Source organism: Rhizobium sophoriradicis (assembly GCF_003939025.1).
Classification (GTDB): domain Bacteria; phylum Pseudomonadota; class Alphaproteobacteria; order Rhizobiales; family Rhizobiaceae; genus Rhizobium; species Rhizobium sophoriradicis.
The window spans coordinates 286,247-343,081 of sequence record NZ_RQIH01000004.1 but is presented as its reverse complement, the minus strand read 5'-3'; the positions used below and the strand labels follow the sequence as shown (position 1 = coordinate 343,081).

Sequence of the window (56,835 nt, the reverse complement as noted above, 5' to 3'; positions counted from 1 at the left end):
ATCGGTCACCCGGTTCTCCTCGCCAGCGGACCATTTGCCCGCATCAACGCCATCAGCATCGGCCCGAGCGAGAATTCGCCGCGCTCCGCCCTTCGGGTCAGGTCGCGCAGATAGCCTCCGGCCGAGTTGATATGGCCGCCTCGCTCCAGAATGCAGGCGATCACCGTGGCGGCGTTTTCCGGCCCCATGATTTCGCAGGCCTCCTGATAGGCGCTCGGGCTGACGCCCAGTGTCGAGCGGACGATGACGGCCGCGGCCATTAGATCCCGCCAGCTGCCGATCCCGCCGCCCGGCCCATAAGCGATGATCTCGGGGCAGGCCTGCAACACCATGGCAAGCGGGAAGGATTTTGGCGGCTCCCGCCACGCCCGCGCTTCTTCCTCCGGCTTTGCGCCCTGCTTCGTTTCGAAGCTTGGTTCAAGTTCAGATATGGGGTGTGGGTTTGAATTATGTATGTGCCGACCGTTTTGGCTGTCATTGGCGTCTGTTTTTTCTGTTTTCGTTTTCGATTCCAGCGTCTTGATGATCATTCCGCGGAACGCGTCGAGATCCGTCAGGAGGCTTTTCATCTCCGCCGCCGACGGCCGACGCGGCAGGCTGGCCGAGAGCAGATCGAAATGCTTCTGCATCTCGATCCATTCGCCCGCAATTTCCTCTTCCAGCGCGATCTCGATCAGTTTGGCTATGTCACGTCGGCAGAGCGTCAGACGCTCTCTCAGACGCTTCCATTCGAGCCTGTCGGCCATCACCTGGGCCGCCTGCGCTTCGATCTCGCCGGCGCGCGCTAAAAGCGGCGCCAGGCTGAAGCCGAAGGCCTCGCCAAGCCCGCCCTCACCATTGCGGCGGGCAAACCGTTTGCCGTTCGGGCTATCGCGCCGGATGATCAGGCCGGCCTCCACCAGCATCGCCAGGTTCCGCCGCAGCGTCGTGCCGGCCATGCCATGGGTGCGCAGCGACAGCTGCTCATTCGAAGGAAAGACGACGAAACCGTTGGCCTCGGCAATCTCGTTCTTGGGATAGAAGGTCAACAGCGCGTTGAGAACAGCGAGCGCGCGATCGGACACGCCGATCATGTCCTTAGCCTCGCAGAGCGCACGAAAGATCTTCCACTTGTCGACCGATGCGTCCGGATCGACCTTGCTGGCGCTTTCCTGACTTGCCAGCATGCCAAGCGTCATCGATCGCCGCCCAAAGGGCGTCGATATATATTGAGGCTCCATGTCCCTCACCTTTTTTCAAGGCAAAAGAAACCTACCACCCAAAAGGATGCCGAAGACGCTTGACAGTGATTCGAGGAAGTGCGATTCTCAGATTGTCCAGATATGAGAAAGGCTTCCGCGGCGGCAACGTTCGGAGGCTTTTTTCTTTTGCGGCCTACTCTCCTGCTTGCAACTTGCCGGCCCGATAGGCTTCGTAAAGCTCATCGAGACGGCGTGAAATGTAAGCGCCGAAATCCGGCGCATCGCCGGTCTTCAACGCGATCGTGAAAGAATTGCCGGCGCTTCTGATTCGGCCGGCAATCTTGCTGCCGCCGCTCTTCGGCTTCCAGTCATATTCCGCCGGCTCCGGCTTCGCCTCTTTCCGGGCGAGCTCGGCAACCAAAAGTTCGAAACGGCGGTCGCTCTCTTCCGTCATGAACCGTTCGGAGGCGACTAGCTTCGCAAGCCGCGCCGCCGTCATCCCGTTCCAGTCCTGGGCAAGCGCCATCCATTTACGCCGTCCGATGCCTGGGGCAGCTCCCACGGAGCGGACGATCTCGGCCGGGATGGCTTTTGCGACCGACAACAGCTTCGACAGCTCCGTCTTGTCGGTCGACAGCGCCTTCATGATAACAGGGCGCTCAAACCCCTTGAGCTCGAGATTGAGGGCAAAGACAGCGCGCTCGATATAGGAAAGATTGCGGCGCGCCGAGTTCTCGATGCCCTGAGCGATGACGACATCGGTATCGTCGAGCTGGCGGACGATCGCCTGCACTTTGCGCCCAAGCAGCTTGACGGCCTGCAGGCGGCGATGGCCATAAGCGATCTGGTAACGGGCCTCGTTGTCGGGATGGCGACGAACGAGCACCGGCACTTCCTGGCCGTTCTCGGCAATCGACTGCACCAGCTCGTCTTCCATATCGAGCGGCTGGTCGGCAAGCCGGTCACGGACGAAAGAGGAATCGATCAGATCGGGATCGAGTTCGACGATGCGTTCGCCGGAGAGCAAAGCCTCCTGCATCGCCCTGCTCTCTTCCTCCATGCGGCCGAGGGTCAGCGCCATCGTCCGGACCGGCCCGGCCGATCCGCGCGAAGAAGACTCTTCGTAGTTGGCCGCGGCCAACTCCTGCGCCGTATCGTCGAAAAGACCTTTCAGGCGATCGCGTCTGCTCATGTCCTGCCCCAGGCTTTGTGAATGCCGGCAAGAACCTCGCTGTTGGCGGCATTGACCGATTCCAACGCCCGATCGTAAGTCGAGCGGCGCACCTGCCCCTTCTCGATTTCGAAGAGCGTCTGCTTGGTCAGGCCGGCATCGGCAATCGCCGTCGACTTGAGAATGGTTGCCGTCAACACGTCATCGCCGAACAGGCTGCGCAACAGCGCGACGATCTGCGACTGGGGGGCGTCGAAAGGTTCGTGGCGAGTGACGACATATTTGATGAAGTCGTGTTGCAGGTCGCCGCCGGCCTTGCGCACGACGGAGAGCAGATCCGAGGTCATCAGCAGGAACTGCGACATGGACGCGACATCGACCATCTGCGGATGGATGGTGATGAGCAGCGATGTGGCGGCGCAGACGGCTCCGAGGGTGAGATAGCCGAGCTGCGGCGGGCAATCGATCACCACGACGTCATATTCGGCCTCGACCTCGGCAATCGCCACGCCGACGCGGCGGAAGAACAACTCGGCCGGCTTTTGGCGATCGTTGAGCGCCCGCGGCGTCTCGTGCTCGAACTCCATCAGCTCGAGATTGCCCGGCACCAGATCGAGCCCGTCGAAATAGGTCTTGCGGACGATATCCTTCAGCGGCTTGCGACCGGCATCGTAGCGAATGGCGCCATACAGCGTATCGCCATCGGAAAGATCGAATTCGGGCTGGACGCCCAGCATGGAGGAAAGCGAGGCCTGCGGATCGAGATCGATGGCGAGCACCCGGTAACCGGCCAGCGCCAGATACTGCGCCAGATAGAGTGTCGTCGTCGTCTTGGCCGAACCGCCCTTGAAATTGGTGACGGCAACCGTCTGCAGCTTCTCGCCGGGGCGCCGCCAGGGAAGATAGGATAGCGCGTCCTTCGGCTTCAGCCTCGCCATATAATGGCGCAATTCATTGATCTGGCCTAGCGTATAGGAGCGCCTGCCATTCTGGGAAAGCTCCGGCTGCGGCCCCTTTCCATCAAGCGAAAGCTGGCGAAGATAGCCGTCGGACACACCGATCATCTGGGCGGCCTCGCCGGAGGAGAATGTCCGCAGCGTCTTTTGCGAGAGCGGCGGAAACAGCTTGTCGCGGAGAAGCTTCAATTGCCGCGAAAGCTGGTTCGCATGCCGCTCAATCCGCACATCTGTCGTCGATACGCTAATGTTGTCCAAAACACCCAATCCTTTTCGATGCGCTTTTCTGTCAACATAGCGCCAAAAAGCGTATTGAAAGTGACACGATTCGGGATTTGCGGCAACAATAGGGGCCAGGGCCTCATCGTCGGCCCAGTTGGCCGCGGCCAACTCCCTGCCCTGCCCTTGCGGCGATCCGGCTTTTTCGGCAAGACCGCCAGGAATCATGGGAGTATTGGCGTGAAGCACATCCATATCATCGGTATCGGCACGGGCAACCCGGAGCACGTCACCATACAGGCAATCAACGCGATGAACGCCGCCGACGTGATCTTCCTGCCGCTCAAGGGCGCCGCCAAGGAAGAGCTTGCCGAAGTCCGCCGCGAGATCTGCGAGCGATATATCACACGGCCGGGGATCAGGATTTCAGAATTCGCAGTGCCGCAGAGACAGACGGCCGACAGAAGCTACGCGCAAAGCGTCGACACCTGGCATGGCGAGATCGCCCATATCTATGGAAAGCTGATCGCCGGCCTGCCCGAGCATGGCAGCGGCGCCTTTCTGGTCTGGGGGGATCCCAGTCTCTATGACAGCACGATCCGCATCGTCGAGCGGGTGCGGCAGCAAGTCGACGTGGATTTCGATTACAGTGTCGTTCCCGGCATCACCAGCATCCAGGTCCTGGCGGCCAGCCACAAGATCCCGGTCAATCTCGTCGGCAGGCCGATCGAAATTACCACGGGGCGCCGGCTGGCGCGGAAGGGGCTCCAGGCGCCCTCGACGGTCGTCATGCTCGACGGCGAACAGGCTTTTGCCAAGATCGACGACCCCAATGCTGAGATTTTCTGGGGCGCTTATCTCGGTACCAAGGACGAGATCGTCCGGTCAGGACGGCTCGGCGATGTCGCGGCCGATATCCTGACACTCAGGAGCGAGGCCCGGCAGCGGCATGGCTGGATCATGGACATCTATCTCCTGCGCAAGGGCCGGGATTTTGAGGAATAGCCGGTCGAGCGTTTCCACCATGTTTTGCCGCGCACGCCGCGATCATGTAAGAAACGGACCGAGGATTGAGAATGGGCATAGAGACCGCCAAGGCGATCGACAAGGGACAGGCGACCGACGGTCATGACCGCGCGGCGGCGAAGCAGCGCGCGCGCGGCACCTGCCCCGCCCTTGCCGCGCCGATGCGGACCGGCGACGGCCTGCTCGTGCGGCTGCGGCCGGCCGGCGGCGCGTTGACGCTCTCGCAATTCTCCGCCCTTGCCCACTCGGCTGCGGCGCATGGAAACGGCATTCTCGAGATCACCGCGCGCGGCAATCTGCAGATCCGCGGGCTGCGGGCCGAGACGGTGGGAAAGCTCGCCGCCGATATCGACGCCGCCGGCATCACGGTGCCGGACGGGCCGGCAATCGAGATCTCGCCGCTGCACGGCATCGACCCGGAAGAGGTGAGCGATCCGGCTGCAATGGAACTGGCATTGCGCAGCAAGCTTCAGGATCTGCTTGCCTCGCCGGGGCTTGCGCCGAAACTGTCGATCGTCATCGACGGCAGTGGGGTGTTCGGCTTATCGGCGCTTTCCGCCGATATCCGTGTCGTCGCACTATCGCAGTCGCATTGGCTGGTCGCCATCAATGGCGATGGTGCGACCGCAACCCCGGTCGCAGTCGGTCCTGCGGAAGCGGCCGTCTCAGCCGTCGGCGAAATCCTGAGCCTGCTGGTAATGCTCGGGCAGGGCAGGCGGGCACGGGATATCGATCCGATGCTGCTGCGAACCCATTTTCCCGCCATGGCCGCCATCCGACCCATTCAGCCCTGCACGACAAGGATGCCGCTATCGGGTGTGCATAGGCTGGCGGACGGCAAGGCCGTGCTCGGCGTGCGACCGGAATTCGGGCAGACGAGGGCGTCCGATCTGACCGCCCTGCTCGATCTCGCCGCCGCCGCAAGCGCAGCGGCCATCCGGCTGGCGCCGGGTCGCGGTTTCTTCTTCCTCGGCTTGCCGGCAGAGAGAGTGCCGGCGATCGAGGCTGCGGCCGCCAGATATGGCTTCAGCGCGCAACCCGGCGAGAAAGCCGAGCAGATCGCCGCCTGCGCCGGCGCCGGTGCCTGCGGCTCCGCCTTTTACGAGACAAGAACGCTGGCACGCCGCATCCTGGCCGCGGCGCCCGCCCTCTTCGACGGCTCGCTGACGCTGCATCTCTCCGGCTGTGCCAAGGGCTGCGCGCATGCGCGCCCGGCGCTGACGCTGACCGGCACGGCTGAAGGTTACGATCTGATCCTCAACGGGTTGGCAATCGATCGGCCGGATGAACGGATCGCTGGCGGTCGGATCGATTTCGCTATAGAGAGGCTCGCCCGGTCCATTGAAGACAACAGAGGCGCTGGCGAATCGGCTGCCGCCTGCCTTACACGGCTTGGCGCAACCGGCGTTTCGAAGGCGCTGCGACAGGAATAGCAATGCCAGACTACGATTATATCCGCAGCGGCGACGCGATCTATGAGCGTTCCTTTGCGATCATCCGCGCCGAGGCCGATCTTTCGCGCTTCACCGAAGATCAAGCCGACATCGCCGTGCGCATGATCCATGCCTGCGGGCTGGTCGAAGCGGCGGAGCATTTTGTGTTTTCCGCCGATGTCGTCAGCGCGGCGCGCGCGGCGCTGAAAGGTGGGGCGCCGATCTTTTGCGACGCGGAAATGGTCGCTCAGGGCGTTACGCGGGCGCGGCTGCCGGCGCTGAATGAGGTGATCTGCACGCTGCGCGATCCCGCCACGCCGGAGCTTGCGGTTAAGACCGGCAATACGCGCTCGGCCGCCGCCATGCATCTGTGGCTCGACCGGCTCGGCGGAAGCATCGTCGCGATCGGCAATGCGCCGACGGCGCTGTTCCACCTGCTCGAACTGCTGCGCGATGGCGCCCCCAAACCCGCTGCTATCCTCGGCATGCCGGTTGGTTTCGTCGGCGCGGCGGAATCGAAAGATGCGCTGGCGGAAAATTCCTATGGCGTCCCCTTTGCCATCGTGCGCGGCCGGCTCGGCGGCAGCGCCATGACGGCGGCCGCCATCAATGCGCTGGCGAGGCCGGGCCTATGACAAGACAAGGCCGCCTGATCGGCGTCGGCACGGGTCCCGGCGACCCGGAGCTCTTGACCCTTAAAGCCGTCCGCGCCATCGAAGATGCCGACGTGATCGCCTATTTCGCCAAAGAGGGCAGGGGCGGCAACGGCAAGGCGATCGTCGAGCCGCTGCTGAAATCCGGCGTGACGTTGCTGCCGCTCTATTATCCCGTCACCACCGAGATCGACAAGAACGACGAGCGTTACCTGAGCCTGATCACCCAGTTCTATGACCGGTCTGCCGAGGCAATCGCCGGCCATCTCGATGCCGGGCGGACCGTCGCCGTGCTCAGCGAGGGCGATCCGCTCTTCTACGGCTCCTACATGCACCTGCATGTCAGACTTTCCCAGCGCTACCCGACCGAAGTGATCCCCGGCATCAGCGCCATGTCGGGCTGCTGGTCCTTGGCCGGCATGCCGATCGTCCAAGGCGACGACGTGCTTTCCGTACTGCCCGGTACGATGGCCGAGGCCGAGCTGACGCGCCGCCTGGCCGATACGCAGGCCGCCGTCATCATGAAGGTCGGCCGCAATCTGCCGAAAATCCGCCGGGCGCTGGAAACTGCCGGACGACTCGGCGAAGCCGTCTATGTCGAACGCGGCACCATGGCGAATGCGGCCATGGCAAAGCTTGCCGACAGGGCCGACGGCGATGCGCCGTATTTTTCGCTTGTCCTGGTGCCGGGCTGGGAGGGCCGCCGATGAGCGGCGCGCTTTTCGTGATCGGCACCGGCCCCGGTAATCCCGAACAGATGACGCCCGAAGCGTTGGCCGCCGTCGACGCAGCGACGGATTTCTTCGGTTATGGACCCTATCTCGACAGGCTGCAGCTCCGCCACGATCAGCTGCGCCATGCCTCGGACAATCGCGAAGAGCTCGACAGGGCAGGGGCGGCACTTTCGATGGCCGCGGGTGGCGCCAAGGTCTGCGTCGTCTCTGGCGGCGATCCCGGTGTCTTCGCCATGGCTGCCGCCGTCTGCGAGGCGATCGAGAACGGACCAGCCGCCTGGCGCGCGGTCGATCTCACCATCCTGCCCGGCATCACGGCGATGCTGGCGGTGGCCGCGAGAGCCGGGGCACCGCTTGGCCACGATTTCTGCGCCATCTCGCTATCCGACAATCTAAAGCCTTGGAATATAATAGAAAACCGCCTCGAATTGGCGGCCAGGGCCGGCTTCGTCATCGCCATCTATAATCCGATCAGCCGGGCGCGGCCCTGGCAGCTCGGCGAGGCCTTCAAGCTGTTGCGCGACCATCTGCCGGCAGCGACACCGGTCATTTTCGGGCGCGCGGCCGGGCGGCCGGACGAACGTATCGCCGTACAGCCGCTGTCCCAGGCGGATGCCTCGATGGCCGATATGGCGACCTGCATCATCATCGGCTCGGCCGAAACGCGGATCGTCACGCGGCCCGGCAGGCCGGATCTCGTCTATACCCCGCGTTTCATGGCGGAGGGGAAGAGGTGATCGACCGCCGCCAGCGCCGCCTCGACCGTTTCGACCGTCTTGACCATGGACGCCTGCGCACGCGTGACCATCATCACCTCGATGCCGAGCAGGCGGGCCGCCTCGATCTTCGCATAGGTGGCGGCGCCGCCGCTGTTCTTGGCAATGATGACATCGATAAGATGCTGCCTCAGCAGAGCCAATTCGCCTTCCAGCGTGAACGGACCGCGATCGAGAATATAATCGACATTCGCAAGCGCAAGCGGCGGCTCGACGGGGTCGACGCTGCGGACGAGATAGTGATGCTGCGCTGCCGCTTCCGCATGATGCGCACCCTGCCGGCCCGTTGCCAGGAAGACGTGGCGGGGCAAGGGGCCAAGCGCCTCGATGGCCGCCGGAATGCTCCGCACCTCCCGCCAATGATCGCCCGGCAGACGCCGCCATTCGGGACGACTGAGAGCGATCGCGCTTATGCCGGTGGCCTCGGCAGCATGAGCGGCATTGGCGGTGATGCGCTCGGCGAAGGGATGCGTGGCGTCGATCAGCAGCTCATATCCGCCCCCCTTCAGGAAATCGGCGAGCGCCGCGGCGCCGCCAAAGCCGCCGATGCGGACCGGAGCCGGCTGCGCAGCCGGTTTTTCGGTACGACCTGCCAACGACAGAAGAACGTCGCAATCGTCACGCGCCGCGAGCGCTTCGGCCAGCAAGCGCGCCTCGCTCGTGCCGCCGAGGATCAGAATGCGAGGTCGTCTCATGTCTGATCTCTCTCCTCCCGGCAATCAGCCCTGGCTGACTATTATCGGCATCGGTGAAGATGGTCCAGAAGGCCTCGGCGAGGAGGCAAGGCGGCTGATCGCCAGCGCACCGGCCGTCTTCGGCGGCGCACGGCACCATGCGCTGGCCGCGTCGCTGGTCACGGGCGAAAGGTTTTCCTGGCAGAGCCCGTTCGAGCGCTCGGTCGACGCCGTCATGCAAAGACGCGGCACCCCCGTCGTCGTGCTCGCCTCCGGCGATCCGTTCCTTTATGGCGTCGGCGCAACGCTTTCCCGCCACGTGGCGGCGGACGAGATGCGCACCATCCCGGCGCCTTCGGCCTTCAGCCTTGCCGCCTCGCGCCTTGGCTGGCCGCTGCAGGACGTCGCGGCGATTTCGCTGCATGGCAGGCCGATCGAACTGATGCGGCCGCATCTGCACCCTGGACGGCGCATCATCGCGCTGACGTCGGACGAGAACGGGCCTCGCGAGCTGGCAAACCTGCTTGCCGCCGATGGCTTCGGTCAGTCGCAGCTTACCGTTCTGGAGGCTCTGGGCGGCTCGCGGGAACGGCGCAGAAGCGCGATCGCGGCGGATTTCGATCTTGCGAACATCGATCCCCTCAATGTCTGCGCCCTCCATGTCGCGGCAGGGGAGGGGGCGCGCATTCTGCCTTTCGTCGCCGGGCTCGAGGACGAACTGTTCGAGCATGACGGACAGATCACCAAACGCGAAATCCGAGCGATGACGCTGTCGGCGCTCGCGCCGCGGCACGGTCAACTGCTCTGGGATATCGGCGCCGGCTCGGGATCGATCGGCATCGAATGGATGCTTGCCGATCCGTCGCTGAAGACGATTGCCATCGAGCAATCGCCGGAGCGGGCGGCGCGGATCGCCCGCAACGCATCCGCCTTCGGTGTGCCGCATCTCGCCGTCGTCGAGGGCGCGGCACCCGGCGCGCTTATGGGCCTGCCCGAACCGGATGCGATCTTCCTCGGCGGCGGCGGCAGCGAGGCTGGCATCGTCGATGCCGCGATTGCGGCGCTGAAGCGGGGAGGGCGGCTCGTCGCCAATGCCGTGACGCTGGAAATGGAAGCCGTGCTGCTCTCTGAACATGCAATCCGCGGCGGCTCGTTGACACGGATCGAAATAGCACGCGCCGGCGCCATCGGCAGCATGAGCGGCTGGCGGCCGGCCATGCCGGTGACGCAATGGCGCTGGACGAAAGGATGACGGAATGACGGTGCATTTCATCGGCGCGGGGCCGGGGGCTGCGGATCTGATCACAGTGCGTGGCCGCGATCTGATCGCCCGGTGCCCGGTCTGTCTTTATGCCGGTTCGATCGTCTCCCCCGAACTGCTGCAATATTGCCCGGCGGATGCGCGTATCGTCGATACCGCGCCGATGTCGCTCGATGAGATCGAGGCGGAATATCTCAGCGCCGCTGCAGCCGGCCAGGATGTCGCACGGCTGCATTCCGGCGACCTCTCGGTCTGGAGCGCGGTCGCCGAGCAGGTGCGCCGGCTTGAAAAACACGGCATCGCCTATACGATGACGCCCGGTGTGCCGGCCTTTGCCGCCGCCGCCTCAGCGCTCCGGCGCGAGCTGACCATCCCGGTCGTGGCCCAGAGCCTGGTGCTCACCCGCGTTTCCGGCCGCGCTTCGCCGATGCCGAACGACGAGACGCTGGCGAAATTCGGCGCCACCGGCGCCACGCTGGCGATCCATCTGGCAATCCATGCGCTGAAGCAGGTGGTGGCGGAATTGACGCCGCTCTACGGCGCCGACTGCCCAGTCGCGATCGTGGTCAAGGCCTCCTGGCCGGACGAGCGCGTGCTGCGGGGAACACTCCGCGATATCGAGGCAAAGGTTGCGGTCGAGCCGATCGAACGCACGGCGATCATCTTCGTCGGCCCATCGCTTGCGGCAGAGGATTTTCGCGAGAGCTCGCTCTACGACCCCGCCTATCAGCGCCGGTTCAGGGGCCGCGAATAGAGTGATACGGTCGGCCGCTCGCCAGCGGCCGACCGTATCGACGATGGGGGCGACGCTTCATTGACAGCGTCGCGTGGCTTTCAGTCTCAAACCCGTGCGGTGAGATAATCCATGCTGGCGCGAAGCGCGCCGGCCGGGTCCTTGACGGCATGAACTTCGGCTGCGAAGGGCTCGAAGGAGAACGGACCCTTGTAGCCCGCCTGCAGCAGCGCCTTGATCTGCCCGGCATTGTCGAGCCGGTCGTCGCCGTCGACGAGCATGCGGTGGGAATCGCGCATATCGGCCACGGAAACAGCGGGGTCACCGACGCCGGAAATGTGCACGAGGCCGGCAAGCTCCGGGAAGGTCGCGGCTTCGCCGGCAAGGTGATGGTGGAAGGTGTCGTGAACGAGCTTGAAGGTCGATTGCGCGCCGAGTTCCTTGATCGCTTCGGCCGCCTCGGTCTTCGAGCGCAGCGAGCAGATCTCGAAACCGAGCGGCTCGACGAGGCCGATAATGCCGGCTTTATCGAGCATCGGTTTCAGCGCCGTCAGGGACTGGCGCAGGTTGGCTTGGCGCTCGCCATCGGCGCAGCCGGTGCCGTCGTTCTTCGGAACGAGGACGAGCGCCTTGGCGCCGCAGGCGCTGGCATAATCGATCAGTTCCTGCGCCTCCCTGGCGCGGGTTTCATTCCACTCGTTGAAGCGCTGCAGCGCGTTGATCGAGATGATCGTCAGCCCGTGGCCCTCGGCGGCTTGCTTGATCGCTTCGGGTTTGGTGCCGTCGAGAATCGCGTTGCCGGAAAGGTCGTTGCGGATCTCGACCTCTCCGATGCCGAGCGACTTTGCCAGCGCGAAGAAATCATCGATGGCAAGCGACGGCGCGGCCATATGGTTGAGCGCAAAGCGGATGGAAGTCATGACGGATATATCCTCCTCATCTCCGCGACATCAGCGGAGCAGTTCCTCGTGAATGGGCCTGCGAATCTCTATCGGAATTCCTGCGGCAATCCATCGGGCATCGCCGCCGCCCGCCCTCATTGCTGAAAGAATGTCAACCGAAATGATAGAATTCTATCATGCTTCAGATATTCTCGGAGATATAGATATCGAAAGGCAGGAAGGATTGGCCGGGAACGACAGCCTCACGACGTTCGATCGCACCCAGCATCAGCGATAAGAGCTCTTTGCAGAGGGCCGGCAGGGGTGTCGCCACAACCATGGTGACGATATCGTCGGCAAGGCCGGCCTTGCTCTCCGGCGTCAGTTCGTTGACGACAAGCACGACGCGGCCGCCGACGCCTTCTTCGCGAAATGCAGTAATCGCCCCTTCCATGCCGCCGCCACAGACGTAAAGGCCGACGAGATCGGGATGCTTCTGCAGCAGTGTCAGGGTTGCCTCATGGGTGATTTCGGCGGTTTCGAGGTTGATCAGCGTATCAATGACATCGAATTGCGGGGCATTCTCACGAAAATAGGAGCGAAAGCCGATCTCCCGCAACTCGTGGCCGTGGAAGCGGTGGCTGCCGACGAAACAGGCGACTTTGCCTGGCTTGAGGGCGGTGCGCGCGATCGTCCAGGCGGCCGTGCGACCGACCTTGCGGTTGTTGACGCCGACATAAGCGTCACGCACGCCCGTGGCGAGATCGGAAAGCAGCGAGAACACGGGAATGCCGCGGTCCTTCAACTCTTCCACCGCCGTCGTCACAGCCGGATAGTCCGGGCCCACGACGGCGACTGCCTGGTTGCGGGCGCCTAACAGCTTGATCTTTTCGACAATGGCGGCAGGGGTCGCCGAAGCGGGGTACTCGATCTGGATCTGAAGGCGGGCCGTGGTGACGGCGCGCGCCGCCGCCTCGATTTCACGGGCGAAGCTCTGGTAGAAGGCCTGCGTTGGTTTCTGCAGCAGGAAAGCGAGCCTGTATTGCGGCAGGTCCTCGAAGACGCGCTGCCGGATGAGGCCGACGGCGTGGTAACCGATCTCCTGCGCCGCATCATAGACGCGCCTGGCTGTTTCCTCCCGCACGCGATGGCGGGCGTTGAGTACGCGGTCGACGGTGGCAACGCTGACGCCCGAGGCGCGGGCAAGGTCGGAGATGGTGGGGCGGCGCATGGTGTTCCTGATGGATTCGCTCATGGATGCTAGCCACTCTTGATGGCTTTTGATAGATTACATCAAGCCTGCATTGAGCCTCGTCCAAAGTCAACCTATCCTCCCGGCAACAGCATTAGGGAGGCGGAGAATGGCGACCGAGACTAAGAAGCGTGACTACGACCTGCTCGGCGAAAGCGGCCGCACCGCCGTCGAGACGGGACTGGCGGCAGCGCAATGGTACCACACCGATATTCCGCGCAAGGAGATGAAGGCGCTGATGCAGCGCTCCGATGCGCCTGGTATCCGTGACACGGTCATCTGGCTCGGCAGCATGCTGGTCCTGGCCGGGCTCGGCGTCTATTTCTGGGGCTCGTGGATCGCTCTGCCCTTCTTCCTCGCCTATGGCGTGCTTTACGGCTCGGCCTCCGACAGCCGCTGGCACGAATGCGGCCACGGCACCGCCTTCAAGACGCGCTGGATGAACGATGCCGTCTACCAGATCGCCTGCTTCATGATCATGCGCAATCCGGTGACCTGGCGCTGGAGCCATGCGCGCCATCACACCGATACCGTCATCGTCGGCCGCGATCCCGAGATCGCCGTCATGCGCCCGCCGGACCTCTTGCGGCTGGTCCTTAATTTCTTCGGCATCCTCGATGTCTGGCATGCGATGATCGACATGCTGCGCAATGCCGCCGGCATCATCGGCGCGGCGGAAAAGACCTTCATTCCGGAGATGGAGCAGCCGAAGGCGATCCGCATCGCCCGCATCTGGCTGGCGATCTATGTCGCCACGTTCGCCGCCGCGATCGCCATGGGTTCGATCCTGCCGCTGATGCTGATCGGCCTGCCGCGTCTCTACGGCGCCTGGCATCACGTGCTGACGGGACTGCTGCAGCATGGCGGACTCGCCGACAATGTGATCGACCATCGGCTGAACAGCCGCACGGTCTATATGAACCCGATCAGCCGCTTCATCTATTGGAACATGAACTACCACGTCGAACATCACATGTTCCCGATGGTGCCTTACCACGCGCTGCCGAAGCTGCACGCGATGATCAAGCACGACCTGCCGGCTCCGAACCCATCGATCTGGTCGGGCTATCGCGAGATGATCCCGGCATTCCTGCGCCAGCTGCGCAACGAGGATTATTTCCTGAGGCGCGAACTGCCGGCCACCGCGCGGCCCTATCGCGAGGAATTCCACAACGAACTCGCTCCGGCGGCGCAGTAATCGAAAATCAGGAGGAGAAAGATGAGCGGAAACTGGATTGAAGTCTGCGGCAAGGACGAGATCGATGAGGAGGATGTCATCCGCTTCGATCATGGCGGGCGCACCTTTGCGGTCTACCGCAGCCCCGACGACGAGTTCTTCGCGACCGACGGGCTCTGCACCCACGAACATATCCACCTCGCCGACGGGCTCGTCATGGATGAGATCATCGAATGTCCGAAACATAACGGCCGCTTCAACTATAGGACCGGCGAGGCCAAGGGCGCCCCGGTCTGCGTCAATCTCAAGACCTACCCGGTCAAGGTCGAAGGCGACATCGTCTTCATTTCGCTCTGACGGAGGCTGTTGTGGCTCATTTCGTGATACTGGGTGCCGGCGAATGCGGGGCCCGCGCCGCCTTCGCGCTGCGGGAAAAAGGCTTTGACGGCGACATAACGCTTATCGGCGCCGAACCCCTTCATCCCTACGAGCGGCCGCCGCTTTCAAAGGCCGGCATCGCCGATGCGGGCAATCCGAAATTCATCGCTGCGGCGAAAAAATACGCCGAGAGCGGCATCCGGCTGCTGACCGGCCTGGAAGCCAGGCATTTCGACACGGCATCCAGGACCGTCACCCTTTCCGATGGGACGACGTTTTCCTATGACAAGCTTCTGCTGGCAATCGGTGCCGCCGCGCGTTCGTTCCCCGGCGCACCGGAAGACAGCGCCCATATCCGTTCGCTGAGGACGCATCATGATGCGGCGGCGCTGCGCGAGACCATGCGGCCGGGGAAGCATATCGCCATCATCGGGGGCGGCTTCATCGGTCTGGAACTTGCGGCGACGGCGCGCCTGCTCGGCGCTGAAGTCACGGTCATCGAGGGGCTGGAACGCGTGCTGAAGCGCGGCGTGCCGGAGGAGATCGCTCATCTGCTCACCGAGCGCCACCGCGCCGAAGGCGTCGATATCCGCTGCGGCGTCTCCATCGAGGCGCTGACGGCGGAAGGCGGGAAAGCCCGCATCCGATTGTCGAGCGGCGAGGTGATCGAAGCCGATCTTGCTCTCGTCGGCATCGGCGCGCGGCCGAATGTCGAGATCGCCGATAGGGCGGGGCTGACGATCGAAAACGGCATTGCCGTCGACAGCTATCTCAGGACCTCGGCGCCGGATGTCTTTGCCGCCGGCGACTGCTGCTCCTTTCCGCTGCCGATCTATGGCGGCCGGCGGGTGCGGCTCGAATCCTGGCGCAACGCCCAGGAACAGGGCACATTGGCCGCGGCCAACATGCTCGGCCTCAACGAAGCCGTTACATCCGTGCCGTGGTTCTGGTCGGATCAATACGACATGACGCTGCAGATATCTGGCCTTGCCGAAGGGGCGGCCACGCATCAGCGTCGCGACCTCGGCGCCGGCGCTTTCATTCTTTTCCATCTCGACGCCGACGGACGGCTGATCGCCGCCAGCGGCATCGGCCCGGGCAATGCGGTGGCGCGCGATATCCGTCTCGCCGAAATGCTGATCGCAGCACGTGCCCATCCGGACCCCACGGCGCTGCGAGCCAATGACGTCAAACTGAAATCTCTCCTGGCCGCCTGAGCCGCCCGATATATTCAAAGGAATTGACGATGAAGAAACATAAGCGCGCGACCGTCGCCGACCTGCTGGCGGAAAAGGGCAAGCGGCAGCTTACCATGCTGCGTGTCACCTCGCTGGAGGAGGCGGAAGCGGCCGAAAAGGCAGGGATCGACATCGTCTCGGTGCCGCCTTCGCTGCTCGGCCCGGTTTTCCGCGAGATCGCGCCCACGCCCTTTGCCATACCCGGGCTCGAATATGGCGACCATGTCTCGGCGGAAGACTATCTGCGCGCTGCCTTTGCGGCTCTGAGAGCGGGCGGTGATGCCGTCTATTGCGCCGCCAGCCTGCAGACGATCCGGCGGCTGCGCGACGAAGGCATTCCTGTCTGCGGCCATCTCGGGCTGATCCCGTCCAAGGCGACTTGGACCGGCGGCTTCCGCGCCGTCGGCAAGACGGCGGCGAGTGCGGCCGAAATCTGGCGGCAAACCAAGGCGCTGGAAGAAGCCGGCGCCTTCGCCGCCGAAATCGAAGTCGTGCCAGGGGAGGTGGCAGCCGCCATCAGCAGCAACACCTCGATGCTGATGATCTCGATGGGAGCCGGTAGCGGCTGTGACGCCCAATATCTCTTCGCCGACGACGTGCTCGGCGCCCACCGCGACCACTATCCGCGCCATGCCAAGGTCTACCGCAACTTCGCCGCCGAATATGACCGGCTGCAGCGCGAGCGCATCGCCGCCTTCACTGAATTCGCCGATGATGTCAGGTCCGGAGCCTACCCGGAAAAGCGCCATCTCGTCGGTATCGAGGAAAGCGAATTGAAGGCTTTCCTGGATCGGCTGGCGACCGAGACGGGGAATAACTGAGGTAGTGCCTGTATGATTGTTGCCTTCGCCTAGGCTCAGTGCACTCGCTCCTACCGTCGCTCGCCCCCTCATTTGCCTGCCGGCATCTTCTCCCCGCCGGGGAGGGGGAATTGTGGCGGCGTCTCTCGCCTCTTGATACCTTTGCTGTAGGAATGGCCACCGTGCGGCTTGCTCCCCCAGCGGGGAGAAGATGCTCGTAGGGCAGATGAGGGGGTGAGGAGCGCCCGCGACACACGCCTTGAACGCAAGCGAAAAGGCATCTTCACGAGAGACAAGAGAGATGTGGAAGGCCCGCGAAGTGGCTCCCGCTCCATTGGCTTCCGCCCCCGCCTGTGTCAGGAATGACCCATTCGGAACGGAGTATTCGGTCCCCTGTGACGATCGGCTTTGCGCATGCGGAATTGATTGCGGTGCTCGTCGCGGTGACGGGGGATGAGCCGCGCGTCATGACCATCCGTTCCGGCAATGCGCTGCCGTCGGGCCCCTTCGAAATGGGCCATCGCACGCTGCAATCGGGTCTGCGCGAATGGGTGCAGGAGCAGACGGAGCACCCGGTCGGCTATCTCGAACAGCTCTACACCTTCGCCGACCGCGACCGGAACAACGATATTCCCGGCGGGCGGACGATCTCGATCAGCTATCTCGGTCTTGTCAACGAGCAGGCGGGCGCCGGCCGGCCGGGATGGCATGGCTGGTACGACTATTTCCCCTGGGAAGACCACCGACAGGGCCGGCCGGCCGTGCTCGGCGAGATCATAACGCGTCTGAAGAGCTGGGCGGATGCCGATCCGGCCCGGCGTGATCACCGCCATCGCCGCGCCGATTACACCTTCGGGCTTGACGGCGGCTGGAACGAGGATCTGGCGCTGCAACGCTACGAACTGCTCTATGAAGCCGGGCTGGTGGCCGAAGCCGGATGTGCAGCCGAGGCCAATCTCGGCCGTGCAATGTTTGCCGATCACCGCCGGATTCTCGCGACCGGCATCGCCAGGCTGCGCGCCAAGATCAAATACCGCCCCGTCGTCTTCGAGCTGATGCCGGAGAGTTTCACCCTCTTGCGGCTGCAACGCACCATCGAGGCGCTCGCCGGGCTGACATTGCACAAGCAGAACTTCCGCCGCCTGATCGAACAGCAGGAACTGGTCGAGGAAACCGGCGCCACCGAAAGCGAAACCGGCGGCCGGCCGGCCAAGCTTTTCCGCTTTCGCCACACCGTGCTCGAGGAACGGGCACTCGCCGGAACGAAATTACCACTCTCTCGCAATTGACATATGCTCACAACGAGAATATCTCTTTGCCTATGATATGCTCAGATAGAGCATAATTAGGAGCCGGCCATGAATCATCCTGTTTCCGCATCCTCGCTCTATGAGCGCGTCAGCCGCGTCATTCCCAAAGCCGAATGGATGATGTTCGAAAAAGACGTCGACGCTATCCTCGAACTCAAGCGCCGCCGCAACGCCGTCATCCTCGCCCACAATTACCAGACGCCGGAAATCTTTCACGGCGTGGCCGATATCGTCGGCGACAGTCTGGCCCTCGCCCGCAAGGCGATTGAGGTCGATGCCGACGTGATTGTGCTCGCCGGCGTGCACTTCATGGCCGAGACCGCCAAGCTGTTGAACCCTGAGAAAACCGTGCTGATCCCGGATCTCGGCGCCGGCTGCTCGCTGGCGGATTCGATCACGCCGGAGGATATCGCGCTTTTGTTCCAGGCCCATCCCGGCGTGCCCGTCGTCACCTATGTCAACACCTCGGCCGCGGTGAAGGCCGCCTCCGACATCTGCTGCACCTCCGGCAATGCCAAACAGGTGGTCGAATCGCTCGGCGTGCCGAAGGTGCTGATGATCCCGGACGAATATCTTGCGCGCAATGTTGCCCGCGAGACCGATGTCGAGATCATCGCCTGGCATGGGCATTGCGAGGTGCACGAACTTTTCACCGCCGACGATGTCCGCCAGCTGCGCGAAAACCATCCTGGCGTGACGGTACTCGCCCATCCGGAATGCCCGCCCGACGTGGTGGCCGAGGCCGATTTCGCCGGCTCCACCGCCGTGATGTCCAATTATGTCGGCAGGCAGAAGCCGGCCCGCGTGGTGTTGCTGACAGAATGCTCGATGAGTGACAACGTCGCCGTGCACCATCCCGACGTCGAGTTCATCCGCCCCTGCAATCTCTGCCCGCATATGAAACGCATCACGCTCGCCAATATCCGCGCCGCGCTTGAGGAAAACCGCCATGAAGTGACGGTCGATCCGGCAATCGCCGCAGCGGCGCGGCGCGCCGTCGAAAGGATGCTGGCGATATGAGCGAACGTCTCGATCATCTTGCCGGGCGCACCGTCATCGTCGGCAGCGGCCTGGCCGGGCTGATGACCGCACTGACGCTGGCGCCGGAGCCCTCCGTCATCGTCACCCGCGCCGCCCTCGGCACACAGACCTCGAGCGCCTGGGCGCAGGGCGGCATTGCCGCCAGCATCGGCGCCGACGACAGCGCGGCGCTGCATCTGGCCGATACGCTTGCGGCCGGCGACGGGCTCTGCGATCGGACCGTCGCGGCCGGCATCATCGCCGATGCCCCGTCGGCAATTGCAGCACTGGAACAGGCCGGCGTGCGCTTCGACCGCAATGCGGCGGGAGAATTCTCGCTCGGACTGGAGGCGGCCCATAACCGCCGCCGCATCGTCCATGCCGAAGGCGACGGCTCGGGTGCGGCAATCATCGCCGCCTTGGTGCGGGCCGTGGCGCAGACGCCCGCCATATCCGTGCTCGAAGGCTTCGAAGCGCGGCGGATTCTGATGGACGGCGACGAGGTCGCCGGCCTGCTCTGCGCGACCGCGGGTGGAGCCGCCATCCTGCCGACCGGCAAGGTGGTGCTCACCACCGGCGGCATCGGCGGCCTTTATGATGCGACCACCAATCCGATCGGCAATTACGGCCAGGGCATTGCGCTCGCAGCACGGGCAGGTGCTGACCTTGCCGACATGGAATTCGTCCAGTTCCATCCGACCGCGCTCGATTCACGCCGCAGACCCTTAGCGCTGGTCAGCGAGGCAGTGCGCGGCGAGGGGGCCCTGCTCGTCAACGAACGCGGCGAACGGTTCATGGCCCGCATCCCGGGCGCCGAGCTTGCGCCGCGCGATGTCGTGGCGCGCGCCATCAGCGCCGAGATCGCCCGCGGCGGCAGGGTCTTCCTCGATGCCCGCGAGGCGCTCGGCAGCCGGTTCGCCATACGCTTCCCCGTCATCGCGGCCCTTTGCGGCGAAGCCGGAATCGATCCGGCGAAAGACCTTATTCCGGTGCGCCCGGCCGTTCACTACCACATGGGCGGCGTCGCGACCGATGCCAACGGCCGCAGCTCGGTTCCCGGCCTCTGGGTTGCCGGGGAGGCAGCCTCGACCGGCCTGCACGGCGCAAACCGGCTGGCCAGCAATTCACTGTTGGAGGCGGCGGTGATGGGCATGCGGGCGGCACGCGACATAGCGGGCATGCCGGCACGCACCGGCAGTCCCTTCCAATCCGAAAGACTGCCGGTTTCGGCCGACGCATCGCTCGTCCGGCCGATCGTCTCGCGCCATCTCGGCGTGCTGCGCAATGGGGGTGCCGTGCAGAACGCGACCGCCGCCCTGCTGCCGCTTGCCGAAAGTGACGGCCCTGCCGCCGATCCGGCCATCGTCGCGCTGTTGATCGCCGTCTTTGCCGGCCTGCGGATGGAATCGCGCGGCGCCCATGCCCGCACCGATTTTCCGCTGACGCTCGCCGATGCGCAGCGCCGACGGATGCGCCTTTCCCAAGCGTTGGAAATCGCCCGCGCAACACCGCCCTATGCCCTTGCCAGGAGTGCTTGAGATGAGACTCGTTCCCCTTCCGCGCCTGATCGTCGAGCCACTGGTGCGGGCGGCATTGCTCGAGGATCTCGGCCTTGCCGGCGACATCACCTCGGCAGCGGTCATCCCCCGCGAGCACCGCTCGACAGTGGTGATGGCCGCCCGTCAGCCGGGCGTGATCGCCGGTCTCGACGCGGCCGAGCTCGCTTTCGCGCTCGTCGATCCCGAGATCGTCCTGCGACGCCATGTCGAGGATGGCGACGCGGTCAAACCAGGCGACGTGATCGCCACCATACAAGGTCCGTCGCGCGGCCTGCTCACCGCCGAGCGAACCGCGCTGAATTTCCTCGGCCATCTCTCCGGCATCGCCACCGTGACGGCGGAGATCGCCGCCGCCATCAGCGCCAGCAAAGCCTCCGTCGCCTGCACCCGCAAGACGACGCCGGGGCTGAGGGCGCTGGCAAAATATGCGGTGCGGGCGGGCGGCGGCATGAATCACCGTTTCGCACTTTATGACGCGGTGCTGATCAAGGACAATCATGTGGCGATTGCCGGCGGCGTTGCCGAGGCGATCCGCCGAGCCCGGGCTAGCGTCGGCCATCTGGTGAAGATCGAGGTCGAAGTGGACAGGCTTGATCAGCTGCGCGAGGCGATGGAGACCGGCGTCGACGCCGTTCTGCTCGACAATATGACGCCGGATCAGCTGCGCCAGGCCGTCGCCATCGTCGCCGGCCGGGCGATCACCGAGGCCTCCGGCCGGGTCACACCGGCAACGGCCGCCGCAATCGCCGCTGCCGGCGTCGACCTCATTTCGGTCGGCTGGCTGACGCATAGCGCCCCGGTCCTGGACATCGGCCTCGATTTCGTTGAATCGGCCGCGACCGAAAAATGTCCGGAACGGGCTGCGCATGTTCTCTAACTATTTGCTTTAGAACAGGATTTATATTTTAGGCCGATCCGGCCTAAAATCATCCTGTTCTACTCTGCCGGCTATAAAGGCCGGCGACGGCTCAAACAATTCGTCGCCGCAGAACGCCCACAGCACCTCATTCGGCAAGTGTTGGCGAAGCATCTTTCCGGCGAGCGATACGGGAAATTGCAAATATTCGCTGAAACTTCTTCTCATTATAGCAAAAACCGCTATGCGCGGCGCTCGTATAGCTCTAACATGGTCACGCGACCGCTACGTTTGCGCGCCATGGCTTTCAGGGGTGAGAACCAGGGATGCAACGGACATCCGGACAGATGTCGAAGAACAGGCTGTGCCTGCTCGGGAGACCGAGGCTGCTGGCAGCGGGGAGGGAACTCCCCTTGCCGGAGAAGTCTTATTTTCTCCTCGCCATGCTCGCCGCCGAAGCCAATCTCGAACTCGACCGCGAAACCGTCAGGCGTCAGCTCTGGCAATCGGAACTGCCGGAAAAACGGGCCGGCAGCCTGCGCCAGCTGCTGTCGCGCATTGAGCAGAGTATCCCCGCCGACCTTCCGCCGCTGCTTGCCGCGACCCGAACCCATATCGGGCTTGCGGATGGCTGGGAGGTCGATGTTCATATCCTGAAACAGAAAGGGCCGCTCGCCCCCGAAGACAGCAATATGCTGAACGGCGAACTGCTGGAAGGCGCCAAATCGCCGACGCAAGGCGCCGAGGACTGGCTGACCTTTGAACGCCAGCGCATCGACGAATGGCGCTCGGTCCATCTGACCCGGCTGATCGAAACATCGCAAGACAGGTCGGATGACGAGCAGGTCGCGCTTGCCAGGCGGCTGTTGGAACTCGACCCTGCCAGCGAGACGGCCTATCGCGCTCTGATGCGCCTCTATGTCAGGATGAACGATCCGGCCGCGGCCCGTCAGGCCTATCTGAAGTGCAAGAGCCAGCTGAAGGACGACTTCGACACCGAGCCGGAGGAAAGCACCACTGCGCTTGCCCGCGAACTCGGCCTGGTTCCGGCAGCACAGGCAGCCGCGGCCGAGCGCCCTTCCGCGCTCGGTGGCTTCGCCGATGCGCTCGGTCAGCCGCGGATCATCATCCTGCCGCCCGAAAGCATTTTTACCGATCCGCTGATGGAGCGCGTCGGCAGGGCTCTTCTCGAAGATGTCACCATCGGCCTCAGCCAGCAGCGCGGCTTCAAGGTGATCGCAGCCCATACGAGCCTCGAGATTCTCAGTCGCTCAGCCGATCCGGCGCGCGCCGTCCCCGGGCCGCTCGATCTCAACTTCGATTATGCGGTCTACGTGACCATCCAGGGCCGCGACGAGGATGTCTACGCAACCTGCCGGCTGACGCGGACGACGACGTCGGAGGTTATCTGGGCGCTGGAACTGCCGCTGGTCATGCAGAAGATCAGCGAATCCTTCGCGCATCTGACACGGCGGATCGTTTCCACGCTCGCCGACACCATCGAGCGCCACGAACTGGCGATGCCGATCGGCGACGCGCCGCCGTCGGCCTACCGTCTCTATCTCGAAGGCAAGCGGCTGATCGCCCAGACTGATCTGCAGCATCTGCGCCAGGCGCGCAAATGGTTCAAATCCTCGCTCAATCGTTATGAACACTTCTCGGCCGCTCATGCCGGCGTGTCGCGCGCGCTCGGCATGGAATGGCTGATCCGCGGCATGCAGGACACCGATCTGCTCGACGAGGCCAATGGTGCCGCGCGGCTCGCCCAGCAGTCCGACCCGAACAGCGGCCGCGCCTTCCGCGAGCTCGGCTTCGTGGCGCTGTACCGCCGCCGTTTCGACGAAAGCCTGGAATATTTCCAGCAGGCCCAGGATCTCAATCCCAACGATGCCGATATCCTCGCCGATTATGCCGATGCGCTCTGCCACTACGGTGACTTTGACAAAGCGCTGGATCTGAACAAGGCCGCTTTCAAGCTTAATCCCTTGCCCCCCGATTATTACTACTGGAATCGCGGCGGCATTCATTTCGATCGCGGAGAATACCAGCAGACGATCGAAGCGCTTGAGCCGGTGAAGTCCAAGCAGGCTACCGCCCGACTGCTCGCCGCCGCCCATGCTATGGCGGGTGACGTGAAAAAGGCCGGCACTTATGCCGGCGTCGTTCTGGAAAATTTCCCGGATTTCCGCAGCGAAGACATCCGCCATTTCGTGCCCGATCGCGATCCCCGGTACACCGAAACGCTGATTCATGGCCTGCAACTGGCCGGACTTCCCTGATTAAAGGCCTTTTAACGAAGCCTGTAACGCTTAAATGACGCAGGTGGTGTTCCCCTCCAATGGTTAACGGCAGCCCGGCTGCCCTATGTCATTGGAGATGGAAAATGAAAGCCACTGTTGAAACCAATGCCGCAATCCCCTCCCAGCCGCGTTTCTCCGCTGCAGCCAAGGCAGCGATGAAGCAGGACGAACTCAACATCACTGCGAATGCGCTGGAAAATCTGACACACGCCCTGAAGTTCCGCTGAGGAACAAATAGGTATGTCCGCCTTCGCCGACCTTGAAACGCTAGCCGATGACCTCGAACGATCATCGGCCGGCGTCAGCGACTATCATGACCGTGCGGTCACGCCGGCGCAGACATTGGCCGCCGTCAGGCCACATCTGCGCGAATTCGGCATTACGCGCGTCGGCCTGCTGACCGCCCTCGACGTGCTGAACATCCCCGTCGCCTTCGCGACGAGGCCGAACAGCCATACGCTTTCGGTCTTCCAGGGCAAAGGCATCGACAATGATGCCGCCATGGCATCGGCCGCCATGGAGGCGATCGAGACGCGGATCGCGGAAATTGCCCCAGCCGACCTGACACAGGCGACCGTCGAGAGCATGCGGGCGGAAGGCGCCGCCATGATCGATCTCGACAATGTTGCGCGTTGCGCACCCGATGACATCGGCGGCGGCCCCATCCCCTGGTGCTCCGGCCTCGACATCCTCTCCGGCAGCAGCGTCTTCGTTCCCTGGTGGCTCGTCGGCCTTGACCATCGCGGCGAGCGTCCGTCAGGCTTCGAGCAGTCGAGCGACGGGCTGGCCTCCGGCAACACGCCGTCCGAAGCGGTCCTGCACGGGCTTTGCGAGCTGGTAGAGCGCGACGCCTGGGCCCTGACCCAGCTGAAATCGCCGCAGCGCCTCAAGGAGAGCCGGATCGATCCCGCCTCATTCGGCGATGCGATCATCGATGTCATGACCGACCGGATTTCGCGCGCCGGCATGCGGCTGCTGCTGCTCGACATGACCACGGATATCGGCGTTCCGGCGTTTCTGGCCGTCATCATGCCGGGCAATCTGTCCGACCGCGTCGATGCGCGCTGGACCCATGTCTGCGGCGGTTGCGGCTGCCACCCCGATCCCGTGCGCGCCGCCCTGCGCGCCATCACCGAGGCGGCGCAGAGCCGGCTGACGGCGATCGCCGGTAGCCGCGATGATTTCTCGCCGCGCATCTATCAGCGGCTCGACAAAAGTGCGGCGATGCAGCAGGTGGTCGAACTCTGCGAGGGCAATAGCCGAATGCGCGCCTTCCAGCCCGGCCATCACCGTCCCGCAACCATCCAGGAGACCATCGGCCATATTGCCGACCGGCTGACGGCGACCGGGGTCGAGCAGATCGTCGTCGTGCCGTTCCCGCATTATCAGGCTCTGCCTGTCTCAGTCGTCAGGGTGATCGTACCCGGCCTGGAGGTCGATATATCAGGTCAGTACATCCAGCTCGGCATGCGCGCCGTCAACACCATGAGAGGAGCCCAATCATGAAGGTTCTATTCGTCGGTCCGAGCCTTGGTGGCGGTCTTGCCGCAGCGAGAAACATGTCCCCCTGCATCGATTTCCGACCGCCTGCCGCCTGCGGCGACATTCTCAAGGCGGTGGAAGACGGCGCCACCGCGATCGGCCTGGTCGACGGCTATTTCGGTGAGCTGCCGTCGGTCTGGCACAAGGAAATTCTCTACGCGCTCGAACAGGACGTCGCCGTTGCCGGCGGCGCCAGCATGGGCGCATTGCGGGCGGCCGAGTGCGCGCCTTTCGGCATGGTCGGGCTCGGCTCGATCTTCGAAGATTACCAGTCCGGGCGGCTGCTCGACGACGAGGCCGTTGCACTGGTGCATGCGCCGCAGGCGCTCGGCTGGCTGCCGCTTTCGGTGCCTTGGGTCGATTTCGAACCGACGATCAACGCGCTTCATGCCGGCGGAGAGATTTCGTCGGGCGAGCGCAAGAAACTGCTGCTCTCCGGTCGTTTCCTGCATTTCTCCGAGCGCACCTATGCGAGGGTGGTGGACGAGTGCCATTTCCGCAAGGCGCGCCGCGACTATCTGCTCGCCGCCCTGCGCAAGAACCGGGTCGAACGCAAGCGGGACGACGCGCGACTGGTGCTGGAATGGCTGCGCCGTGACGAATTCCTGCCTGTCAACCGTGACTGGCACTTTGCCGCGACCTCTCACTGGGAGCTTTTGCACGCCGAAGTCACGCGCAATGCGACTCCTGTAACGCTTGTATAACGGTCACGGCGAAAAGATGCAGTGGTGATGGAATCTGAGGCCTCCACGGCCAAAGGGGCGGGACAATGTTTGAACAACATAACGAAGGTACAGGCAGTGAATACGCAAGGATCTTCCGGCTGCTGTCGGCAGCCAAGGAGGAGGCTGAAAAGCTTCAGCTGCGTAATCTGATGCACCTGACGAACATGGCGCTGCTGCAGGTCGTCATCGATTGGGACGGCATAGATCCGGACAGGGAGCTAGACGTCAACCTCGAGAAACTGCTCGGCAGCAAGGCCAAGATCGCAATGAAGGACGCCAGCGATAATCTGATCCTGATCGATCGCCATTGACCTTCATGCGTCCGTTCGGATCGCGTGAAGGGATCCGGCCTATTCGGCCGCTTCACCGTCCATCTGTTCGGTGTGGGCGATTGCCTGGACAAGCTTCAGGATCTTCTTGCGAAGCGCTTCGTTCTTGATCGAGAAGAACGCCGCGTTGAGAAGGACGCCCTCGCGCGAAATAACGAATTCCTCGCTGGGAGCGGGGTTGTCGTTGGCAGTATCAGGAGTGGACAGGTCGTCGAAGAACGTCCTGACGTCGACCTTCAGCGCGCCGGCGATTTCAACCAGCATGCTGGCGGAAACGCGGTTGGAGCCTTTTTCGTATTTTTGGATCTGCTGGAATGTCACGCCGACGCGATCGCCCAATTCCGTCTGCGAAACTTTCCGCAGCAGACGCTGTATGCGGATGGTCTTCCCGACATGAACATCCACTGCGTGCGGTTCTTCTTTCATTTTGTTTTCCCTCCTGAGGACACGGAGATGAGGTTATTCGCCATATCCGTGTCTGACAACTTTTACCTGAGTTACGCAAAGCTAGCAATTGTCCGGCAGTAGGTGTCCTAAACCGAAACATTGCGTCGCTTCATATTAGTAGCAGCAAAAAGCATGCCAAAGTAGCACTTTTGGGGGGTACATCATCCGATTTCAGGGTGCTGAACATGGTGCACGCAAGTTTGCGGCGAACTCCCCAAGCAAAGCAACCGGAAACGGCGTAAACGAAATGTTACAACGACCAGAGGCGCTGGGCATTGGCGAAGAGCAGCTTGGAGCGCTCCGCCTCGCTGCTGCCGGAGAGCACGGCATGGGTCGCTGCAACCCAGGTGGAAAGGCCGCCGCCAAGCGTGCACACCGGCCAATCGCTGCCCCAGACGATACGGTCCCAGCCGAAACTTGCGATGACATGTTCGATATAGGGCCGCAGCGTCTGCGCCGTCCATGTCTCGGCATCGGCATAGGCGACGACGCCGGAGACCTTGCAGATGACGTTCGGCCGCCGGGCGATCTCCGATATGCCCGCCTTCCACGGCTGGAAGGCATCCGAGCGGATATCGGGCACGCCGCAATGGTCGAGGACGAATTGCACATCCGGCGCGAGATCGACGAGAGCAGCGACGCGGCCGGCTTGATGCGGCAATGTGCAGAGGTCGAAGGTCAGGCCACTGCCGCCGATGCGCCTGATGTTTTCGCGAAACAGCGCGCCTTCCGAGACGTCGTCGGGTACGACATGCAGCACGCGGCGGAAGCCCTTGACGAAGGGATTGGCCCTCTGCCGCTCGAGATAGGCGGCAAAGCCATTATCCTCCGGCCGGCAGGAGACGATGGCGCCGGCAATCAGGCTGCCGGGCTTTTGGGCGATAGCGGCGATGTGGTCGGTCTCGGCCTGGATGGCGGCCGGATCGACATCGACTTCCATATGCAGCGCCGTGGTAATGCCGCAGCGGCGCGCTTCGGCTGCATAGGTCTCGTAAAGAAAATCCTGGTCGAGAGCTGGCACGCCGGAGAGCCAGGGGTAGGGGAGCGCCGAGCGATCGATGACATGCAGATGGGTGTCGATAAGCACGTTTTCCTCCAAGGCTGGCTTGCGGCAAGCTATCCCCAGTGAATGGATTGTTCAAATAGAAATTCGTCAGCTCAGGCCGGGATGGTGACGTCGGCGCCGGCAAGCTGCGAGAGTTCGGCGGCGGTCTTTTGCACCAGCATGATCGTCTGGGTGATGTCGGGCGCCGACGGCGCATTGACGAGCGCTATGAACGGACAGGTCAGCGCGGCGATGCAGCGCCGATCCGGTCCGAGCACCGGCGCCGACAGATTGTAGACGCCGGATGTCTGGGCGCTCGCCATCATCTCGTAGCCGCGCTCGCGGATCTGATCGAGGCGATCGTAGAATTCGCCGCCGAGCTCGATATCGGCGCGATTGCGCACATGTTCCGATATCATCATCTCCCGCTCCTCGTTACTGCGGAAGGCGAGCAGCACATGCCCGGAACCGGTGTCGAAGAGGCTAATATGGGCGCCGATGCGGATCGAAAATCCCCAATAATCCGGCGCTTCCTGCTGGGCGATGACAACGGCGGCGCCGCGATCGAAGACGGCGAGGTGATTGGCCTGACGCGCGCGTTGGGCGAGATCGCGCATCAGCGGAGTGGCGTAGGAGGCGAGCCGGCGCACCGGCGCATGCAGTTGCGCAAGCCCGAAAAGCTTGAGCGTCAGCGAATAGCGATCGCCGTCCAGCCGGGTGACGTAGCCGCGACGGACCAGCCGGTCGAGCATGCGGTAGAATTCGTTGGGGCTGCGGTCGAGCCGCTTGGCGATTTCCGCCTGAGTAAGGCCGCTGTCGACGCCGGCAAGCAGTTCCAGGATGTCGAGGCCCTTGTCGAGGGCAGGAGCGCGGTAGCGGTCTGACTCGTCGGGCTCCATTCCATCCTCCTGTGAATAGTATTCTGCATATACGCAGAACCGCGGCCGGAAAAGCAAAACTTCGCGCTTGACCCTTGGTCAATCGTCTGTTTGTCTATAAACAGACAAATCACTGTTGAAGACAGCGGATCAGCGGGAACGACGGAGGCTGGCATCGCGCCTTGCCTCAGGCGGGCCGCAACGCGCAAAGAAGGAAAATGGCAGGCGCTGATGGACAAGCTATTCCATCTCAGCCCGGCCTTCGCCAAGATATGACCGCATGTACCGTCCCGCGTAGACAATTCCAGAAAAGGCCCGTGACATGACAAACAGACTTTCCGGCAAAACCGTTCTCATCACCGCCGCCGGCCAGGGCATTGGCCGGGCGACGGCGGCAGCCTTTGCCGCGACCGGCGCCAAGGTCCACGCCACCGACATCAACACCGAGGCGCTGGCGACGCTTGCGGCGGAAACCGGGGTATCCACCCATAAACTCAACGTGCTCGACGACGATGCGGTCAAGGCCCTCGTCGCCGAGATCGGCGCTGTTGACGTGCTGTTCAACTGCGCCGGCTTCGTCCATGCGGGCTCGATCCTGGAGATGAAGGATTCCGATTTCGAATTTGCCCTCGATCTCAACGTCAAGGCGATGATCCGCACGATCCGGGCCGTGCTGCCCGGCATGCTGGAGCGCAAGGACGGGGCGATCATCAACATGGCCTCCGTCGCTTCCAGCATCAAGGGCGTGCCGAACCGCTTCGCCTATGGCGTCACCAAGGCCGCCGTCATCGGCCTGACCAAATCCGTCGCCGCCGATTATGTCGCCGAAGGCATCCGCTGCAACGCCATCTGCCCCGGCACGGTGGAAAGCCCGTCGCTGCAGGACCGCATGCGCGCCGGCGGCGACTACGATGCGGCCCGCGCCGCCTTCATCGCCCGCCAGCCGATGGGCCGGCTCGGTTCGCCGGAGGAGATCGCCGATCTCGCCGTCTATCTCGCCGGCGCTACCTATACTTCGGGCCAGGCGATCGCCATTGACGGCGGCTGGACGATCTGACCCGGCGCATGTCGCGCAAAACTGTGCAGCGGTTTGCGACGACGGCATAGGTAAAACAAAGACCTAAAGCGCGAGAAGCGAATCGGAAAGATCGCAACGCGCTTGAGCCGATGAGGCGCCGGCAGGCTGCCGGCCGATCCGGCTATCACAATTGGGAGGAACAACATGACCCGCATCACCGACCTTCGCGTCTTCGATCTCCGCTTTCCCACGTCGCAAAGCCTGGATGGATCCGACGCGATGAATCCCGATCCGGACTATTCGGCCGCCTATGTCATTCTCGACACGGATGCGCCTGATCTTGCCGGCCATGGCCTGACCTTCACCATCGGCCGCGGCAACGACATTTGCTGCATGGCGATCGAAGCGATGCGCCACCTCGTCGTCGGCACCGAGCTCAGTGAGGTGCTCGCCCATCCCGGCAAATTCTGGCGGCATCTGACCAGCGACAGCCAGCTGCGCTGGATCGGCCCGGAAAAGGGCGCCATTCATCTGGCGACCGGCGCCGTCGTCAACGCCGTCTGGGATCTGCTCGCCAAGCAGGCGGGTAAACCCGTCTGGCGGCTGGTCGCCGAAATGTCGCCGGAAGAAGTCGCCGATATCGTCGATTACCGCTACCTCACCGACGTCCTGACGCGCGATGAAGCGATCGCTATTCTCAAGAAGGCAGAAGCCGGCAAGGCCGAACGCATCGCTCTCCTCGAAAAGGAGGGCTATGCCTGCTACACGACCTCGGCCGGGTGGCTCGGTTATGAAGACGAGAAACTGCGTCGTCTCTGCCGGGAGGCGATCGACGCCGGCTTCAACCATATCAAGATGAAGGTCGGCCGCGATCTGGATGACGATATCCGCCGCTTGAGGATCGCCCGCGAGGTGATCGGCCCCGACCGCTACCTGATGATCGACGCCAACCAGGTCTGGGATGTCGGCCAGGCGATCGACTGGGTCAGGGCGCTTGCTTTCGCCAAGCCTTTCTTCATCGAGGAGCCCACCAGCCCCGATGACGTCGCCGGCCACCGCAAGATCCGCCAGGCGATCGCGCCGGTGAAGGTCGCGACCGGCGAGATGTGCCAGAACCGCATCATGTTCAAGCAGTTCATCGCCGAGGGCGCGATCGACATCGTCCAGATCGATTCCTGCCGCATGGGCGGGCTGAACGAGGTCCTGTCGGTGCTGCTGATCGCCGCCAAGTTCGGCCTGCCGGTCTGGCCGCATGCCGGCGGCGTCGGCCTCTGCGAATATGTGCAGCACCTGTCGATGATCGATTACGTCGCGGTGTCAGGCACCAAGGACGGCCGCGTCATCGAGTATGTCGATCACCTGCACGAACACTTCCTGGACCCCTGCCGGATCGAGAACGCCGCCTATATGCCGCCCACCCTGCCGGGCTTCTCCATCGAGATGAAACCGGCTTCGATCAGCAGCTATATGTTTCAAGGCTGAGGAACCCGCGCCGGCGGCGCGCTGGTCCGCGCCAGACTGCGACATACACCCGGCCTAGCGAGATCACCGTGAAGCGGTTCAGTCCACGCGCCCCGGCGATGCTCGACGAAACGCTAGCGGCAAGGAAGCCGGTGCTGGTTTATCAGAAGGCCCCGCAGCGGCAGCGGCGGAATAGTCAGAGCCAGCGGCGAACCTCGGCCTTGTAGCGGCGGTAGTCGTCGCCGAACTTCGCTTCGAGATAGCGCTCCTCGCGGGCGATCACCTGCGTCTGGATCACGATCAGCACCAACGGGAGCAAGGCGAAGGCGATCGGCCCGTCGAAGCCGATCGCAAGACCGGCATAGATAAGCGCCATGCCGAGATACATGGGATTGCGGGGTCCACCGATACGGACCTGTCGTTGCGATGAGGGTCGCTGGCTGCGACGGCGGAATGTTGGTGCCCAGCCGCCGGAACAGCCCCGCCGCCGCAAGCATCATCGCCGCGCCGGCAACGAACAGCAGCGCGCCCGCCGCGACCAGCAATCGCCAGTCGATGCCGAAAGAGCGCAGGGTGACGAACTGCTCCGCCGCCAGCCCCAACAGCAGCGCTCCCAGATAGATAAAGGGCGGTGGGAAGCGCACACCCGCGCTGTCCGGTTCGACGGCCATGCTCATCTCCAATCTGTGCTCTCAAAACGGCGGCCCCAGAAACAACGCCTCGAATTACTACCGCAGGACTTGTTTGGCGCTCGGGCGTCCGCTCACATGGGCGAACCACTGGACGAGCTTGTTCTTGCCATCGAGGATCGCGTCGCCCTCTGGCGTTATACGCAGCCGGTCGAAATGCGGCATGAGGCGGATGTCGGCCAGACTAAAGGTTTCGCCGGTGAGGTAGGGTGCCGCAATCAGAGGCTCAAGCGCCTCAGCGCAGCTACGTGCCATGGGCACGGCCGCGTTGACCCGTTCCATGTTGGTCGGCTGGCCGAGGAAGGTTGGCGCGACCACTCGCTCGAACCCAATACCGCCCCAGGATGGCCCCAGGTAGCAGTCGATAATGCCGATGATCTGATTCATACACGCCCCTTCGCGCGCGTTCGTCGGCTGGAGCGCCGGACCAGGAAACGTCTGGTCCAGATAGCGCAAGATGGCCTGGGTTTCGAAGACTTCGAAGCCATCATGCTCAAGCACCGGAACCTTGCCGAACGGATTCCGCGCAAGATGCTCCGGCGTTTTCCATGCCGGCGGCATCAAGCTGACGAACTCGTATTCCACACCTTTCTCGGCGAGGCCAAGCATCGCCCCCCGCACGTTGGGACTACCTGCCGTCCCATAAAGTTTGACGCTCATCCCAGGACTGGTCGTATTCATGAGGATCACTTCCCTTCTTGCTTTAGATTGGAGCGCCGCCGCTCGGGTTGGCTAATTGGGACCGGAGAACGCAAATTCTGCTCTCAAACCAGCATCGACTGCTGCGCGAAGATGCCCGCCATCGCGCCATGCGACGATGCCAGGGTGACCGATGGCGGCGTGAGGGGGTTGGCGAGGTCGCCGGCGGCGTAGATGCCGGGCATGCTGGTTTGACGGCGCTCGTCAACCTTGAGGATGATGCCGAGGGGCGTATCGACCGTGGCGAGGCCCAGCGATTCATGCAGGCTTGCGGACGGCTTGTTGCGCGGATGCGCGAACAGGATGTCGACCGCGACATCGGGGCCGGTATCGCGCTTGACGATGGCGTTATGGGCTCCATGACGGGCGATCTCGGTGATCCGGCCATCAACGACAGGTACGTGGCGGCCCGCCAGATCGGCCCGGATATCGGGTGCAATGTCGTGACCATCGGCGAAGACCGTCAACCTGTCGGTCCAGTCGTGGAACAGCCTGACCTGATTCATCGACTGCGGGCCGGACCAGACGAGGCCCCAATGCTGGCCAGCGACTTCAAAGCCATCGCAATAGGGGCAGGGCACAATGGATGTGCCCCAGCTTTCCGCAAAGCCCGGAACAGCAGGCATTTGATCAACAACGCCATAGCTCAGGATCAGGCGTCGCGCGCCAAGGCTCTCGCCGTCGCCAGTAAGGACGGAGAAATTGTCGATAGTGCCGGAGATGCTGTCGGCCCGGGCATTGATCAGCCTTATCGTGGGATAACGCGTCAGCTGCTGCCGCGCCTCGGCCAGGATGTCCAGCGGTGGCTTGTGATCGTGGCCGAGCAGACCATGCGAGTGGCCAGCGAAGCGATTGCGCGGCAGGCCGGTGTCGAGAACGGTGACCTTGCGGCGGGCACGGCCGAGCTGCAGGGCGGCGGCGAGACCGGCAAAGCTGCCGCCGATGATGATGACGTCATCCATGGTGAGGGGCTCCGTGTTGCGGATAGAGGAGGTTGGGGTAGCGGGGGCCTGGGCACGGGGGGAGGCCGATGGCGGTAAGCACGGCCAGCTTCAGCAGTGTTCGTCGTTGCATGGCACCCTCGTGTTTTAAATTCATTCTTTGGCTTGCATATTTCCGATACTGCGTGGTATCGTAAAGCATGAATAACGATACTGTCAAGGATCTTAATGGCCGTGACCGAAAATAGTCGAGGCCGGCGCGGCCGGCCAGCCAACGAGGCGCTTGGCCAAACGATAGTCGACGCAGCATACGAACTCTTTGTGGAATTGGGTTTTCAAGCGACGACATTGGACAAGGTCACCCAGCGAGCGAAGATATCCAAGCTCAGCATCTATCGGCACTTCGAGAACAAGGAGGCGCTGTTCAGCGCGGCCGTCGCCGCCCGCTGCCATCAGTTTGCACCACAAGCCCTTTTTGAAGGCGTCGGCGGTTCGGCCGAAGATCAGCTCATGGCGGTGGGAACATCCCTGCTTCGCACGCTGTTGAGCCCGGACGTCCGCAGTGTCGAAGCCATGGTCATGGCCGACAAGACGAATCAAAAGTCGTTAAGCAAGCTCCATTACGAAGCCGGCCCCGCCCATGTCATCGCCCAAATCGAGGCCCTGTTGTGTCAGTTGCACGCGAAGGCGGTTCTGAACGTGCCCGATCCTCGCCAGTCCGCCCGCTTGTTTGCCGCGCTTTTCAAAGGATCCGATCTCCTGATCATCGCACGCTTCAATGAGGCGCGAGCAGAGGACGACAACGAAATCGAATCCTATTGCCGGTCGGCCGTCGCCATGTTCATCGCCGCGCACGGTGGCAGCGACCATGCGGGCGGATAGCCCAGTTAAGAACCGATCAGAACAGGATATGGCATGGCAAAGAAAAATGTTTATCAGGTAGCCGACTGGAAAGGCCAAAGCGGGGAGCGCTGGGTCGCTTATCAGGCCCGGCTCGATGCCATGATGGCAGTGTTCGGCCATGCCGCGATCGAAGCCGCCGCGCCCGCCATGGGCGAACGCGTGCTGGACGTCGGCTGCGGTGCAGGGGCGTCTAGCCTTGACCTGGCCACCCGCGTCGGCGCGGGAGGGCATGTGCTGGGCGTGGACATATCCGAACGGCTGATCGATAGAGCACGCGCGCTAGCGCCGCAGGATACGCCGGCCCTGTTCCAGGTGGCCGACGCCAGCAGCACCGAGTTGCCCGAGGGCGCGTTCGACATCCTGTTCTCGCGCTTCGGAGTGATGTTCTTTGACGATCCGACAGGGGCGTTCGCGCATATGCGCCGTGCGCTCAAGCCGGGCGGGCGGGTCGCTTTCGTCTGCTGGCGCGGCATGGCCGAGAACGATTGGGTGCGCTTGCCGATGGGCGCGATCAAGGGCATCCTCCCGCCGATGGCGCCACCCGATCCCGAAGTGCCCGGCCCGTTCTCGTTTGGCGACCGGGGGCGGGTGGCGCGTATCCTGACGGCGGCTGGCTTCACCGATATCGCTATCGCGCCCTTCGATGCTTCCATCCCGTTCGGCGAGGGCGGGACGCGGGACGCGGCGATCGACGACGCGGTGAAGATGACACTCGAGGTCGGCCCGCTGTCGCGCGCGCTCGCTGATCAGCCAGACGACATCCGCGCCCGCGCCTCGGCCGCGGTTCGTGCCGCCTTCGCGGATCGCCCCGGCGAGCAGTCGGTGATGATCGACGGCGCTGCGTGGATCGTCACGGCGCGCAATCCGGCAAGCTGACAGGGATTTGCAGGGGGAGACGCCCCCGCTGGAGCGGCACGTCTCCAAACAACTCATTTCCCTTAGTTCAGCAACTGGTGAGCGTGCCCAGGCTGTGCTGCTCACCGGCCTGTGACAGACCTTCCTCCGTTAGCGAATTATCCAGCTTTAACGAGAACACAACCATACGTCTTTGCCTTTGGTTGATGTTCCGCTGCTACTTGTCATCGTTGTGGCCACCTGGTTGGGGAACCGGCCACTACCTACGGACACCAAGAAGGCAGCCTTCGCATGTTGCATCGTTTCGTTTTTGACCGATCCGGCAACTTCGGAATTATGACGGCGCTCCTTGTCGTACCCCTACTGGGTGCGGCGGGCACAGCCATAGATTTCGGCAGAGCCCTTTCGCTTCGGACCGAACTCTATGCCGCGGCGGACGCGGCAGCCGTGGGATCCATCTCACAGACTTCAGACGCGGCAAAGCAAGCAGCCACGATGTCAGGCGATGGCTCACTCACGCTCGGAACATCCGAAGCCCAGAAGATCTTCTTTTCGCAGATGTCGAAAAATCAGGCCGAAGTGCCCGTTTCCGTCAACATCAGCGTTCAAAAACAGGGCAGCACTCTCAGCTCGACCGTATCTTTCAGCGCAACGATGTCCACGACATTCATGCAGGTGATGGGATTTCATCAACTCGATGTTTCCGGAACGGCAACAGCGCAATACGAGACCCCGTCTTACATGGATTTCTTCATGCTGTTGGACAATACGCCATCAATGGGCGTTGGAGCCACCGCAGATGACATAACCGCCATGAAAAAAGCGACAGCTCAGGGCCACGATGGCGGCAAAGATAAAAACTGCGCGTTTGCATGCCATATCGTTTCTGAAAAGGGCGTAGAGGATAAGAATAGCTACTACAATGTCGCGCGCAATAATGGGGTAACCATCCGCATCGATGTTGTAGCCGCTGCCGTTAAAGCTTTGATGGCCAAGGCAAAGGACACGCAGTCCATGCCGAGCCAATTCCGGGTCGCCGCATACACGTTCGGCAAGACTGCTCAGGACGCCAAAGCTGCGAAGCTCTTTAAGGTCTCCGGCCTGGATTACGATCTTGGCGCCGTGGCAGTCGCGACGAACACGATAAATCTGATGAGCATTCCCTATCAGAACTACTACAACGACCAGCAGACGAGCTTTGACGAAGCGTTGAAAGGTATAGAAGGGGAAATCACGGGCAACATCGGCAAGGGCACGAGCAATGCCGATCGCCAGAAGATCGTGTTTTTTGTCGCCGACGGTGTTGCCGATAGCTATAAGCCGTCCGGCTGCACCAGCCCGAAGGGAGCAAACGGCGGACGATGTATCGAACCGATTGACACCACTTATTGCAAGAAACTCAAAGATCGCGGCATCAAAGTCGCCGTCCTCTATACGACATATCTACCCTTGCCCGACAACGGTTTTTATAAGGATTGGGTCAAGCCGTTCGAGACGAAAATCGCCGCAAAAATGGAAGAGTGCGCAACCCCCGGGTTCTATTTCGCAGTTAGTCCAACCGAAGGCATTGAAGCGGCAATGAAGGCCTTATTCCTGAAGATCGTCAGCGCGCCTCGGATAACCAGCTAATCACGGCCTTGGCACAAGCGCCACGCCTATCGAAAAGGACGCCATGCAAGGAAGGTCACGTCGCAATCCGACTGGATCTCGGGAAGCTCGTGCTGCGTCATATGCCTGAGCCTGCATTTAAGGGAAGGCAAGCCTGGTTGCCTTCCCCGGTGTTTACCGGCGCTTTTTGCGCCAGGGCGCATTCTGCTGCCAGTCGCCGGCCATGATGCTCCCGTATGGGATCACCTGGTCGACCACTTCGGCGAGACCGTAGTGCTCGATCTGCGCGCGCACGTTCGCGGCGCTCTTGTAGGCACTCGGCAGTTCCGACACATCGGCGAAACCGGAGAAGAACCGCGCGTCGAGACCGCTTGTTTCCTTCTCCAGAATAGCCGCGATGTTGTTCGGGCTCAGACCTCGCGAATCCGCCCCATATTCCGCGGACAGCTGCCGCATATGCGCGCTGCGCGAAAAGTTGCGGCCGGCGCCATGCGGCGAGAAGCCGAGGCCATGGGCAGCGTTCGAGCCGCGGACGATCAGGATCGGTTCCGCCATATTGAGCGGAATGATGGTCAGATCGGTCGCGTCATGCGCCCAGTTGTCGAAGGCAGGGGTGGCACCCTTTCCGTGGTAAAACAGCCCGTCCGACTTCCGGAAGACGAAATTATGCTCGTTCCAGAAGCGGTCCGCGACCTTGGCCGAGAGTTTTTCCGCCGCCATGTCGTGAAGGACATAGTGGTTTTCTTTCGTCCACTGGCGGATCGTCTGCAGCGCCGACCAGTAAAAGTCACCTTCCTCGGTATCTGCCGGAATCCAGGCATTTTCCCGATGCGTCTCGGGCGAAATGCGCTCCCGAAACCGGTTGGCGACCTTCATGCCCTTGTCGTATAGCCGCGCCCCCGGTGCCCGCGATCCGTGGTGGGTCACAAGCGCGGTTTCGCCGGTCGATTTCATCGTTCCGACATAGGCGAAATGATTGCCGTCGCCCTGGGTGGCGAAATGCTCGATGCCAGCGCTCAGCACGCCGTCGCGCAGATAGGGATTCTGCTCGAAGGCCGAAAGCGTCGCCTCGGAAGGCTTCAGCTGCGCGCCGCGGGGCCGACCGCCGGGACCGAAATGCGTCACGCCGTGCACGGCATCCAGAAGCGACTTCGGATCCACGCCAGGAAAGATCGAGATCGCCATGGAGCAGCAGATATCGGCCGAGTGCATGCCGGGATGGATCGCTTCGGATGCCACCACGCCACCGACCGGGATCGTTCCGACCGGACCCGCCGGGCAGGCGTCCGGCATGATCGCCGCGGAACGGACGACCGGTGTGCGCACCAGCGCCCGCATCGTCGCGTTGACCTTCTCGACATTATCTTGCTCGAAGGCATTCTCGGCGCGGATGTTGGAATAGATCTCGATATCGTTATCGGCTTTCAAGGCAAGCGTCGGCCCGGGCTGGAAGGCCCTTGCCGCCTCCAGCGCATCGGTCGCCGAGCCACCCTGGCTCAAAACCGCGTTGGCCGCATTGAGAGCCGGGCGAAACCACTTCCCCTGGCTCATGCCGGCATCGATCAAATCCTGTCCGCTCATTACCGCTATCATTGTCTTTTCTGCGTCTGCAGTCCTTCTTGTTCAGTTGCTTCTCTTCACACCGCCTGAGCGACGAGCATTGCCGGAGATCTATCTCACCGCACGCATTCCATGATCATGGCGCGATGCGGCCCCTGTAATCACCGGCGGCATTCGCCCAGAGCCTTACCATCGTCCCGGCGACGAGATTTGGCAGGACGGTTTACTGAGCTACGTGCTCCCTTCGGAAACACGGGATGATTTGAACATCCGACCTGCCCGCCGGAAATCCGACGGGCCGCTCTACCTGTAGTCCTGCCGGCATTCGCCGGGGTAGTTTCCTGCATGGCAGGAGGGTCGCAGCGGCGACGAGGATGGACGAAACCGGATGGCCCCGCTCGTGCCAGAGAGCGTATGCCCAGGAGGAGTCGAACCTGCCAGACCATCCAACTTTGGAGGCTGTAGTTCCGTCCGGCATTCGCCACTGCAATCTTCGTCATGGCGACAAGTGTGCGAGGAACAGCTTGCTCTACCAACTGAGCTACAGGACCAGGCCCTGGCGAGAATCGAACTCGCGACACAGATGTAGTTCCCCATGCATTCGCCATGTCATTCCATTCGTCCGTGACGACGAGGTGTGGTGAAACGTCCTGCTCTATCCGCTGAGCTACGGGTCCATAAACTGGAGGACCCGACGGGATTCGAACCCGCGACCTGGAGATTGACGATCTGTAGTTTCATCCGGCATTCGTCACGGCTCCCCGCGCCGTTCACGGCGGCGCGAGGATATTGCTTCCTGTGAGCCCGTCAGAGCTCGATTGCTTCGATGGCTTTCACCCAGCCATCCGCTCCTTTGCTATTGGCCGCGAAAGCCGTGATCACCCCGTAGACGGCATCCGAGAAGCCACCGATGTTGAGCACGTCTTCCCGTGTCGGCGCCTGCGTCGAGGCGTGGGGCTGGATGTCGAGGCAGACCAGCTTTGCAGCCGGGTTGACCCGCTTGATCCTGGCCCATTCCGTCATTACCGCCGTCGGCGTTCCGCTGCCGCGCGCATCCACCCAGGACTCATTGTCCGAGATGAACACGACGAGATCGACCTTGGCCCTCTCGTTTGCCAGCCTCTTCAGCGGTGCGGAGCAGTTGGTTCCTCCGCCACCGATTTTCGCCAGCTTACCGGCATTGGTCATCACCGAATCCCGCTTGTTGAGGCTGACGCGCACCACGTCATTCTCGAACGGCAGCACCCGCGCCTTCGGGTTGCGCTGCAGGAACGCCGCAGTCATCAGACCGGCGACGTCGATGCAACGAACCGAGGACGTCGCGCCCTTCCGGTAACCGGTCACGGGCGAGCCCATGGAACCCGATACGTCGGGGCAGAGCACGACATTGCCCATCAGGGACGGCACATTGGCGATGGCGATATCCATCGCGTCCTGAAGCGCATCCCGCACGACATCCGGAACTTGGCCGTCGACCATCTTCCACGCCATCATCAACTGATAGGGGAAGACCTTTGCCTTGCGGATTTCCTGCGGATCGGCAAGCCGCGCCGCCAGCGCCTCGGCAAAACCCTCGACCTCGAACACGCCGTTGCGTGCAAAGGTGTTGAGGTTCTGCCGCACCATCTGCCAGCCGCCCTTGCGGGCGATCTCGACCCAATGCTCCCGCGTCAGCGGCAGCGAGGTCAGCATCTGGAACGGCACATCAGGCACCGGCGCTGTCTGGTCACGCCGGAACGCTTCCAATGCCTTGACGAGCTCAGGCAGTGCCGCGTAGTCGTGCGGCTTGCCGATCGCCCAGGCATAAAGCGCCTTGCGCTCCCCTGTGGCCGGCTTCGGATGCACCATGCGGATGACGTCGGCAAGCGAAGGATCGTTTCCGACCATCGCACGCAGGATCTGCTCGGTGCTCGCTCGTTCGAGCCAGGCCTGCACCAGCTTCTTCGGGCGTGTGCCGAGCGACTTTCGACCCGTGGCGCCGGAGCGCATGACCTGCACGAAGCCGCGCAGCATCTTGCCGCTCTTCACCACCCGCGGGAATGCACGGACGAAGGCATCGCTCTGAAGGCCGGAGAGCATGGCGAGCAGCGTCACCGGCATGTCCTTCATGTGACCCTTTTCAGCGGCGTAAACAGCCAGCTTGGCGAGAAATTCCGGCTCGACCTGAAGGGCAAGCGTCTTTACCGCGTCCAGCTGCTCAGCTCCTTCGGCATAGAAGGTGCCGTTGAAGGTGCCGGTCACGGCATATTGCGCCAGCGCCTCGCGCGGCGTCAGCTGGTAGGCCGGGGCTGCTTCATGATTTTTTGTGTCCGTTCCCGGAAGCAGTTTTCCGAGGTAGGTTTTGAAGATCGCCTTGTTGACCATGACAGCCCCTCTTGTGTGTTCGTGCCAGATACCTTTCAAGACGCGTGCCAGCTTGGAGAAAAGAACACGTCAGGCCTGATTTTTTGTTTTAACGCTTTGTTTTTAAACAACAAATTTTTTGAAGCTTTTACGCACAATCAGGAATTGCGAAAATCTATGCCCCGGTTATATTATCGTAAGCTATATAGCTTTATAATTTTGGATAAGTCATGAAGCGCCGCGTCGCCATCAGCATATTGGGAACCACCCTGGACGCAGGGAAATGGGAAAATCGCTGGAGCCGCTGGCGGCCCAATGTCGCGCTCTGCCAGCAACCGGGCCTGTTCATCGACCGGTTGGAGCTGATCCTCGACAACCACTCGCAAGCTCTCTGTCACCGCATCGTTGCCGACATCGAAACCGTGGCGCCGGCAACGGAGGTGCGGAGCAATATCATCAACTTCCGGGATCCCTGGGATTTTTCGGAGGTCTACACGCACCTTCGGGACTTTGCCCGCAACTACAACTTCGACCCCGAAACGGAAGACTATCTCGTCAACATCACCACCGGCACCCATGTCGCGCAAATCTGCTGGTTCCTGCTGACCGAAGCCCGCATCATTCCCGGCCAGCTGCTGCAGCTCTCGCCGCCGCGCGACCGCGAGCCGGAGCAGGATTTCGCCTGCACGCATCGGATCATCGACCTCGACCTGTCCCGCTATGACGAGATCGCCAAGCGCTTCGCCTCCGAGCGCGAAGACGCCGCCTCCTTCCTGAAATCGGGGATTTCGACCCGCAGCGCCGCCTTCAACAGAATGATCGACGAGATCGAGAGGGTGGTGATCCGCTCGACCGCGCCCGTTCTCCTGACGGGACCGACCGGTGCCGGCAAGTCGCAACTTGCCCGCAGGATTTACGAGCTGAAGAAGAGCCAGCGCAAGGTCAGCGGTCCGTTCATCGAGGTCAACTGCGCGACCCTGCGCGGCGACCAAGCCATGTCCACCCTGTTCGGCCATGTGAAAGGCGCCTTTACCGGCGCTGCCGGCGAGCGTGCCGGTTTGCTCAAATCCGCCGACAAAGGCGTGCTGTTCCTCGACGAGATCGGCGAACTCGGCCTTGACGAACAGGCCATGTGCCTGCGCGCGATCGAGGAAAAGAAGTTCCTGCCCGTGGGCGCTGATCGGGAGGCGTCCGCGGACTTCCAGCTGCTTGCCGGCACCAACCGCGATCTTGGCGAGGATGTCCGCAAAGGCAGGTTCCGCGAAGATCTCTATGCCCGCCTGAACCTCTGGACATTCCAACTGCCGGCCCTGCGCGAGCGCAAGGAGGACATAGAACCCAATCTCGACTTCGAGCTCCGGCGCTATCTGGAACGAGAAGGCGAAAATGTTACGTTCAACAAGGAAGCACGCGAACGCTACCTGACTTTCGCAACCGGCCCGCAAGCCCTCTGGAGTGCCAACTTTCGCGACCTGTCGGCTTCGGTGACCCGCATGGCGACCCTCGCGCCGCATGGACGCATCACGACCGACGTCGTCGATGATGAAGTCCGACGGTTGAATGCGTTCTGGCGCAGTTCGAGTGAGGACGGCAGGGTGGATCTGATCATTGAAGAAGTGCTCGGTGCAGACGCTGCTACTCGCCTCGATCGCTTTGACGCAGCCCAGCTTGCCACCGTTCTTCATACGTGCCGTCAACACGCCACGGCAAGTGCTGCGGGCAGGGCCTTGTTTGCGATCTCGCGAACGGAGAAAAAGAGCAGCAACGACGCCGATCGCCTGAGTAAGTATCTCGCGCGCTTCAGTCTCAGATTCGAGGACATCAGGAAAACGGGATAAAGGCTATGTGCTGCGCGTGAACGACTTTCGCTGATAGGACAAACCCATGGCGGTAGCCTTTACACGCTATCCTTTTCGGCGCTCGCCGCCATATGCCTGAGTTCGTCCCACAGGCTTTCGGCGAAGCTGCGCAGGACCGTCAGTTCGAAACTGTCATCGCCAGTTCGGACGATCTGCACGGAGATATGGCCGATCATCGTCATCGCCGAACCGCCTTCCGGAAAGACGGCGGGATCGAGATCGACGGCTGTGCCTTTTGACAGAAGCAGCCGCGAGGATCGGCCGGAAATGCCGATGCGGACGCGTCCATGGCTCTGGTCCATGACGACGGCTTTCCCGGCAAGCGCTGCCGCTAGGGCTTCGAGAGCGGCTGAGGAAAGCGGCTCGTCGCCGGCGACGAACCATTGGCGGAAGCCGGCCTTGCGGATCGAACTGTTCGCGAGGCCGGCTTTGACCAGCTCGGCGGCCAGTGCCGCCGGTTCGATCGCGCCGAGCACGTGCAGCAGATGGCCTTCCTGCAGGGCTTCCAGCCGGATGGCGGCCGCTGTCATGCCGTTATATCTAGCGCCGGCGAGAACCGGTCTGTGCTGGGGAAGATCAGGCATGGAGCTTCTCGTTTTCGGGATCGATGAAGACGGGATGGCAGAGCACCGCCTCGGTGAATTCATTGTGCAGCCCGTTCCAGACCGTCACCTTCTCACCGAGACGCTCCGGCCCGCGCCGGACGAGCGCCAGACCGATCTTATGGCCGAGCGTCGGCGAAAAGGCGCTTGAGGTGACATAGCCCTGATCGTTTTCGAGCGTCGCCGCCGCACCCTCGGCAAGGATATGCGAGCCGGTGCGGAAGCCGCTGGCCGGGTTCAGCGGCTTGACGCCGACGAGGCGCGGCCGATCTGGATCCTGCAGGCCTTCGCGGGCGAGCATCGCCTTGCCGATGAAATCCGGCTTGGTCGATGACACCATGCGGCCGAAACCGAGATCGCCTGGGGTGACCGTGCCGTTGATCTCGGCGTGGGTGACATGGCCCTTCTCGATGCGCAGGACGCCGAGCGCTTCGGCGCCGTAGGCGCAGATGCCGTGTTTTTCGCCTGATGCCATGATGGCGTCGGCAACGCTTTCGCCATAGCCGGCCGGCACTGCCAGCTCGTAGGCGCGTTCGCCGGAGAAGGAGATGCGGAACAGCCGGCCTTCGAGACGGCCGCCGAATAGCGAAACCTTGCGGGCGCTCATGAAAGGGAAGGCGGCATCGGAGATATCCTCGTCGACGATTTCGGCAAGGATGGCGCGGGACTTCGGCCCGGCCACGGCCATCTGCGCCCATTGATCGGTCGAGGAGGCGAAGCAGACGTCGAGCTCCGGCCAGAGTGTCTGGGCGCAGAATTCGAGATGGGTCAGCACGCCGGCGGCAAGCGCCGTCGTCGTCGTCATGAAGAAGTGCTCGTCGCTGAAGCGGCTGGTGGTGCCGTCGTCATAGATGAAGCCGTCCTCACGCAGCATGATGCCGTAACGCGCCTTGCCGACGGCAAGCTTGGCGAAGCCGTTGCAATAGATCCGGTCGAGGAAGGTCGCGGCATCGCGGCCGAAGATTTCGATCTTGCCGAGCGTCGAGACGTCGCAGAGGCCGGCATTCCTACGGATATTCAGCACCTCGCGGTCGACGCTGTCGCGCCACGTCGTCTCGCCGGCGCGCGGAAACCAGGAGGAACGGTACCACAAGCCGGTTTCGACGAAGACCGCGCCGTTCTTTTTCGCCCAGCCATGCAGCGGTGATTTGCGCGCCGGCTGGAAATCTTTGCCGCGCGACGCCCCCGTCAGAGCGCCGAAAGAGACCGGCGTATAGAAAGGCCGGAAGGTCGTCGTTCCCACTTCGGCCGGCGACACGCCGCGCGCCTCGGCCAGAATGCCGATGGCGTTGATGTTGGAAAGCTTGCCCTGGTCGGTCGCCATGCCTGATGTCGTATAACGCTTGGCAAGCTCGACATGGCCGTAACCTTCGCGCACTGCGAGGCCGAGATCCCTAAGATGCACGTCGTTCTGATAGTCGACGAAAGCCTTGCCCTTCGAGCCCTTGACGGACCAAAGCGGTTTTGCGCCCTGCGTGGCCTCCGGTGTAGCCGCAAAGGCCGGTTCCATCGCGGCAAAGCCGATCGCCTGCAAAGCGGCCGCCGCCTTTGCCGCGCCGTCGCCGAGGCATGCCGCGATTTCCTGGAGGCCAGCCGCCGAACCGGCAACGGCAAGCCCCTCTTGCGCGGCCGGCGCCAGAAACGCCGCGGCCTCGTCCGACCACTGCGGCTTGCCGCCGCGATGGCAGGCAAGATGGATGATCGGGCTCCAGCCGCCCGACATGGCAAGTGCATCGGCTTCGATGCGGCGGGTGCCGCTTGCGGTTTCGACGCTGACGCCGTTGAGGCGCTTGCCGCCGAGTGCATCGATCACCCGGGCGCCCCTCAGCACTTCGGCGCGGCCCTGCCAGCTCTTGCCCCCATACGCGCGGCTGTCGACGATCGCCGCGACAGCGAGGCCGGCGGCCTCGATATCGGCGGCGATGCGGTAACCGGCATCGTTGGTGGTGAAGATGACAGTGCTTTTGCCCGGCGACACCGCCTGCCGGTTGAGATAGCTGCGCATGGCGCCTGCCATCATCACGCCTGGTATATCGTTGCCGCCGAAGACCAGCGGCCGCTCCTCGGCGCCTGTCGCCAGAATCGCCTGGCGGGCGACGATGCGCCACAAGCGTTCAACTGGGCGGTCCGGATCGGGCAGCGCCACATGCTTCTGCACGCGCTCGACGGCGCCGAAAACATTGTCGTCGTACCAGCCGAAGACGGTCATGCGCGGCAGGCAGCGCACGTTTTCCAGCCCTTCGAGTTCGGCCAGCATCTCGGCGAGAAGAGCGTCCGCCGGCCTGTCCTCGACGAGGCCGCTCTCGGAAAGCAGGCTGCCGCCAAGCTCGAAGCCTTCGTCGGCCAGAATGACGCGGGCGCCGGCGCGGCCGGCGGTCAGTGCTGCGGCAAGACCGGCAGGGCCCGCGCCTATCACCAGCAAATCGCAATGCGCCCAGCATTTCTCATAGGTGTCGGGATCGGCCTCGTAGGAGGCTCTGCCGAGGCCCGCTGCCTTGCGGATCACCGGCTCGTAGAGCTTTTCCCAGAGCGCTGCCGGCCACATGAAGGTCTTGTAGTAGAAACCGGCGCTGAGGAAAGGCGAGAGCAGGCCGTTGACCGCGCCGATATCGAAGCCGAGCGAGGGCCAGCGGTTCTGGCTCCTGGCTGTCAGCCCCTCGTAGAGCTCGATCATCGTCGCGCGCGTATTCGGTTCGGTGCGCCCGCCGCTGCCTGTCGTCACCAGCGCGTTCGGTTCGGCAGCACCCGCCGTCAGGATGCCGCGCGGTCGGTGATATTTGAAACTGCGGCCGACGAGCTGGACGCCGTTGGCAAGCAGCGCCGAGGCGAGCGTATCACCCGGATAGCCTTCCAGCGCCTTGCCGTCGAAGCTGAAACCGAGGGTCTTGGCGCGGTCGATGCGGCCGCCCGAGGAAAGACGGAAGCTCATGCCGGTTCTCCGCCGAGCTTCGCAAGGGCGGCGTCTTTGACGCCATGGACCGCATGGGTGGCGGTATCGCGTTCGACGATCAGCCAGCGGCGGCATCCGGAGGAATGGTGCCAGTATTCGCTGTGGCGGCCGCGCGGATTGCCGCGCAGATAGACATAGTCGAACCAGGCCTCCGCGCCGGCGTCCGGCGCTGGCCTGATAAGGCCGGCATCGCCGCGGATCGAGAATTCCTCCTTTGGCCGGGCGCCGCAATGGGGACAGGAAATCAGGCTCGCCATGGTCAAATGTCCTCAGTGCAGATTGGGCTGGGCGCCGACGCCCTTTTCGTCGATCGGATAGCCGCGTGCGAAACGGTCGAGCCGGAAGGCGCGGGCCGTCTGGTGCGGCGTGTTGCGGGCGATCAGATGGGCGTAGCAGAAGCCGGAGGCGGGCGTCGCCTTGAAGCCGCCGTAACACCAGCCGGCGTTGAGATAGAGATTGTCGATGTGGGTGCGGTCGATGATCGGCGAGCCGTCCATGCTCATATCCATCACCCCGCCCCAGGAACGGAGGAAACGCACCCGCGACAGCGACGGGATCATCGCCACGCCGGCTTCGGCGACATGTTCGACCGTCGCCAGGTTGCCGCGCTGGGCATAGGAATTATAGCCGTCGATATCGCCGCCGAAGACGAGGCCGCCCTTGTCCGACTGAGAGACGTAGAAATGTCCGGCGCCGAAGGTGACGACATTGTCGATGAAGGGTTTCAGCCCCTCGGAGACGAAGGCCTGCAGCACGTGGCTTTCGATCGGCAGGCGAAGACCGGCCATTTCGGCGACCGTGGTGGAATTGCCGGCCGCCGCCAGCGCCAGTTTGCCGCAGCCGATGAAGCCCCTACTGGTCTCGACGCCGGTCACCTCACCGTTTTCTGTGCGGATGCCGGTCACTTCGCACTGGGTGATGATGTCGACGCCGCGGCTGTCTGCGCCGCGCGCATAACCCCAGGCGACCGCATCGTGGCGCACCGTGCCGCCGCGCGGATGGAACAGGCCCCCCATGATGGGGAAACGCGCATTGTCGAAATCGAGGAAGGGCAATTTCCAGCGCACCGCCTGCCGGTCGAGAAGCTCGGCATCGACGCCGTGCAGCCGCATGGCGTTGCCGCGGCGCGTATAGGCATCGCGCTGCGCATCGGAGTGAAAGAGGTTGAGCACGCCGCGCTGCGAGACCATGGCGTTGAAGTTGAAGTCCTGCTCCAGGCCTTCCCAGAGCTTCATCGACAGCTCGTAGAAGGGATTGTTGCCGGGCAGCAGGTAGTTCGAGCGGATGATCGTCGTGTTCCGGCCGATATTGCCGGAGCCGAGATAACCCTTTTCGAGAACGGCGACATTGGTGATGCCGAACTCCTTGGCGAGATAATAGGCAGTGGCAAGTCCGTGGCCGCCGCCGCCGACGATGACGACATCATAATGCGGCTTCGGCGCGGGGTCGCGCCAGGCAGGCGCCCAGCCTTTGTTGCCGCGAAGGCCGTTCAGGAAAATCGACAGAGCGGAGTAGCGCATGGGTCAATCCGAATAGAACGGCCGCATGATGCCAGAAAGATCGCCGCTGACTTGCGCAATTAGGACACTAATGAATATAAAAGGGACATGTCCTCGCCCGATACCAGAAATGTCCAGGAGATCGGCCTTATCCTGATCCCGGGATTCGCGCTGATGTCCTACGCTTCGGCGACAGAGCCGTTGCGGGCGGCAAATCTTCTGGCCGGCCGCGATATCTATCGCCTGTCGATCTTCTCGCCGGACGGCGCGCCGGTGCTCTCCTCCTCGGGCGTGCCTGTGCCGGCCGAACCTCTTCCCGCCAGGGGCTCCGATCTCGGAATGGCCTTCGTCTGCGCCGGCGGCTCGCCGCGGGACTGGCGTTATCCCGGCGTCCTTGCCTGCCTGCGGCAGCTGGCGCGCGAAGGTGTGAGGATCGGCGGCATTTCAGGCGGTCCCTACCTGATGGCCGCCGCCGGACTGCTCGCCGGCCGTGACTTCACCATCCACTGGGAACATGCTGCGGCGCTTCTCGAAGCCTTTCCGGATCTTTCGCCGCGCCAAGCGCGCTTCATGATCGACGGCAACCGGATCACCTGCGGCGGTGGCATTGCACCGCTCGACATGATGCATGTGCTGATCGCCGAGCGGATGGGGCCGGATTTCGCCCGCCGCGTCAGCGATTGGTATCTTCACACCGAGGTCAACGAACCCGCCGCACCCCAGCGCGCCTCGCTGACCGAACGTTACGGCGTCCATCATCCCGGCCTGCTCAGCGTTCTCGAACGGATGGAGGAGACGATCGAGATGCCGCTCGACCGCGCCGCCATGGCGCGCATCGCCGGTGTTTCCGCCCGTCATCTCGACCGGCTGTTCTCGGCCCATCTCGGTACCACTTTCCTTGATCAGTACCATCGCATCCGGCTTCAGCATGCCCATCGCTTGCTGAAACAGAGCCCGCTTTCCGTCTCGGAGATTGCGGTCGCCACCGGCTTTTCCAGTCTCAGCCATTTTTCCCGGATGTTCCGCGCCCTCTATGGCATGGCGCCGCGGCAGGCGAGGCGGGATTAGCTTTCTCCACGGTTGAGGAAGTTTCACCAGGGCGATAGGTTGCCATCGGGAAAAACCAGGCGGCGGGACATTCATGAAAACCAAGCGTGAAACGGCAGAGCAAGCGGAACATGGCGCACGCGCGCCCTTTTCCCAGGACCCGCACGCCGTTCGGGAACCGAAGGAAAACAACCTTGAAATGGCGATCGGCCATGAGGTGCGTGCCTATCGCAAGAAACTCGGCATCACGGTCACCGATCTCGCGGCCGCCACCGGCATTTCGCTCGGCATGCTGTCGAAGATCGAGAACGGCAACATCTCGCCATCGCTGACGACGCTGCAATCGCTGTCGCGGGCGCTCGGCGTGCCGCTGACCGCTTTCTTCAGACGCTACGAGGAACCGCGCAATGCCGTCTTCGTCAAGGCGGGAGAGGGCGTCGAGCTCGAACGGCGCGGCACGCGCGCCGGCCACCAGTATAATCTGCTCGGCCATATCGACAACAATTCGAGCGGCGTCATCGTCGAGCCCTATCTCATCACGCTGACGGCCGATTCCGACATCTTCCCGACCTTCCAGCACGAGGGCATGGAGTTTCTCTACATGCTCGAAGGCGAGGTGGTCTATCGCCACGGCGACCAGCTTTTCCAGATGCAGCCGGGCGACAGCCTGTTCTTCGATGCCGATGCGCCGCATGGGCCGGAGCAACTGGTGAAACTGCCGAGCCGGTATCTCTCGATCATCAGCTATCCCCAACAAGTCTCCAGAGGCTGATATTGCCTTAAAAGAAAAATTTATTCCTCCCAGTTGAAGCCTGCAAACAGAGCTGTTACTCCTTTCGCAACATGAACGGAGGCACGCGCTATGTGCGGCATTGTTGGACTGTTCCTCAAGGACAAGAGCCTTGAACCCCAGCTGGGAAATCTGCTCTCGGATATGCTGATCACCATGACGGATCGCGGCCCGGATTCCGCCGGCATCGCGATCTATGGCGGAACGGCTGAGGGCAAAGCGAAAATCACCATTCAGTCCGCCAATCCGGGCGCGGACTTCGAAGGCCTTGCCGGCGACCTCGATAAGGCCGGCATTAGAGCCGAGGTCTCGGTCAAGAGCACGCATGCGGTCATCGAGCTCGCAGCCTCGAAGCTCGGCGCCGTGCGCAAGGCGCTTGAAGAAATCCGCCCGGCGGTCCGTCTGATGGGATCGGGGGAGAGCGTCGAAATCTACAAGGAAATCGGTCTTCCCAAAGACGTCGTGGCGCGCTTCGGCGTGCGTGCGATGAGCGGCACCCACGGCATCGGCCATACCCGCATGGCGACGGAATCCGCCGTCACCACGCTCGGCGCCCATCCGTTCTCGACCGGCGCCGACCAGTGCCTCGTGCACAACGGCTCGCTGTCCAACCACAACAATCTGCGCCGCGAACTGATCCGCGAAGGCATGACTTTCGAAACGCAGAACGATTCCGAAGTCGCCGCCGCCTATCTGACGGCCGAGATGGCCAAGGGCAAGGATCTCGGCCAGGCGCTGACCGGTGCACTCGACGATCTCGACGGCTTCTTCACCTTCGTCGTCGGCACCAAGTCCGGCTTCGGCGTGGTGCGCGATCCGATCGCCTGCAAGCCCGCCGTCATGGCCGAGACTGAGCAATATGTCGCCTTCGGTTCGGAATACCGCGCGCTGGTCAACCTTCCCGGCATCGAGAATGCCCGCGTCTGGGAGCCGGAGCCGGCAACCGTTTACTTCTGGGATCACGACAAGGCCGCCTGAGGGGCGCCTGAAAGCAGGAGCCGGCCGAGACCGTCTCCCCCGACCAATGAGGACCCAATGCCCACATTCGATCTTTCCAACACCCCTCTTCGCGAGCTGAACAGCGCGCTGCACGCCCTTTCCAAGGGCGCCAACGACACCGAATTCGAAGTCCTCAACCCGCGCGGCAGCCATGCCGTCGCCGTCGGCATCGACAGCCCCGTCACGGTCGCCGTCAGAGGCTCGGTCGGTTATTATTGCGCCGGCATGAATGACGGCGGCAGGGTGACGGTTCACGGGTCCGCCGGCCCGGGCGTTGCCGAAAACATGATGTCCGGCACCGTCGTCATCGAAGGTGACGCCAGCCAGTATGCCGGCGCCACCGGACAGGGCGGCCTGCTCGTCATCAAGGGCAATGCGGCCTCGCGCTGCGGCATTTCGATGAAGGGCATCGACATCGTCGTGCATGGCAGCATCGGCCACATGTCGGCCTTCATGGGCCAGTCCGGCCATCTCGTCGTGCTCGGCGACGCCGGCGATGCGCTGGGGGATTCGCTCTACGAAGCCAAGCTTTTCGTCCGCGGCGCGGTCAAGAGCCTCGGCGCCGACTGCATCGAGAAAGAGATGCGGCCGGAGCATCTCGAAAAACTTGCCGAGCTGCTCGAGCGCGCGGGCGTCACCGGCGTCAGGCCCGAGGAGTTCAAGCGCTACGGCTCGGCCCGCAAGCTCTACAATTTCAACATCGACAACGCCGACGCGTATTGAGGCGAGGGACATCCATGAGCTATCACAACCCCTATACCCCGCCCCGCAAGTCCGCGACTTTCGACGACTATACGCTCGCCGAAATCCGCCGCGCGGCGGCGACCGGCATCTATGACATCCGCGGTGCCGGCACCAAGCGCAAGGTTCCGCATTTCGACGATCTCTTGTTTCTCGGCGCCTCGATCTCGCGCTACCCGCTCGAAGGCTATCGCGAGAAATGCGACACGACGGTGGTGCTCGGCTCGCGTTTCGCCAAGAATCCGATCACGCTGAAGACGCCGATCACCATTGCCGGCATGAGCTTCGGCGCGCTGTCCGGCAATGCCAAGGAAGCGCTCGGCCGCGGCGCGACGATCGCAGGCACCTCGACCACAACGGGCGACGGCGGCATGACCGATGAGGAGCGCGGCCATTCGCAGACGCTGGTCTACCAGTATCTGCCCTCGCGCTACGGCATGAATCCGAGGGATCTGCGCCGCGCCGACGCGATCGAAGTCGTGGTCGGCCAGGGGGCCAAGCCCGGCGGCGGCGGCATGCTGCTCGGCCAGAAAATCTCCGACCGCGTCGCCAATATGCGCAATCTGCCGAAGGGCATCGACCAGCGCTCGGCCTGCCGCCATCCGGATTGGACCGGCCCCGACGATCTGGAAATCAAGATCATGGAGCTGCGCGAGATCACCGATTGGGAAAAGCCGATCTACGTCAAGATCGGCGGCGCGCGCCCCTATTACGACACCGCCCTTGCCGTGAAGGCCGGTGCCGACGTCGTCGTGCTCGACGGCATGCAGGGCGGCACGGCGGCGACACAGGACGTCTTCATCGAGAATGTCGGCATGCCGACGCTTGCCTGCATTCGCCCGGCTGTTCAGGCGCTGCAGGAGCTCGGCATGCATCGGAAGGTGCAGCTCATCGTTTCCGGCGGCATCCGCTCAGGCGCCGACGTCGCCAAGGCGCTGGCGCTCGGCGCCGATGCGGTGGCGATCGGCACGGCCGCACTCGTCGCCATCGGCGACAACGATCCGCACTGGGAAGAGGAATATCAGAAGCTCGGCACGACGGCCGGCGCCTATGACGATTGGCATGAAGGCAAGGATCCGGCCGGCATCACCACCCAGGACCCGGAGCTGGCAAAACGCCTCGACCCGGTTGCGGCCGGCCGCCGCCTTGCCAACTACCTCAAGGTCATGACGCTGGAGGCCCAGACGATCGCGCGCGCCTGCGGCAAGAACCACCTGCACAACCTGGAGCCGGAAGACCTCGTCGCACTGACGATCGAGGCGGCGGCCATGGCGCAGGTGCCGCTCGCCGGCACCAACTGGATCCCCGGCAAGACCGGCTTTTAAGAATGCCCGGCCGGGCGCGTTTGGGAGGACGCGGCCGGCTTCTTCATCAAGTGTCTAAGATCAACATAAGGGGACAAACGTGACACTGGACCTCTCGCAATACGCCTCCGAGAGAGGCATCAAATATTTCATGATCAGCTATACGGACCTGTTCGGCGGCCAACGCGCCAAGCTGGTCCCGGCCGAAGCCATCGCCGATATGCAGAAGGATGGCGCAGGCTTTGCCGGCTTCGCCACCTGGCTCGATCTGACGCCCGCCCATCCCGACCTTTTTGCCGTTCCCGACGCCTCCTCCGTCATCCAGCTGCCCTGGAAGAAAGACGTCGCATGGGTCGCAGCCGACTGCGTCATGGACGACCGGCCTGTCGAGCAGGCGCCACGCGTCGTGCTGAAAAAGCTGGTCGCCGAGGCTGCGGAAGAGGGGCTCCGGGTGAAAACCGGTGTCGAACCCGAATTCTTTCTGATTTCCCCTGATGGCTCGGTGATTTCAGACCAGTTCGATACCGCCGAAAAGCCCTGCTACGATCAGCAGGCCGTGATGCGCCGCTATGACGTCATCGCCGAAATTTGCGATTACATGCTCGAACTCGGCTGGAAGCCCTATCAGAACGACCACGAGGATGCGAACGGCCAGTTCGAGATGAACTGGGAATATGACGACGTTCTGAAGACGGCGGACAGGCACTCCTTCTTCAAGTTCATGGTCAAGTCGGTCGCCGAGAAGCACGGGCTTCGCGCCACCTTCATGCCGAAGCCCTTCAAGGGCCTGACCGGAAACGGCTGCCATGCCCATATTTCGGTCTGGGACATCGACGGCAAGGTCAACGCCTTCGCCGACAAGGAAATGGCGTTCGGTCTCTCCGCGCAGGGCAAGACCTTCCTCGGCGGCATCATGAAACATGCCTCGGCGCTTGCCGCCATCACCAATCCGACGGTCAATTCCTACAAGCGCATCAATGCGCCGCGTACGACATCGGGCGCCACCTGGTCGCCGAACACGGTGACCTGGACCGGCAACAACCGCACCCACATGGTGCGCGTGCCCGGGCCGGGGCGCTTCGAACTGCGCCTGCCGGACGGGGCAGTCAACCCGTATCTCCTGCAGGCGATCATCATCGCCGCCGGCCTCGACGGCATCCGCAGCCGGGCAGATCCCGGTCCGCACCACGATATCGACATGTATGCCGAGGGGCATCTGGTGAAGGACGCGCCGCGGCTGCCGCTCAACCTGCTCGACGCGCTGCGCGCCTATGATGCCGACGAGGGCCTGAAGGCGGCGATCGGATCGGAATTTTCCGCCGCCTACCTAAAGCTTAAACATCGCGAATGGAACGCCTATTGCTCACATTTTACCCAGTGGGAACGCGACAGCACGCTCGACATCTGAAGGGCGACCGATTTCCTAAAGCTCTTTGCTTTTGTGCATGGTCATCCGGGAACCGCTGCACACGTACCGGCGACATGCATCAATGACCACCGACACGCCGGGGCTGACAAGCTTCGGCGTGATCGCATCCCCAGGCAGCTGATCCGGCCAAGAAAGAGACAGCCATGAAAAACGTCGTACTCACCGTCTCCTGCAAATCGACGCGTGGCATCGTTGCGGCGATTTCGAGCTATCTGGCGGAGAAGGGCTGCAACATCATCGACAGCTCACAGTTCGACGATCTCGATACCGGCAAGTTCTTCATGCGCGTCAGCTTCATTTCGGAAGAGGGGCTGTCCGGCTCGGCGATCAGCGCCGATTTTGCCGCCGTCGCCGCGCCCTTTGCGATGGATTATGATTTCCACGACAGCGAAAGCCGCATGAAGGTGCTGCTGATGGTGTCGCGCTTCGGTCATTGTCTCAACGACCTGCTCTACCGCTGGAAGATCGGCGCCCTGCCGATCGACATCGTCGGCGTCGTCTCCAACCATTTCGACTACCAGAAGGTCGTCGTCAATCACGACATCCCCTTCCACCACATCAAGGTGACCAAGGAAAACAAGCCGCAGGCCGAAGCCCAGCTGGTCGAGCTCGTCAATCAGACCGGCACCGAGCTGATCGTACTCGCCCGCTACATGCAGGTCCTCTCCGACCAGCTCTGCAAGCAGATGTCGGGCAAGATCATCAACATCCACCATTCCTTCCTGCCGTCCTTCAAGGGCGCCAACCCCTACAAGCAGGCCTATGAGCGCGGCGTCAAGCTGATCGGCGCGACCGCCCACTACGTCACCGCCGACCTCGACGAAGGCCCGATCATCGAGCAGGACACGGCCCGCATCACCCACGCCCAGAGCGCCGACGACTATGTCTCGATCGGCCGCGATGTCGAAAGCCAGGTGCTGGCCCGGGCCATCCACGCCCATATCCACCACCGCACCTTCATCAACGGCAACCGCACCGTCGTCTTCCCGGCCAGCCCCGGAAGCTACGCCTCCGAACGCATGGGCTGAGTCGCCGAGAGGTTAACGCCGCGGCAAGAACCGCAACCAGGCCGTCGACGAGATATTCGGCAACGGATGTTCATTCCGGTCACAGGTGAGGATTATTCATAATTTGAACAAGCCCACATGTTTTCAACAGTATAGACAAAATTATCGATCGAATTCGGCCACATCACGTTAGGGAATTTCCAGGCCGCGTTAACTTTTTGTTAACCATGTCAGCGGTAGACATGGTCAACGATTTCTTCACACAGATGACCAAAGTGCTAACAGACGCTCGCTCTATCCGCATCAAGGGCCGCTCCTTCCTGGCCGTCATGTTGTCTCCGGACCTTCCTTTCGACGATTGGCTGGCGAGGCTCGACGATCTGGCCGCGCGTTCGGCCGGCTTCTTTCTGGGACGCCCGGTCGTGCTCGACCTGACGGACCTGCAAATCGACAAGCCGCAGCTGAAGGAGCTCATTGCCGAGCTTGCCAAGCGCAATGTCAGCATCATGGGCATCGAAGGCGCTCGGCCGTCCCTTCTAGGCTCCGGCATGCCGCCGGCGCTCAAAGGCGGCCGCTCCGCTTCCGACATCGAGGTTCAGGCGAGCGAGCCTGTCGAAGCGTCGAGCAAGCCGGCTGCTCCCGAGATCCGCCCGGCAACGACGCAATCGATCGTCATCCGGGAACCGGTGCGCTCCGGGCAATCGGTGATCTTCCCGGAAGGCGACGTCACCATCGTCGGGTCCGTTGCCTCGGGCGCCGAGGTCATCGCCGGCGGCTCGGTCCACATCTACGGGGCGCTGCGCGGCCGCGCCATGGCAGGATCCATCGGCAACGCATCGGCGCGGATTTTCTGCCGCAAGCTCGAGGCCGAGCTGGTTGCAATCGACGGCGTCTACAAAATGGCGGAAGACATGGCCCCCAATCTTCGCGGACAGGCTGTTCAGCTCTGGCTCGAAGACGATGCGATCATGGCGGAAAAACTGAGCTGACTACGGCGCAGCGGCGCAACACTTTGAATTACTGCGGCACGGCAAAGGAGAGAGACATGGGGAAAGTGATCGTCGTCACGTCAGGCAAGGGCGGGGTCGGAAAGACGACCTCGACGGCCGCATTGGGAGCGGCGCTGGCGCAACGCAATGAAAAGGTCGTCGTCGTCGACTTCGACGTCGGCTTGCGCAATCTCGACCTGGTGATGGGCGCCGAACGCCGGGTCGTCTACGACCTCATCAACGTCATCCAGGGCGACGCCAAGCTCACCCAGGCGCTGATCCGCGACAAGCGGCTGGAAACGCTGTTCCTGCTGCCGGCCTCGCAGACGCGCGACAAGGACAATCTGACGGCCGAGGGCGTCGAGCGCGTCATCAACGATCTGAAGCGTTATTTCGACTGGATCATCTGCGACAGCCCGGCCGGTATCGAGCGCGGCGCGACACTTGCCATGCGCCATGCCGATGTCGCCGTCGTCGTCACCAACCCGGAAGTTTCCTCGGTGCGCGATTCCGACCGCATCATCGGCTTGCTCGATGCCAAGACCGCCAAGGCCGAACGCGGCGAGCGGATGGAAAAGCACCTGCTGCTCACCCGCTACGACGCCAACCGCGCCGAGCGCGGCGACATGCTGAAGGTCGACGACGTGCTGGAAATCCTGTCCATCCCGCTGCTCGGCATCGTTCCGGAAAGCATGGATGTGCTGCGTGCCTCCAACGTCGGTGCGCCGGTCACACTGGCCGAAAGCCGCAGCCCGGCCGCCATGGCCTATTTCGATGCCGCCCGCCGGCTTGCCGGCGAGACCCTGCCGATGGCCATCCCCGAGGAAAAGCGCAATATTTTCGGCAAGCTTTTCGGACGGAGGGCGGCATGAATATTTTCCGTCTCTTCAACAAACAAAGAACCGCGCCCGCCGCCCGTGAACGCCTGCAGGTGCTTCTCGCCCACGAGCGCGCCTCGGCAGGATCGGACCTGGTCACCCTGCTGCGC

General features: G+C 62.9%; 53 protein-coding genes and 1 pseudogene (1 of these 54 running past the window's edge). 36 read left to right on the top strand and 18 right to left on the bottom strand.

Annotated elements, in window-relative coordinates:
• Positions 1-5 precede the first annotated feature (5 nt).
• From repC to repA, 3 genes are all read right to left on the bottom strand, one after another.
• On the bottom strand, positions 6-1,220 hold the full coding sequence (gene repC, locus EFR00_RS08575; RefSeq protein WP_077989540.1) for a plasmid replication protein RepC: 1,215 nt from the start codon (positions 1,218-1,220) through the stop codon (positions 6-8).
• A 154-nt stretch (positions 1,221-1,374) separates the two neighbouring features.
• Positions 1,375-2,373 carry a plasmid partitioning protein RepB gene (gene repB, locus EFR00_RS08570; protein ID WP_077989541.1) on the bottom strand — a complete coding sequence of 333 codons (999 nt, stop codon included), beginning with the start codon at positions 2,371-2,373 and terminating at the stop codon, positions 1,375-1,377.
• Positions 2,370-3,566, bottom strand: coding sequence for a plasmid partitioning protein RepA (repA, locus tag EFR00_RS08565; protein ID WP_077989542.1), 1,197 nt, complete (start codon positions 3,564-3,566; stop codon positions 2,370-2,372). Before repA ends, repB begins: the two co-directional genes overlap by 4 nt.
• A 201-nt stretch (positions 3,567-3,767) precedes the next feature.
• Here repA and cobF point away from each other — a divergent pair, with 201 nt between their 5' ends.
• From cobF to EFR00_RS08540, 5 genes are all read left to right on the top strand, one after another.
• Positions 3,768-4,532 carry a precorrin-6A synthase (deacetylating) gene (gene cobF / locus EFR00_RS08560; RefSeq protein ID WP_077989543.1) on the top strand — a complete coding sequence of 255 codons (765 nt, stop codon included), beginning with the start codon at positions 3,768-3,770 and terminating at the stop codon, positions 4,530-4,532.
• A gap of 71 nt (positions 4,533-4,603) precedes the next feature.
• Positions 4,604-5,986 (top strand): precorrin-3B synthase, encoded by a 1,383-nt coding sequence (gene cobG, locus EFR00_RS08555; RefSeq protein WP_077989544.1) that lies wholly within the window; start codon positions 4,604-4,606, stop codon positions 5,984-5,986.
• Positions 5,987-5,988: 2 nt separating this feature from the next.
• Positions 5,989-6,621 (top strand): precorrin-8X methylmutase, encoded by a 633-nt coding sequence (locus EFR00_RS08550; RefSeq protein WP_077989545.1) that lies wholly within the window; start codon positions 5,989-5,991, stop codon positions 6,619-6,621.
• The gene (locus EFR00_RS08545) at positions 6,618-7,349 is read left to right on the top strand and encodes a precorrin-2 C(20)-methyltransferase (protein ID WP_077989546.1); all 732 of its coding nucleotides are present in this window, start codon (positions 6,618-6,620) and stop codon (positions 7,347-7,349) included. Before EFR00_RS08550 ends, EFR00_RS08545 begins: the two co-directional genes overlap by 4 nt.
• Positions 7,346-8,110, top strand: a complete 765-nt coding sequence (locus EFR00_RS08540; RefSeq protein ID WP_077989547.1) for a precorrin-3B C(17)-methyltransferase — start codon at positions 7,346-7,348, stop codon at positions 8,108-8,110. Before EFR00_RS08545 ends, EFR00_RS08540 begins: the two co-directional genes overlap by 4 nt.
• On the opposite strand, the gene EFR00_RS08535 is transcribed toward EFR00_RS08540, so the two are convergent.
• Positions 8,074-8,844, bottom strand: coding sequence for a cobalt-precorrin-6A reductase (locus EFR00_RS08535; RefSeq protein ID WP_077989548.1), 771 nt, complete (start codon positions 8,842-8,844; stop codon positions 8,074-8,076). The two genes, EFR00_RS08540 and EFR00_RS08535, sit on opposite strands and share 37 nt — an antisense overlap.
• Here EFR00_RS08535 and cbiE point away from each other — a divergent pair.
• Positions 8,843-10,075 carry a precorrin-6y C5,15-methyltransferase (decarboxylating) subunit CbiE gene (gene cbiE / locus EFR00_RS08530; protein WP_077989549.1) on the top strand — a complete coding sequence of 411 codons (1,233 nt, stop codon included), beginning with the start codon at positions 8,843-8,845 and terminating at the stop codon, positions 10,073-10,075. The two genes, EFR00_RS08535 and cbiE, sit on opposite strands and share 2 nt — an antisense overlap.
• Positions 10,076-10,079: 4 nt before the next feature.
• A complete protein-coding gene (gene cobM, locus EFR00_RS08525; protein WP_009990203.1) occupies positions 10,080-10,838 on the top strand; it encodes a precorrin-4 C(11)-methyltransferase in 759 nt (252 codons plus the stop codon).
• Positions 10,839-10,924: 86 nt separating this feature from the next.
• Here cobM and EFR00_RS08520 read toward each other — a convergent pair whose 3' ends face one another.
• Positions 10,925-11,737 carry a TIM barrel protein gene (locus tag EFR00_RS08520; RefSeq protein WP_077989550.1) on the bottom strand — a complete coding sequence of 271 codons (813 nt, stop codon included), beginning with the start codon at positions 11,735-11,737 and terminating at the stop codon, positions 10,925-10,927.
• A gap of 163 nt (positions 11,738-11,900) precedes the next feature.
• Positions 11,901-12,929 carry a LacI family DNA-binding transcriptional regulator gene (locus EFR00_RS08515; protein ID WP_077989760.1) on the bottom strand — a complete coding sequence of 343 codons (1,029 nt, stop codon included), beginning with the start codon at positions 12,927-12,929 and terminating at the stop codon, positions 11,901-11,903.
• Between the two features lie 130 nt (positions 12,930-13,059).
• On the opposite strand from EFR00_RS08515, the gene EFR00_RS08510 reads away from it, so the two are divergent.
• From EFR00_RS08510 to EFR00_RS08455, 13 genes are all read left to right on the top strand, one after another.
• Complete coding sequence (locus EFR00_RS08510) at positions 13,060-14,148, top strand: fatty acid desaturase family protein (protein WP_009994784.1); 1,089 nt, start codon at positions 13,060-13,062, stop codon at positions 14,146-14,148.
• A 21-nt stretch (positions 14,149-14,169) separates the two neighbouring features.
• Positions 14,170-14,484, top strand: a complete 315-nt coding sequence (locus EFR00_RS08505) for a MocE family 2Fe-2S type ferredoxin (protein WP_040141379.1) — start codon at positions 14,170-14,172, stop codon at positions 14,482-14,484.
• Between the two features lie 11 nt (positions 14,485-14,495).
• Entirely contained in the window at positions 14,496-15,722 is a 1,227-nt protein-coding gene (locus EFR00_RS08500; RefSeq protein WP_077989551.1) for an NAD(P)/FAD-dependent oxidoreductase, read from the top strand.
• A gap of 29 nt (positions 15,723-15,751) precedes the next feature.
• The gene (locus tag EFR00_RS08495; protein WP_077989552.1) at positions 15,752-16,564 is read left to right on the top strand and encodes a 3-methyl-2-oxobutanoate hydroxymethyltransferase; all 813 of its coding nucleotides are present in this window, start codon (positions 15,752-15,754) and stop codon (positions 16,562-16,564) included.
• 341 nt (positions 16,565-16,905) lie between these two features.
• Positions 16,906-17,832, top strand: coding sequence for an NUDIX hydrolase (locus EFR00_RS08490; protein ID WP_183738191.1), 927 nt, complete (start codon positions 16,906-16,908; stop codon positions 17,830-17,832).
• 69 nt (positions 17,833-17,901) lie between these two features.
• Positions 17,902-18,873: a quinolinate synthase NadA gene (nadA, locus tag EFR00_RS08485; protein WP_077989554.1), complete on the top strand. Its 972-nt coding sequence runs from the start codon at positions 17,902-17,904 to the stop codon at positions 18,871-18,873.
• Positions 18,870-20,411, top strand: coding sequence for an L-aspartate oxidase (locus tag EFR00_RS08480; RefSeq protein WP_077989555.1), 1,542 nt, complete (start codon positions 18,870-18,872; stop codon positions 20,409-20,411). The genes nadA and EFR00_RS08480 overlap by 4 nt, the downstream gene beginning before the upstream one ends.
• On the top strand, positions 20,389-21,309 hold the full coding sequence (nadC, locus tag EFR00_RS08475) for a carboxylating nicotinate-nucleotide diphosphorylase (protein ID WP_183738186.1): 921 nt from the start codon (positions 20,389-20,391) through the stop codon (positions 21,307-21,309). The genes EFR00_RS08480 and nadC overlap by 23 nt, the downstream gene beginning before the upstream one ends.
• Positions 21,310-21,614: 305 nt before the next feature.
• Positions 21,615-23,567 carry a BTAD domain-containing putative transcriptional regulator gene (locus EFR00_RS08470; protein WP_077989557.1) on the top strand — a complete coding sequence of 651 codons (1,953 nt, stop codon included), beginning with the start codon at positions 21,615-21,617 and terminating at the stop codon, positions 23,565-23,567.
• Between the two features lie 104 nt (positions 23,568-23,671).
• Positions 23,672-23,815: a hypothetical protein gene (locus tag EFR00_RS32960; RefSeq protein WP_010041717.1), complete on the top strand. Its 144-nt coding sequence runs from the start codon at positions 23,672-23,674 to the stop codon at positions 23,813-23,815.
• Between the two features lie 13 nt (positions 23,816-23,828).
• On the top strand, positions 23,829-25,094 hold the full coding sequence (locus EFR00_RS08465) for a YcaO-like family protein (RefSeq protein ID WP_040111608.1): 1,266 nt from the start codon (positions 23,829-23,831) through the stop codon (positions 25,092-25,094).
• A complete protein-coding gene (locus tag EFR00_RS08460) occupies positions 25,091-25,834 on the top strand; it encodes a TfuA-like protein (protein ID WP_077989558.1) in 744 nt (247 codons plus the stop codon). The genes EFR00_RS08465 and EFR00_RS08460 overlap by 4 nt, the downstream gene beginning before the upstream one ends.
• A gap of 65 nt (positions 25,835-25,899) precedes the next feature.
• Positions 25,900-26,166 (top strand): hypothetical protein, encoded by a 267-nt coding sequence (locus EFR00_RS08455; RefSeq protein WP_040111606.1) that lies wholly within the window; start codon positions 25,900-25,902, stop codon positions 26,164-26,166.
• A gap of 39 nt (positions 26,167-26,205) precedes the next feature.
• On the opposite strand, the gene EFR00_RS08450 is transcribed toward EFR00_RS08455, so the two are convergent.
• The 3 genes from EFR00_RS08450 to EFR00_RS08440 form a co-directional block, all read right to left on the bottom strand.
• Entirely contained in the window at positions 26,206-26,610 is a 405-nt protein-coding gene (locus tag EFR00_RS08450) for a helix-turn-helix domain-containing protein (RefSeq protein WP_004668301.1), read from the bottom strand.
• Between the two features lie 271 nt (positions 26,611-26,881).
• On the bottom strand, positions 26,882-27,718 hold the full coding sequence (locus tag EFR00_RS08445) for an amidohydrolase family protein (RefSeq protein WP_077989559.1): 837 nt from the start codon (positions 27,716-27,718) through the stop codon (positions 26,882-26,884).
• Between the two features lie 71 nt (positions 27,719-27,789).
• The gene (locus EFR00_RS08440; protein ID WP_009991484.1) at positions 27,790-28,575 is read right to left on the bottom strand and encodes an IclR family transcriptional regulator; all 786 of its coding nucleotides are present in this window, start codon (positions 28,573-28,575) and stop codon (positions 27,790-27,792) included.
• Positions 28,576-28,876: 301 nt separating this feature from the next.
• Between EFR00_RS08440 and EFR00_RS08435 the strand changes: the two genes are divergently transcribed.
• Complete coding sequence (locus EFR00_RS08435) at positions 28,877-29,611, top strand: SDR family oxidoreductase (protein ID WP_077989560.1); 735 nt, start codon at positions 28,877-28,879, stop codon at positions 29,609-29,611.
• 165 nt (positions 29,612-29,776) lie between these two features.
• Complete coding sequence (locus tag EFR00_RS08430; protein WP_077989561.1) at positions 29,777-31,054, top strand: L-fuconate dehydratase; 1,278 nt, start codon at positions 29,777-29,779, stop codon at positions 31,052-31,054.
• Between the two features lie 175 nt (positions 31,055-31,229).
• Here the strand turns inward: EFR00_RS08430 and EFR00_RS08425 are convergent.
• The 3 genes and pseudogenes from EFR00_RS08425 to EFR00_RS08415 all read right to left on the bottom strand — a co-directional run bounded on the left by EFR00_RS08425 (position 31,230) and on the right by EFR00_RS08415 (position 33,383).
• Positions 31,230-31,704, bottom strand: a pseudogene (locus EFR00_RS08425) (methyltransferase family protein).
• Positions 31,705-31,761: 57 nt separating this feature from the next.
• Positions 31,762-32,403 (bottom strand): glutathione S-transferase family protein, encoded by a 642-nt coding sequence (locus EFR00_RS08420; RefSeq protein WP_077989562.1) that lies wholly within the window; start codon positions 32,401-32,403, stop codon positions 31,762-31,764.
• Between the two features lie 83 nt (positions 32,404-32,486).
• Positions 32,487-33,383 (bottom strand): NAD(P)/FAD-dependent oxidoreductase, encoded by an 897-nt coding sequence (locus EFR00_RS08415; protein ID WP_077989563.1) that lies wholly within the window; start codon positions 33,381-33,383, stop codon positions 32,487-32,489.
• A 213-nt stretch (positions 33,384-33,596) separates the two neighbouring features.
• Here EFR00_RS08415 and EFR00_RS08410 point away from each other — a divergent pair, with 213 nt between their 5' ends.
• The 3 genes from EFR00_RS08410 (at position 33,597) to EFR00_RS08400 (ending at position 36,749) form a co-directional block, all read left to right on the top strand.
• The gene (locus EFR00_RS08410; RefSeq protein WP_077989761.1) at positions 33,597-34,244 is read left to right on the top strand and encodes a TetR/AcrR family transcriptional regulator; all 648 of its coding nucleotides are present in this window, start codon (positions 33,597-33,599) and stop codon (positions 34,242-34,244) included.
• Between the two features lie 33 nt (positions 34,245-34,277).
• Entirely contained in the window at positions 34,278-35,141 is an 864-nt protein-coding gene (locus EFR00_RS08405; RefSeq protein WP_009990497.1) for a class I SAM-dependent methyltransferase, read from the top strand.
• A gap of 270 nt (positions 35,142-35,411) precedes the next feature.
• A complete protein-coding gene (locus EFR00_RS08400) occupies positions 35,412-36,749 on the top strand; it encodes a TadE/TadG family type IV pilus assembly protein (RefSeq protein WP_077989564.1) in 1,338 nt (445 codons plus the stop codon).
• A gap of 153 nt (positions 36,750-36,902) precedes the next feature.
• Here EFR00_RS08400 and EFR00_RS08395 read toward each other — a convergent pair whose 3' ends face one another.
• Both EFR00_RS08395 and EFR00_RS08390 read right to left on the bottom strand, forming a co-directional pair.
• On the bottom strand, positions 36,903-38,309 hold the full coding sequence (locus tag EFR00_RS08395; RefSeq protein ID WP_077989565.1) for an RtcB family protein: 1,407 nt from the start codon (positions 38,307-38,309) through the stop codon (positions 36,903-36,905).
• Between the two features lie 786 nt (positions 38,310-39,095).
• Positions 39,096-40,652 (bottom strand): RNA-binding protein, encoded by a 1,557-nt coding sequence (locus tag EFR00_RS08390; RefSeq protein ID WP_077989566.1) that lies wholly within the window; start codon positions 40,650-40,652, stop codon positions 39,096-39,098.
• Positions 40,653-40,861: 209 nt separating this feature from the next.
• On the opposite strand from EFR00_RS08390, the gene rtcR reads away from it, so the two are divergent.
• Positions 40,862-42,469, top strand: a complete 1,608-nt coding sequence (gene rtcR / locus EFR00_RS08385; protein WP_077989567.1) for an RNA repair transcriptional activator RtcR — start codon at positions 40,862-40,864, stop codon at positions 42,467-42,469.
• Positions 42,470-42,528: 59 nt separating this feature from the next.
• Here rtcR and EFR00_RS08380 read toward each other — a convergent pair whose 3' ends face one another.
• The 4 genes from EFR00_RS08380 to EFR00_RS08365 are packed head-to-tail and all read right to left on the bottom strand — an operon-like array spanning position 42,529 to position 47,562.
• A complete protein-coding gene (locus EFR00_RS08380) occupies positions 42,529-43,074 on the bottom strand; it encodes a sarcosine oxidase subunit gamma family protein (RefSeq protein WP_077989568.1) in 546 nt (181 codons plus the stop codon).
• Positions 43,067-46,021, bottom strand: coding sequence for a sarcosine oxidase subunit alpha family protein (locus EFR00_RS08375; RefSeq protein WP_077989569.1), 2,955 nt, complete (start codon positions 46,019-46,021; stop codon positions 43,067-43,069). The genes EFR00_RS08380 and EFR00_RS08375 overlap by 8 nt, the downstream gene beginning before the upstream one ends.
• A complete protein-coding gene (locus EFR00_RS08370; protein WP_009991812.1) occupies positions 46,018-46,299 on the bottom strand; it encodes a sarcosine oxidase subunit delta in 282 nt (93 codons plus the stop codon). Before EFR00_RS08370 ends, EFR00_RS08375 begins: the two co-directional genes overlap by 4 nt.
• A gap of 12 nt (positions 46,300-46,311) precedes the next feature.
• Complete coding sequence (locus EFR00_RS08365) at positions 46,312-47,562, bottom strand: sarcosine oxidase subunit beta family protein (RefSeq protein ID WP_077989570.1); 1,251 nt, start codon at positions 47,560-47,562, stop codon at positions 46,312-46,314.
• Between the two features lie 87 nt (positions 47,563-47,649).
• Between EFR00_RS08365 and EFR00_RS08360 the strand changes: the two genes are divergently transcribed.
• The 10 genes from EFR00_RS08360 to minE all read left to right on the top strand — a co-directional run.
• Positions 47,650-48,609 (top strand): GlxA family transcriptional regulator, encoded by a 960-nt coding sequence (locus tag EFR00_RS08360; RefSeq protein WP_077989571.1) that lies wholly within the window; start codon positions 47,650-47,652, stop codon positions 48,607-48,609.
• Positions 48,610-48,682: 73 nt separating this feature from the next.
• On the top strand, positions 48,683-49,360 hold the full coding sequence (locus tag EFR00_RS08355) for a helix-turn-helix domain-containing protein (protein ID WP_077989572.1): 678 nt from the start codon (positions 48,683-48,685) through the stop codon (positions 49,358-49,360).
• Between the two features lie 90 nt (positions 49,361-49,450).
• Entirely contained in the window at positions 49,451-50,356 is a 906-nt protein-coding gene (locus EFR00_RS08350; protein WP_077989573.1) for a class II glutamine amidotransferase, read from the top strand.
• Between the two features lie 57 nt (positions 50,357-50,413).
• A complete protein-coding gene (locus EFR00_RS08345) occupies positions 50,414-51,100 on the top strand; it encodes a GltB/FmdC/FwdC-like GXGXG domain-containing protein (protein ID WP_077989574.1) in 687 nt (228 codons plus the stop codon).
• 14 nt (positions 51,101-51,114) lie between these two features.
• Positions 51,115-52,443 carry an FMN-binding glutamate synthase family protein gene (locus EFR00_RS08340; RefSeq protein WP_077989575.1) on the top strand — a complete coding sequence of 443 codons (1,329 nt, stop codon included), beginning with the start codon at positions 51,115-51,117 and terminating at the stop codon, positions 52,441-52,443.
• Between the two features lie 79 nt (positions 52,444-52,522).
• Complete coding sequence (glnT, locus tag EFR00_RS08335; protein WP_077989576.1) at positions 52,523-53,830, top strand: type III glutamate--ammonia ligase; 1,308 nt, start codon at positions 52,523-52,525, stop codon at positions 53,828-53,830.
• Between the two features lie 164 nt (positions 53,831-53,994).
• The gene (purU, locus tag EFR00_RS08330; RefSeq protein ID WP_009990445.1) at positions 53,995-54,879 is read left to right on the top strand and encodes a formyltetrahydrofolate deformylase; all 885 of its coding nucleotides are present in this window, start codon (positions 53,995-53,997) and stop codon (positions 54,877-54,879) included.
• Between the two features lie 245 nt (positions 54,880-55,124).
• Positions 55,125-55,847 carry a septum site-determining protein MinC gene (minC, locus tag EFR00_RS08325; protein WP_077989762.1) on the top strand — a complete coding sequence of 241 codons (723 nt, stop codon included), beginning with the start codon at positions 55,125-55,127 and terminating at the stop codon, positions 55,845-55,847.
• A gap of 56 nt (positions 55,848-55,903) precedes the next feature.
• Positions 55,904-56,719 carry a septum site-determining protein MinD gene (gene minD, locus EFR00_RS08320; RefSeq protein WP_016736745.1) on the top strand — a complete coding sequence of 272 codons (816 nt, stop codon included), beginning with the start codon at positions 55,904-55,906 and terminating at the stop codon, positions 56,717-56,719.
• On the top strand, positions 56,716-56,835 hold the 5' portion of the coding sequence (gene minE / locus EFR00_RS08315; protein WP_004674690.1) for a cell division topological specificity factor MinE. It continues 141 nt past the right edge of the window; 120 of the gene's 261 nt are visible here — the first part of the coding sequence; it begins with the start codon at positions 56,716-56,718; its stop codon lies beyond the right edge, outside the window. Before minD ends, minE begins: the two co-directional genes overlap by 4 nt.

Bases quoted from the DNA above. Each gene is read 5' to 3' on its own strand.
- EFR00_RS08505 (WP_040141379.1), top strand. From the start codon at position 14,170: ATGAGCGGAAACTGGATTGAAGTCTGCGGCAAGGACGAGATCGATGAG.
- EFR00_RS08515 (WP_077989760.1), bottom strand. From the start codon at position 12,929: ATGCGCCGCCCCACCATCTCCGACCTTGCCCGCGCCTCGGGCGTCAGC.
- EFR00_RS08340 (WP_077989575.1), top strand. From the start codon at position 51,115: ATGAGCTATCACAACCCCTATACCCCGCCCCGCAAGTCCGCGACTTTC.
- repC (WP_077989540.1), bottom strand. From the start codon at position 1,220: ATGGAGCCTCAATATATATCGACGCCCTTTGGGCGGCGATCGATGACG.
- purU (WP_009990445.1), top strand. From the start codon at position 53,995: ATGAAAAACGTCGTACTCACCGTCTCCTGCAAATCGACGCGTGGCATC.
- EFR00_RS08440 (WP_009991484.1), bottom strand. From the start codon at position 28,575: ATGGAGCCCGACGAGTCAGACCGCTACCGCGCTCCTGCCCTCGACAAG.
- EFR00_RS08375 (WP_077989569.1), bottom strand. From the start codon at position 46,021: ATGAGCTTCCGTCTTTCCTCGGGCGGCCGCATCGACCGCGCCAAGACC.
- minD (WP_016736745.1), top strand. From the start codon at position 55,904: ATGGGGAAAGTGATCGTCGTCACGTCAGGCAAGGGCGGGGTCGGAAAG.
- cobG (WP_077989544.1), top strand. From the start codon at position 4,604: ATGGGCATAGAGACCGCCAAGGCGATCGACAAGGGACAGGCGACCGAC.
- rtcR (WP_077989567.1), top strand. From the start codon at position 40,862: ATGAAGCGCCGCGTCGCCATCAGCATATTGGGAACCACCCTGGACGCA.
- EFR00_RS08380 (WP_077989568.1), bottom strand. From the start codon at position 43,074: ATGCCTGATCTTCCCCAGCACAGACCGGTTCTCGCCGGCGCTAGATAT.
- EFR00_RS08455 (WP_040111606.1), top strand. From the start codon at position 25,900: ATGTTTGAACAACATAACGAAGGTACAGGCAGTGAATACGCAAGGATC.
- EFR00_RS08395 (WP_077989565.1), bottom strand. From the start codon at position 38,309: ATGAGCGGACAGGATTTGATCGATGCCGGCATGAGCCAGGGGAAGTGG.
- EFR00_RS08345 (WP_077989574.1), top strand. From the start codon at position 50,414: ATGCCCACATTCGATCTTTCCAACACCCCTCTTCGCGAGCTGAACAGC.
- EFR00_RS08550 (WP_077989545.1), top strand. From the start codon at position 5,989: ATGCCAGACTACGATTATATCCGCAGCGGCGACGCGATCTATGAGCGT.
- EFR00_RS08545 (WP_077989546.1), top strand. From the start codon at position 6,618: ATGACAAGACAAGGCCGCCTGATCGGCGTCGGCACGGGTCCCGGCGAC.
- EFR00_RS08355 (WP_077989572.1), top strand. From the start codon at position 48,683: ATGAAAACCAAGCGTGAAACGGCAGAGCAAGCGGAACATGGCGCACGC.
- EFR00_RS08495 (WP_077989552.1), top strand. From the start codon at position 15,752: ATGAAGAAACATAAGCGCGCGACCGTCGCCGACCTGCTGGCGGAAAAG.
- EFR00_RS08520 (WP_077989550.1), bottom strand. From the start codon at position 11,737: ATGACTTCCATCCGCTTTGCGCTCAACCATATGGCCGCGCCGTCGCTT.
- EFR00_RS08420 (WP_077989562.1), bottom strand. From the start codon at position 32,403: ATGAATACGACCAGTCCTGGGATGAGCGTCAAACTTTATGGGACGGCA.
- EFR00_RS08350 (WP_077989573.1), top strand. From the start codon at position 49,451: ATGTGCGGCATTGTTGGACTGTTCCTCAAGGACAAGAGCCTTGAACCC.
- EFR00_RS08510 (WP_009994784.1), top strand. From the start codon at position 13,060: ATGGCGACCGAGACTAAGAAGCGTGACTACGACCTGCTCGGCGAAAGC.
- EFR00_RS32960 (WP_010041717.1), top strand. From the start codon at position 23,672: ATGAAAGCCACTGTTGAAACCAATGCCGCAATCCCCTCCCAGCCGCGT.
- EFR00_RS08370 (WP_009991812.1), bottom strand. From the start codon at position 46,299: ATGGCGAGCCTGATTTCCTGTCCCCATTGCGGCGCCCGGCCAAAGGAG.
- minC (WP_077989762.1), top strand. From the start codon at position 55,125: ATGACCAAAGTGCTAACAGACGCTCGCTCTATCCGCATCAAGGGCCGC.
- cobM (WP_009990203.1), top strand. From the start codon at position 10,080: ATGACGGTGCATTTCATCGGCGCGGGGCCGGGGGCTGCGGATCTGATC.
- EFR00_RS08450 (WP_004668301.1), bottom strand. From the start codon at position 26,610: ATGAAAGAAGAACCGCACGCAGTGGATGTTCATGTCGGGAAGACCATC.
- EFR00_RS08535 (WP_077989548.1), bottom strand. From the start codon at position 8,844: ATGAGACGACCTCGCATTCTGATCCTCGGCGGCACGAGCGAGGCGCGC.
- EFR00_RS08415 (WP_077989563.1), bottom strand. From the start codon at position 33,383: ATGGATGACGTCATCATCATCGGCGGCAGCTTTGCCGGTCTCGCCGCC.
- EFR00_RS08540 (WP_077989547.1), top strand. From the start codon at position 7,346: ATGAGCGGCGCGCTTTTCGTGATCGGCACCGGCCCCGGTAATCCCGAA.
- nadC (WP_183738186.1), top strand. From the start codon at position 20,389: ATGCCCTTGCCAGGAGTGCTTGAGATGAGACTCGTTCCCCTTCCGCGC.
- EFR00_RS08390 (WP_077989566.1), bottom strand. From the start codon at position 40,652: ATGGTCAACAAGGCGATCTTCAAAACCTACCTCGGAAAACTGCTTCCG.
- EFR00_RS08435 (WP_077989560.1), top strand. From the start codon at position 28,877: ATGACAAACAGACTTTCCGGCAAAACCGTTCTCATCACCGCCGCCGGC.
- EFR00_RS08405 (WP_009990497.1), top strand. From the start codon at position 34,278: ATGGCAAAGAAAAATGTTTATCAGGTAGCCGACTGGAAAGGCCAAAGC.
- EFR00_RS08470 (WP_077989557.1), top strand. From the start codon at position 21,615: ATGCAACGGACATCCGGACAGATGTCGAAGAACAGGCTGTGCCTGCTC.
- nadA (WP_077989554.1), top strand. From the start codon at position 17,902: ATGAATCATCCTGTTTCCGCATCCTCGCTCTATGAGCGCGTCAGCCGC.
- EFR00_RS08365 (WP_077989570.1), bottom strand. From the start codon at position 47,562: ATGCGCTACTCCGCTCTGTCGATTTTCCTGAACGGCCTTCGCGGCAAC.
- EFR00_RS08490 (WP_183738191.1), top strand. From the start codon at position 16,906: ATGACCCATTCGGAACGGAGTATTCGGTCCCCTGTGACGATCGGCTTT.
- EFR00_RS08460 (WP_077989558.1), top strand. From the start codon at position 25,091: ATGAAGGTTCTATTCGTCGGTCCGAGCCTTGGTGGCGGTCTTGCCGCA.
- EFR00_RS08360 (WP_077989571.1), top strand. From the start codon at position 47,650: ATGTCCTCGCCCGATACCAGAAATGTCCAGGAGATCGGCCTTATCCTG.
- repB (WP_077989541.1), bottom strand. From the start codon at position 2,373: ATGAGCAGACGCGATCGCCTGAAAGGTCTTTTCGACGATACGGCGCAG.
- EFR00_RS08430 (WP_077989561.1), top strand. From the start codon at position 29,777: ATGACCCGCATCACCGACCTTCGCGTCTTCGATCTCCGCTTTCCCACG.
- EFR00_RS08400 (WP_077989564.1), top strand. From the start codon at position 35,412: ATGTTGCATCGTTTCGTTTTTGACCGATCCGGCAACTTCGGAATTATG.
- EFR00_RS08480 (WP_077989555.1), top strand. From the start codon at position 18,870: ATGAGCGAACGTCTCGATCATCTTGCCGGGCGCACCGTCATCGTCGGC.
- EFR00_RS08465 (WP_040111608.1), top strand. From the start codon at position 23,829: ATGTCCGCCTTCGCCGACCTTGAAACGCTAGCCGATGACCTCGAACGA.
- cbiE (WP_077989549.1), top strand. From the start codon at position 8,843: ATGTCTGATCTCTCTCCTCCCGGCAATCAGCCCTGGCTGACTATTATC.